The 57,671-nt window shown below is 36.7% G+C and carries 58 protein-coding genes, 2 tRNA genes and 2 other annotated features (1 of these 62 running past the window's edge); of the genes, 21 read left to right on the top strand and 39 right to left on the bottom strand.

All coding sequences use genetic code 11. The features are described from left to right. The 6 genes from CP363_RS11125 to CP363_RS10910 all read right to left on the bottom strand — a co-directional run. A partial coding sequence (locus CP363_RS11125) for a MerR family transcriptional regulator (RefSeq protein WP_143468711.1) occupies positions 1 to 139 on the bottom strand: 139 nt, incomplete at its 3' end. A 206-nt stretch (positions 140 to 345) separates the two neighbouring features. Then, positions 346 to 603 (bottom strand): Txe/YoeB family addiction module toxin, encoded by a 258-nt coding sequence (locus CP363_RS02965; RefSeq protein ID WP_025006274.1) that lies wholly within the window; start codon positions 601 to 603, stop codon positions 346 to 348. Next, positions 600 to 875 carry a type II toxin-antitoxin system Phd/YefM family antitoxin gene (locus CP363_RS02970; protein ID WP_013087009.1) on the bottom strand — a complete coding sequence of 92 codons (276 nt, stop codon included), beginning with the start codon at positions 873 to 875 and terminating at the stop codon, positions 600 to 602. Before CP363_RS02970 ends, CP363_RS02965 begins: the two co-directional genes overlap by 4 nt. A gap of 193 nt (positions 876 to 1,068) precedes the next feature. Beyond that, complete coding sequence (locus CP363_RS02975; RefSeq protein ID WP_098035822.1) at positions 1,069 to 2,295, bottom strand: MFS transporter; 1,227 nt, start codon at positions 2,293 to 2,295, stop codon at positions 1,069 to 1,071. Between the two features lie 235 nt (positions 2,296 to 2,530). Next, positions 2,531 to 3,418, bottom strand: a complete 888-nt coding sequence (locus CP363_RS10905) for an ABC transporter ATP-binding protein (protein ID WP_089143396.1) — start codon at positions 3,416 to 3,418, stop codon at positions 2,531 to 2,533. 60 nt (positions 3,419 to 3,478) lie between these two features. Then, positions 3,479 to 4,129, bottom strand: a complete 651-nt coding sequence (locus CP363_RS10910) for an ABC transporter transmembrane domain-containing protein (protein WP_198995327.1) — start codon at positions 4,127 to 4,129, stop codon at positions 3,479 to 3,481. Between the two features lie 200 nt (positions 4,130 to 4,329). On the opposite strand from CP363_RS10910, the gene CP363_RS02985 reads away from it, so the two are divergent. From CP363_RS02985 to CP363_RS02995, 3 genes are all read left to right on the top strand, one after another. Then, the gene (locus CP363_RS02985) at positions 4,330 to 4,740 is read left to right on the top strand and encodes a type II toxin-antitoxin system RelB/DinJ family antitoxin (RefSeq protein ID WP_068813499.1); all 411 of its coding nucleotides are present in this window, start codon (positions 4,330 to 4,332) and stop codon (positions 4,738 to 4,740) included. Between the two features lie 5 nt (positions 4,741 to 4,745). Then, positions 4,746 to 5,039: a type II toxin-antitoxin system RelE/ParE family toxin gene (locus CP363_RS02990; protein ID WP_223876144.1), complete on the top strand. Its 294-nt coding sequence runs from the start codon at positions 4,746 to 4,748 to the stop codon at positions 5,037 to 5,039. Between the two features lie 69 nt (positions 5,040 to 5,108). Beyond that, positions 5,109 to 5,795, top strand: a complete 687-nt coding sequence (locus tag CP363_RS02995; protein ID WP_089149842.1) for a type 1 glutamine amidotransferase — start codon at positions 5,109 to 5,111, stop codon at positions 5,793 to 5,795. Between the two features lie 44 nt (positions 5,796 to 5,839). Here the strand turns inward: CP363_RS02995 and CP363_RS03000 are convergent, their stop codons facing one another. Then, on the bottom strand, positions 5,840 to 6,325 hold the full coding sequence (locus tag CP363_RS03000) for a C40 family peptidase (RefSeq protein WP_098035823.1): 486 nt from the start codon (positions 6,323 to 6,325) through the stop codon (positions 5,840 to 5,842). A 194-nt stretch (positions 6,326 to 6,519) separates the two neighbouring features. On the opposite strand from CP363_RS03000, the gene CP363_RS03005 reads away from it, so the two are divergent. Next, entirely contained in the window at positions 6,520 to 6,870 is a 351-nt protein-coding gene (locus tag CP363_RS03005) for an ABC transporter substrate-binding protein (RefSeq protein ID WP_065991101.1), read from the top strand. Positions 6,871 to 7,262: 392 nt separating this feature from the next. Further along, positions 7,263 to 7,544, top strand: a complete 282-nt coding sequence (locus CP363_RS03015; protein ID WP_065991097.1) for a hypothetical protein — start codon at positions 7,263 to 7,265, stop codon at positions 7,542 to 7,544. A gap of 20 nt (positions 7,545 to 7,564) precedes the next feature. On the opposite strand, the gene CP363_RS03020 is transcribed toward CP363_RS03015, so the two are convergent. The 5 genes from CP363_RS03020 to CP363_RS03040 form a co-directional block, all read right to left on the bottom strand. Beyond that, entirely contained in the window at positions 7,565 to 8,494 is a 930-nt protein-coding gene (locus CP363_RS03020; protein WP_098035825.1) for a DMT family transporter, read from the bottom strand. A 77-nt stretch (positions 8,495 to 8,571) separates the two neighbouring features. Continuing rightward, a complete protein-coding gene (locus CP363_RS03025; RefSeq protein ID WP_013087018.1) occupies positions 8,572 to 9,492 on the bottom strand; it encodes a DMT family transporter in 921 nt (306 codons plus the stop codon). An 82-nt stretch (positions 9,493 to 9,574) separates the two neighbouring features. Then, on the bottom strand, positions 9,575 to 10,240 hold the full coding sequence (locus CP363_RS03030) for a DMT family transporter (RefSeq protein ID WP_089150760.1): 666 nt from the start codon (positions 10,238 to 10,240) through the stop codon (positions 9,575 to 9,577). A gap of 65 nt (positions 10,241 to 10,305) precedes the next feature. After that, complete coding sequence (locus tag CP363_RS03035; RefSeq protein WP_089150761.1) at positions 10,306 to 10,950, bottom strand: hypothetical protein; 645 nt, start codon at positions 10,948 to 10,950, stop codon at positions 10,306 to 10,308. Positions 10,951 to 10,964: 14 nt separating this feature from the next. After that, the gene (locus CP363_RS03040; protein ID WP_089147566.1) at positions 10,965 to 11,597 is read right to left on the bottom strand and encodes a hypothetical protein; all 633 of its coding nucleotides are present in this window, start codon (positions 11,595 to 11,597) and stop codon (positions 10,965 to 10,967) included. A gap of 111 nt (positions 11,598 to 11,708) precedes the next feature. Here CP363_RS03040 and CP363_RS03045 point away from each other — a divergent pair, with 111 nt between their 5' ends. Both CP363_RS03045 and CP363_RS03050 read left to right on the top strand, forming a co-directional pair. Beyond that, positions 11,709 to 12,740 (top strand): YdcF family protein, encoded by a 1,032-nt coding sequence (locus CP363_RS03045; protein ID WP_098035826.1) that lies wholly within the window; start codon positions 11,709 to 11,711, stop codon positions 12,738 to 12,740. 179 nt (positions 12,741 to 12,919) lie between these two features. Further along, positions 12,920 to 14,317 (top strand): ATP-binding cassette domain-containing protein, encoded by a 1,398-nt coding sequence (locus CP363_RS03050; RefSeq protein ID WP_089145952.1) that lies wholly within the window; start codon positions 12,920 to 12,922, stop codon positions 14,315 to 14,317. A gap of 25 nt (positions 14,318 to 14,342) precedes the next feature. On the opposite strand, the gene CP363_RS03055 is transcribed toward CP363_RS03050, so the two are convergent. The 5 genes from CP363_RS03055 to CP363_RS03075 form a co-directional block, all read right to left on the bottom strand. Continuing rightward, entirely contained in the window at positions 14,343 to 14,837 is a 495-nt protein-coding gene (locus tag CP363_RS03055) for a hypothetical protein (protein WP_023487742.1), read from the bottom strand. A 104-nt stretch (positions 14,838 to 14,941) separates the two neighbouring features. After that, positions 14,942 to 15,301 carry a hypothetical protein gene (locus CP363_RS03060; protein ID WP_005720016.1) on the bottom strand — a complete coding sequence of 120 codons (360 nt, stop codon included), beginning with the start codon at positions 15,299 to 15,301 and terminating at the stop codon, positions 14,942 to 14,944. A 93-nt stretch (positions 15,302 to 15,394) separates the two neighbouring features. Next, positions 15,395 to 15,721, bottom strand: a complete 327-nt coding sequence (locus CP363_RS03065) for a YxeA family protein (RefSeq protein ID WP_223875832.1) — start codon at positions 15,719 to 15,721, stop codon at positions 15,395 to 15,397. 113 nt (positions 15,722 to 15,834) lie between these two features. Further along, on the bottom strand, positions 15,835 to 17,133 hold the full coding sequence (purB, locus tag CP363_RS03070) for an adenylosuccinate lyase (protein WP_098035827.1): 1,299 nt from the start codon (positions 17,131 to 17,133) through the stop codon (positions 15,835 to 15,837). A gap of 3 nt (positions 17,134 to 17,136) precedes the next feature. Then, positions 17,137 to 18,426 (bottom strand): adenylosuccinate synthase, encoded by a 1,290-nt coding sequence (locus tag CP363_RS03075; protein ID WP_005720011.1) that lies wholly within the window; start codon positions 18,424 to 18,426, stop codon positions 17,137 to 17,139. 197 nt (positions 18,427 to 18,623) lie between these two features. Here CP363_RS03075 and CP363_RS03080 point away from each other — a divergent pair, with 197 nt between their 5' ends. From CP363_RS03080 to CP363_RS03090, 3 genes are all read left to right on the top strand, one after another. Beyond that, positions 18,624 to 19,616, top strand: a complete 993-nt coding sequence (locus tag CP363_RS03080; RefSeq protein WP_098035828.1) for a GMP reductase — start codon at positions 18,624 to 18,626, stop codon at positions 19,614 to 19,616. Between the two features lie 197 nt (positions 19,617 to 19,813). Then, positions 19,814 to 19,887, top strand: a tRNA-Arg gene (locus CP363_RS03085). Between the two features lie 8 nt (positions 19,888 to 19,895). Beyond that, positions 19,896 to 19,969, top strand: a tRNA-Pro gene (locus CP363_RS03090). Between the two features lie 76 nt (positions 19,970 to 20,045). Here CP363_RS03090 and CP363_RS03095 read toward each other — a convergent pair. Continuing rightward, positions 20,046 to 21,104 (bottom strand): DUF871 domain-containing protein, encoded by a 1,059-nt coding sequence (locus CP363_RS03095; protein WP_005720009.1) that lies wholly within the window; start codon positions 21,102 to 21,104, stop codon positions 20,046 to 20,048. Between the two features lie 124 nt (positions 21,105 to 21,228). After that, positions 21,229 to 21,478 (top strand) — a binding site (T-box leader). Between the two features lie 61 nt (positions 21,479 to 21,539). Here CP363_RS03095 and asnA point away from each other — a divergent pair. Then, positions 21,540 to 22,553 carry an aspartate--ammonia ligase gene (asnA, locus tag CP363_RS03100; RefSeq protein WP_023487748.1) on the top strand — a complete coding sequence of 338 codons (1,014 nt, stop codon included), beginning with the start codon at positions 21,540 to 21,542 and terminating at the stop codon, positions 22,551 to 22,553. Positions 22,554 to 22,617: 64 nt separating this feature from the next. Here the strand turns inward: asnA and CP363_RS03105 are convergent, their stop codons facing one another. The 10 genes from CP363_RS03105 to CP363_RS03150 form a co-directional block, all read right to left on the bottom strand. Further along, positions 22,618 to 24,009 (bottom strand): APC family permease, encoded by a 1,392-nt coding sequence (locus tag CP363_RS03105; RefSeq protein WP_089143219.1) that lies wholly within the window; start codon positions 24,007 to 24,009, stop codon positions 22,618 to 22,620. A 12-nt stretch (positions 24,010 to 24,021) separates the two neighbouring features. Further along, positions 24,022 to 24,750, bottom strand: coding sequence for a gamma-glutamyl-gamma-aminobutyrate hydrolase family protein (locus CP363_RS03110; RefSeq protein WP_005723688.1), 729 nt, complete (start codon positions 24,748 to 24,750; stop codon positions 24,022 to 24,024). A gap of 106 nt (positions 24,751 to 24,856) precedes the next feature. Continuing rightward, positions 24,857 to 25,966, bottom strand: coding sequence for an ATP-binding protein (locus CP363_RS03115; RefSeq protein ID WP_098035829.1), 1,110 nt, complete (start codon positions 25,964 to 25,966; stop codon positions 24,857 to 24,859). 123 nt (positions 25,967 to 26,089) lie between these two features. After that, positions 26,090 to 27,463, bottom strand: a complete 1,374-nt coding sequence (locus CP363_RS03120; RefSeq protein WP_098035830.1) for an amino acid permease — start codon at positions 27,461 to 27,463, stop codon at positions 26,090 to 26,092. 72 nt (positions 27,464 to 27,535) lie between these two features. Then, complete coding sequence (locus tag CP363_RS03125) at positions 27,536 to 28,885, bottom strand: amino acid permease (RefSeq protein WP_005721860.1); 1,350 nt, start codon at positions 28,883 to 28,885, stop codon at positions 27,536 to 27,538. Positions 28,886 to 29,047: 162 nt separating this feature from the next. Beyond that, positions 29,048 to 29,680 (bottom strand): signal peptidase I, encoded by a 633-nt coding sequence (gene lepB, locus CP363_RS03130; RefSeq protein WP_061205060.1) that lies wholly within the window; start codon positions 29,678 to 29,680, stop codon positions 29,048 to 29,050. 84 nt (positions 29,681 to 29,764) lie between these two features. Then, complete coding sequence (locus tag CP363_RS03135; protein ID WP_065990215.1) at positions 29,765 to 31,351, bottom strand: ABC transporter ATP-binding protein; 1,587 nt, start codon at positions 31,349 to 31,351, stop codon at positions 29,765 to 29,767. 365 nt (positions 31,352 to 31,716) lie between these two features. Beyond that, positions 31,717 to 33,843, bottom strand: coding sequence for an ATP-dependent Clp protease ATP-binding subunit (locus tag CP363_RS03140; RefSeq protein WP_098035831.1), 2,127 nt, complete (start codon positions 33,841 to 33,843; stop codon positions 31,717 to 31,719). 329 nt (positions 33,844 to 34,172) lie between these two features. Continuing rightward, a complete protein-coding gene (locus CP363_RS03145) occupies positions 34,173 to 35,063 on the bottom strand; it encodes an alpha/beta hydrolase (protein WP_061205057.1) in 891 nt (296 codons plus the stop codon). Next, the gene (locus CP363_RS03150) at positions 35,044 to 36,351 is read right to left on the bottom strand and encodes a PTS sugar transporter subunit IIC (RefSeq protein WP_098035832.1); all 1,308 of its coding nucleotides are present in this window, start codon (positions 36,349 to 36,351) and stop codon (positions 35,044 to 35,046) included. The genes CP363_RS03145 and CP363_RS03150 overlap by 20 nt, the downstream gene beginning before the upstream one ends. Before the next feature lie 93 nt (positions 36,352 to 36,444). On the opposite strand from CP363_RS03150, the gene CP363_RS03155 reads away from it, so the two are divergent. Genes CP363_RS03155 through CP363_RS03165 form a run of 3 tightly spaced genes read left to right on the top strand, consistent with a single transcriptional unit; the run spans position 36,445 to position 39,979 of the window. Then, complete coding sequence (locus CP363_RS03155; protein WP_098035847.1) at positions 36,445 to 37,146, top strand: ABC transporter ATP-binding protein; 702 nt, start codon at positions 36,445 to 36,447, stop codon at positions 37,144 to 37,146. A gap of 9 nt (positions 37,147 to 37,155) precedes the next feature. Next, entirely contained in the window at positions 37,156 to 39,696 is a 2,541-nt protein-coding gene (locus CP363_RS03160; protein ID WP_198995776.1) for an ABC transporter permease, read from the top strand. A 46-nt stretch (positions 39,697 to 39,742) separates the two neighbouring features. Continuing rightward, on the top strand, positions 39,743 to 39,979 hold the full coding sequence (locus CP363_RS03165) for a hypothetical protein (protein WP_005721863.1): 237 nt from the start codon (positions 39,743 to 39,745) through the stop codon (positions 39,977 to 39,979). A 102-nt stretch (positions 39,980 to 40,081) separates the two neighbouring features. Here CP363_RS03165 and CP363_RS03170 read toward each other — a convergent pair whose 3' ends face one another. Beyond that, positions 40,082 to 41,698 carry a polysaccharide biosynthesis protein gene (locus CP363_RS03170; RefSeq protein ID WP_098035834.1) on the bottom strand — a complete coding sequence of 539 codons (1,617 nt, stop codon included), beginning with the start codon at positions 41,696 to 41,698 and terminating at the stop codon, positions 40,082 to 40,084. A gap of 289 nt (positions 41,699 to 41,987) precedes the next feature. Between CP363_RS03170 and CP363_RS03175 the strand changes: the two genes are divergently transcribed. Continuing rightward, positions 41,988 to 42,938, top strand: a complete 951-nt coding sequence (locus CP363_RS03175) for a GH25 family lysozyme (protein WP_005719986.1) — start codon at positions 41,988 to 41,990, stop codon at positions 42,936 to 42,938. 71 nt (positions 42,939 to 43,009) lie between these two features. On the opposite strand, the gene CP363_RS03180 is transcribed toward CP363_RS03175, so the two are convergent. The 9 genes from CP363_RS03180 to CP363_RS03220 form a co-directional block, all read right to left on the bottom strand. Then, positions 43,010 to 43,726: a DUF975 family protein gene (locus tag CP363_RS03180; protein ID WP_060464163.1), complete on the bottom strand. Its 717-nt coding sequence runs from the start codon at positions 43,724 to 43,726 to the stop codon at positions 43,010 to 43,012. 315 nt (positions 43,727 to 44,041) lie between these two features. After that, positions 44,042 to 44,983: a serine hydrolase gene (locus tag CP363_RS03185; protein ID WP_098035835.1), complete on the bottom strand. Its 942-nt coding sequence runs from the start codon at positions 44,981 to 44,983 to the stop codon at positions 44,042 to 44,044. After that, on the bottom strand, positions 44,983 to 46,269 hold the full coding sequence (dltD, locus tag CP363_RS03190) for a D-alanyl-lipoteichoic acid biosynthesis protein DltD (RefSeq protein WP_068813446.1): 1,287 nt from the start codon (positions 46,267 to 46,269) through the stop codon (positions 44,983 to 44,985). The genes CP363_RS03185 and dltD overlap by 1 nt, the downstream gene beginning before the upstream one ends. Next, positions 46,262 to 46,501, bottom strand: a complete 240-nt coding sequence (gene dltC / locus CP363_RS03195; protein ID WP_089143209.1) for a D-alanine--poly(phosphoribitol) ligase subunit DltC — start codon at positions 46,499 to 46,501, stop codon at positions 46,262 to 46,264. The genes dltD and dltC overlap by 8 nt, the downstream gene beginning before the upstream one ends. 58 nt (positions 46,502 to 46,559) lie before the next feature. Further along, positions 46,560 to 47,798 (bottom strand): D-alanyl-lipoteichoic acid biosynthesis protein DltB, encoded by a 1,239-nt coding sequence (dltB, locus tag CP363_RS03200; protein ID WP_089143208.1) that lies wholly within the window; start codon positions 47,796 to 47,798, stop codon positions 46,560 to 46,562. After that, positions 47,798 to 49,312, bottom strand: coding sequence for a D-alanine--poly(phosphoribitol) ligase subunit DltA (gene dltA, locus CP363_RS03205; protein ID WP_089145288.1), 1,515 nt, complete (start codon positions 49,310 to 49,312; stop codon positions 47,798 to 47,800). The genes dltB and dltA overlap by 1 nt, the downstream gene beginning before the upstream one ends. 15 nt (positions 49,313 to 49,327) lie before the next feature. Further along, complete coding sequence (locus CP363_RS03210) at positions 49,328 to 49,480, bottom strand: teichoic acid D-Ala incorporation-associated protein DltX (protein WP_054832847.1); 153 nt, start codon at positions 49,478 to 49,480, stop codon at positions 49,328 to 49,330. A gap of 148 nt (positions 49,481 to 49,628) precedes the next feature. Then, a complete protein-coding gene (locus CP363_RS03215) occupies positions 49,629 to 49,925 on the bottom strand; it encodes a hypothetical protein (RefSeq protein ID WP_013087054.1) in 297 nt (98 codons plus the stop codon). A gap of 25 nt (positions 49,926 to 49,950) precedes the next feature. Further along, positions 49,951 to 51,087 (bottom strand): YncE family protein, encoded by a 1,137-nt coding sequence (locus CP363_RS03220; RefSeq protein WP_089143206.1) that lies wholly within the window; start codon positions 51,085 to 51,087, stop codon positions 49,951 to 49,953. A 583-nt stretch (positions 51,088 to 51,670) separates the two neighbouring features. Here CP363_RS03220 and cbpB point away from each other — a divergent pair. The 6 genes from cbpB to CP363_RS03260 all read left to right on the top strand — a co-directional run bounded on the left by cbpB (position 51,671) and on the right by CP363_RS03260 (position 56,932). Further along, positions 51,671 to 52,141, top strand: coding sequence for a cyclic-di-AMP-binding protein CbpB (cbpB, locus tag CP363_RS03230; RefSeq protein ID WP_089145290.1), 471 nt, complete (start codon positions 51,671 to 51,673; stop codon positions 52,139 to 52,141). 128 nt (positions 52,142 to 52,269) lie between these two features. Next, positions 52,270 to 54,132 carry a heavy metal translocating P-type ATPase gene (locus CP363_RS03235; RefSeq protein WP_089145718.1) on the top strand — a complete coding sequence of 621 codons (1,863 nt, stop codon included), beginning with the start codon at positions 52,270 to 52,272 and terminating at the stop codon, positions 54,130 to 54,132. Positions 54,133 to 54,278: 146 nt separating this feature from the next. Then, positions 54,279 to 54,935: a hypothetical protein gene (locus tag CP363_RS03240; RefSeq protein WP_060461825.1), complete on the top strand. Its 657-nt coding sequence runs from the start codon at positions 54,279 to 54,281 to the stop codon at positions 54,933 to 54,935. A 60-nt stretch (positions 54,936 to 54,995) separates the two neighbouring features. Further along, positions 54,996 to 55,052, top strand: a sequence feature (sodium ion sensor (DUF1646 type); this cis-regulatory element may regulate processes involved in with the transportation of sodium ions). A 38-nt stretch (positions 55,053 to 55,090) separates the two neighbouring features. Further along, positions 55,091 to 56,260, top strand: a complete 1,170-nt coding sequence (locus CP363_RS03250; protein ID WP_005721869.1) for a cation:proton antiporter — start codon at positions 55,091 to 55,093, stop codon at positions 56,258 to 56,260. A gap of 107 nt (positions 56,261 to 56,367) precedes the next feature. Next, positions 56,368 to 56,676: a type II toxin-antitoxin system Phd/YefM family antitoxin gene (locus tag CP363_RS03255; protein ID WP_005719967.1), complete on the top strand. Its 309-nt coding sequence runs from the start codon at positions 56,368 to 56,370 to the stop codon at positions 56,674 to 56,676. After that, a complete protein-coding gene (locus CP363_RS03260; protein WP_089143204.1) occupies positions 56,663 to 56,932 on the top strand; it encodes a Txe/YoeB family addiction module toxin in 270 nt (89 codons plus the stop codon). The genes CP363_RS03255 and CP363_RS03260 overlap by 14 nt, the downstream gene beginning before the upstream one ends. A gap of 24 nt (positions 56,933 to 56,956) precedes the next feature. Here CP363_RS03260 and CP363_RS03265 read toward each other — a convergent pair whose 3' ends face one another. Then, on the bottom strand, positions 56,957 to 57,671 hold the 3' portion of the coding sequence (locus CP363_RS03265; protein WP_098035836.1) for an ABC transporter ATP-binding protein. 854 nt of this gene lie beyond the right edge of the window; 715 of the gene's 1,569 nt are visible here — the last part of the coding sequence; the start codon falls outside the window, past its right edge; it ends in the stop codon at positions 56,957 to 56,959.

Here is a 57,671-nt window from a genome sequence, read left to right on the forward strand (position 1 = left end):
GCTCTGATTGATAGTAAAATCGTCTGTTGTTAGCTGTTCGATGAGCTTTTAATTTCCCAGCTCGATCCCAGCTTTGAAGAGTGAACGGCGCTTTGCCAAGATAGGCAGCAGCTTCTTTTAAATACATAATTCTAGACATAAAAAAATCTCACCACCTTGTAGCGAGATTATAGCACACTTTATAACGCTTAAGAAACACAATTACACATATATTTTTTAAACTTGTTGAAACTCCAATTTTCATAGCAATCCCCCTGTCCAATTTTAATAAAAATAGCACTTTATATTTTTTAGTCAATGAAAAAAGCAGCAATGAAATTAATCATTGCTGCAAAACTCCAATTATCAATAGTGATCCTTACATGAATATATAGTTATCATTGATTTATGACAATCATAGACGATCCGATTTTTCGAATCGATTCGTCTTGACCATAACCCTGATAGATTTCTCTTTAAGGGCTCAGGCTTACCAATACCTGTAAATGGATGTCTTTTCATATCTTTCACAAGATCGTTTATTCTTGATACCTTTTTATAATCACCATCGTCATACCAATACACATAGTCGTTCCAACCATCATCCGTCCATGCTACGATCATGATTTTGTTACCTGCTCAGGATCAATTAGTTCATGTTGCTTTATCGTGCCTTCACTAACTTGTTTACGCCCTCTTTCAATCTTGTCCATTAGGTATTGATTAGATTGAATTTCTAATGTCTCAACCAAGGCATCATAATCTTCTTTACCTAATACAACCACATTATCCTCTGGTTCTTTATTAGTTACGATCAAAGGTTCACTATCATCATTGACTTGCTTAAAATAATGCTTTAAATTTTTACGAAAATTACTGTAATTAACCGCATCCATAGACTAATCCCTCCTTATATTGTACAACTTATTGTACTATATTTTTACTTATATTACTACCAAAAGCAATAATCGTAAATGGTTGAAAAAATGATTAACCATGGGACAGTTCAATTAGAGACACATTGTGGTGATCATTTGACCGCTCTTCTTTACAAAAAAAGCAATGATCTAGTCGACCACTGCTATTTATTTACTTCTTTTTCTCAATCACAAAATAATATCCTGCTGTCAAAATTTGAGCAACTCCCTCAAGTGCAATCGCCCAATCTGCACCAAAACGCGCTACAATCAGCCCGCCTAAAAATGAGCCAATCGGAATCATCGATGATAGAATCGAGTCATTGATCGTCTCTACTCGACCTAAAACATGCGGACTAAAGCTCTCTTGCACCAACACTTCGAAGTTAATATTCATCATCACAATCCATAATTCGGACGTGAAAAACAGAATTAACAGCAAAATTGGCATCCCTTTGGGTACAGCTGGCTCAAGCACAATCGCCAAGCCAGACAATGCCAGACATACAACGACCAATCTTTCAATTTTATTTTTATCAAAAGTTAGCCGTTGAATTAACATGCTGCCAACTAGCCCACCTATTGATGAAGCTAGTTCTAAACTACCATAGCCAATCGCTGATTTAGTCAAATGCTCCGTTGCAAAATAAGGCAGACCAACAGACGAAATCCCATAGAACAAGTTAGTCACTGCAAAAGGCATGATAAAGCGTGCTATCTTGTCTTCTTGTTTCAAAGTCTGCCAGCCCTTAAGCAGATCTTGCCAATAGTTTTCCGTAAAATACTCGCTCGTAGATTCAGGCAACAATAATTTCCTGGGCAGAATCAACTTGGTATAAAAGGCTAGAGCACCTGCAAAAAATACTGCAGAAATGATCACTGTGAAATCAAGTGACACCCAAGTAATCAATAATGTTGCCGCTGCATTCAAGAACAAATCCAGCGTCTTATAAGTCATTTGAAAAACGCCGTTTACTTTAGTTAGTTTCGTTTTCGAAACGATGACTGGTAAAATTTTTTCTTCTGCAGGATAAATCAAAGTCGAGCCAATCGTTGAAATAACGTATATTGCTAACAAAAACCAAATTGTTAGATTTTGCCACAGCTTAGCTTGAAACAACAACGTCGCTATAACGCTAGTAACGATCTGCACTACCGTTACAATTTTAAGCATCTTTTTGATATAGATGCGATCAATTAGTGGACCCAAAGTAAACGACAGCATATCAATTGATGAGTCCGCAATGAAAATCAGGGACAAAATCACTGGTGAATTAAAGCGCACCTTAAAGAACCACAAAATTGCCATGTAAAATAGTGAATCTGCGATGTTAGTTAACACTCGTCCAGCTAATAATCGTCTGACATTGACATTTTCTTTTTCGATTAAGTTAAACATTTTCCCATTCCTTTTCACAACACTGCTAATGTCGCTGAAAGCCAGGGAAAATTACTATTCAGTTGTAGTTTAAAATCCCAGACTTTCAGCTAAAAATCTGGGTTAAGCCTTAAGTAGCGTTTGACGAATGAAAGGAAATAATTCATTCTCAAACTTAAACCTAAAATGTCGCGCATTTTAGTCCTCGCTTTCTGTAAAAATTAAGGTAATTATAGCACGAATACACGAATAATAGTTACTCTATTCTCATGTTTTTAGCATTTTCATTCACTTGCAAATCGTGACTTATGATAATAACCAAATTAGTCTGCGCTATTTCCTGCAATAACTTTAACAAATCATTTTGTAGTTCAGGATAGATATTCGCCAATGGCTCATCTAGTAAAAAGCATTGTGCATTAGTTTTCAAAATAGCAGAATATAATTTCACTAATTGTATTTCGCCTGTTGATAGTTCACTCATCTCTCTATCTAAAACTTTCTCAATTTTAAATTGTGATGAATTAAAGACTTTTGCAAAATACTCATTTTTATCAATCTGACTTTTATTAGGATATGATCCTAAATAGTCTCTTACAGAACAATTAGGAAGCGGTGTATCTTGAAATAGACAACTTATATTCGATTCTCTCAGTTTTCTTTTATTAATCAAATCAGCATTTACACCATTTATGGTGATTTTTCCTTCTTTTTTTGGTGTATATAATCCTATTATTGTTCTAAGAAAAGTTGATTTTCCGATTCCATTTCTACCCCTTACAACATAAAATCCAGGAGCAACAAAAGTAGCAGAAATTTTTCTAGTAAACAATGGTGTTTTTCCATCTAAATAAATATTAAAATCCTGTACCTGAATCGAATTTATTTTGGAAACTGCTTTTTCACCATCTTGCTCATCTTTCATGGATAGTAAATTGTTGATTCTCAGCCGGGCTACCCTGAATGATTCAAAGTTAAACAAAATAGAAAAAGCTTCATCTACTTCTCCCAAAAGTTGGTCAAAATATTGAAAAATGATTGAAAAAGAACCAATTGTCATTCTTCCAGAAATGACTGATAAACCACCATTAATGAACAATACTAATTGAAAAATCAGTTGTAAAATAATTTCACTATTAGACATATTCAAATTAAGAAGAAAATCTCGTTTGGCAACGCCTAAAAGCGTTCTTTTTGTACTGCTCTATCTTTCATTTTCTATTTTCTCTCTTTGATTACCCTTTATTTCAATGTATCTACTTAACCATTCGGTAAAGCCTGAAAAGTATTCATTATAGGCTTCTTTCAACTTCAAACTAACTTTGAAAATCTTAGGCCGTAAAAATAAATATATGACACTATATGCAGGCAACAGGATCACTATCAGTAACAAAAAACTAGAGCCAGCTGTAAATGAATACGTAAAAATCAAGACTGAGGAAAGCACGATTGAAATTATTTGATTTGCAGTTTGGAAGAAAAAAGTCAACACTTCAGTAGTGTCCTCAGTAATTCTGTCTGCCATTCGAACTGAATTCATTTTTGTGACTTTCAGTGTATCCTTTGAATACAATTCCTTTATTATTGCATCGTTAACTTCTATATTTATTTTTCTGAATTCTAGAATTTGAATTTTATTCATGAAATATGACAACAAAAGTCTTATAAGACTTAGGGTGATTATTAATATAATGCTGCGTATAAATGAATCTCTATCAGCCTTATACACTAAAGAATTTAGCAGCATTCCTTCCAAATAAACATTAAAAGTTAAAATGCCAGTACTGATAATATTCATTCCTAATAGAAGCCAATATTCAACTTTATACTTTTTATCAATTTTGCTAAAAATCATATGCATAGCGTCACCTAATTCTGAACAGCAATCCAAGATATTAAAATATGATGAATATAAAATTAGACAAATTCTATATTTTTATTACTCCTATGTCAATACTAAAAAGATTGATTTTATTTCACTTTCCTGCCTGTATCTGATAATATGTAGTCATCAACTATCTAATAACTACATTTTTACTACACAGAGGTGCAATTATGACTGAAAAAGCTGCAATTAACATCCGTGTTAATAAAGAAACTAAGCAAAACGCAGAGAAAGTATTAAACAAACTAGGCATCCCTATGTCAGTTGCAATTGATATGTACTTACGTCAAATTGCATTAACTGATAGTATTCCTTTTGATCTCTCCTCAAAGAAAAGAGAAAATAGAAACGATCACGATACTGCAATGATGGTCGCAGAAGCTACAGCTCAATATGAGGTCGCTAAGTCTAGCTGGGAGGACAAATTAGCTGAAATCACTCCTGATTGGATGAATATGAACAAGATGACCAAGGAACAACTTGAAGCAAGATTAGCTAAACATGCTCAAGATGCAAGAAATGGTAAAGGTATTGAGATTAGCAAAGCGTTTGATAAGTTAAATAAGGAGTTAGGAATATAAGCATTATGCAAAAATACATAATCAAAGTAACACCTAACGTAACTATAGCACTTAAAGAAATATACCAGTCTATTTTAAAAGTATCTCAATCTCACCAAACAGCTCAAAATTATGTAGAAGATCTTGAGCAAACTATGCAAGCGTTAAATTATTTTCCAGAAAGATATAGAAAAACTCCTTCAGGAAAATACCGACGAGTTAATTTCAAAAAATATGCTCTATTCTACTTTATCGAAAACGATACTGTACACATTATTGATGTCATACTAGCTTCATCAAGTACAGTATTCAAATATTAATCCTTTGCCCCATTCTAGCTATTAAGCTATACTAGACAGAAGAAATTAAACAAACTAAGGGACAATAAAATGAGCGATAAATTAATTAAAATTGCATATCTCTACGAAGATTTAATGAATACTTACGGTGACTCAGGCGATGTTAAAATCTTGAGCTTTTTGCTAAAGCGTGAAGGCTACGACACTCAAGTTGATAATATTTCACTTGGTGACGAATTCAACGCCTTTGACTACGATTTCGTTTTCTTCGGCGGCGGCCAGGACTTTGAACAAACTGTTGTCGCTAAAGACTTACCACGTCACAAAGAAACACTTGATAAATACATCAATGATGACAAACCTATGCTCTGCATTTGTGGTGGTTACCAACTAATGGGTAGTTACTACAAGACTAATTCTGGCGTAACTATTCCAGGTTTGGATATTTTGCCACTTCACACTGTCTTCAAGAGCGACAAGCGAATGATTGGTGATACCCGTTACATGACCGAATGGGGCGAAGTTAAGGCTTTTGAAAACCATTCAGGTCAAACTTACTTCGACAATAAGGATAAGCTGCACCCCCTCGGAGACATGATCGAAGGTTACGGCAACAATCCACAAGACCACGTTGAAGGCTTGCGTTACCGCAACTTTATTGGTTCATACTCACATGGTCCATTACTCAAGAACACTAACGTAGCTAATGCCATTATGAAAATGATTCTTGATTGGCACAAAGAGCGAGTTAGCGAAGCAGAAAAAGTCACAGAATAAAAAATCCCAGTCAGAAATTCTGACTGGGACTTTTCATTATCAAATTAATTTAAAACACGTTTAGCTGCTGATGGATAAAAGTAGGCACTGATAGATTGCTTTCTTACTCCTTGACTAGGAGTTGCAGCATGCACATATTGTCCATCGCCAACGTAAATACCAACGTGGTAAGGAGCTGAAGCTGAGCCCCAGAATAGCAAGTCGCCTTTCTTAAGATGACTTAATGAAACCTTTTTACCCTTAGTAACTTGACCATAAGTAGTTCTAGGTAGTGTCTTTTTAGCAGCCTTTTTATAAACGTATTGAGCTAAGCCAGAGCAGTCAAAGGCTGAAGGACCAGTAGCCCCATAAACGTAACTCTTACCAACTTGTTCTTTAGCAAGCTTAACTACGGCGTTACGTTTTTCTGTTTTGCTTTGACTAGCTGCTTGGACAGTTTGTGTTTGAAGTGGAACATTAATGTATGAAATTCCTGTAAAAAATACTGACAAAACTGTGGCAAACTTAACTAAACTACGTTTAAAACTCAATTTATTTCCCCTTAACACTTCTTATCTTTCAACGTTTTCTATATTACCGGAGAAATATTACAGTCTTGTTTTAAAATGACTACTATAAAATTAAGCAATGTAACAAAATCTGCTATTTCTTGTAAATTTTGCTTAACTTGAAAAACACTATAATTTTCTATATGCTTAATACATTAATTTAGGAGTTTTTTATTATGGATAAGATAGATAGTTATGTACGCCACTTTTTAATATTAATCGCGCTAATTTTAGGACTTTCACTCGTTTCAGAACTGCGCGAAATTATTGCCTATGACTCATCTACCATTGGCATTATCTCTTTAACTACTGCCATTATCTGCACTTTTGCCTCAGGTATTACATTGCAATTTCACAAGCTTAACTGGCTTACGATCAGTCTAATCTTAATTCTTTCTGCAATCGTAATTCTATTCTGGTTCAAGACCTATACTTTTGGTCTCGTTGTCAGCATTTTTCTGATTTATAACATCATTGTATTTTTGGTTTGTGTTACTAATCTAATTTTTCAAAAGAAGGTTGAATAGTTAACTTCTATATCAGTCGTTGATCTCTATAAAAACTTCAGCTTAAATTGTCTATCTTTATGAAAAACATAAAATTAGGAAGGAATAATTATGACTAGCATTATTTATCGCTGTTACAATTATGGCGATATTCACCGCGATTAGCATCTATAAAATTATCAATGCACGCGTAACCTATAAAAAGTATTATCCTTATCGAAAATTAGTTACTGTAACTTTGATTAGTCTTCCGTGGATATTTCTAGTTTTTCCATTTACTCTAGATTGGAGTACTTATATCGCTTTAGTAATAGTCAGAATTCCATATACAATCATCTGGAGTTTATTAACTGCAGTTGGAATATATATTGATATCAAGATGCAAAACAATTATCGACATCACAGGAACAACAATGGACACTAAAATTTTAACAGCAATCATCTTAATTATCGTAGTAATTGTACTAGCCTACTCACCATTTTATAAAAAATATCAACTATTTTACTTGAATAAAGTAGGCTATTGGGATATCCTAATTCAATTCCTAGTAATCGCAGGTATCAACTTATTCATTGGATTAAAATACGGTCTAGGTGCCCTGTTTCTATTGATTGTTCCCGTTCCACTAGACATTATTTTCTTAATCTCGATGATTTATTCTTACTTTAAAATTAGGAAAATGAAACACAAATAGCTCTTAAAAAACGGAGCCAACTAAAGCTCCGTTTTTTGCTTGATCTTATTTTTCTTCTGTTTCGGCGTCAAATTCAAAGCCATCGCTGCCACAACCACAAGGATTGAACCAACCCAATCCATTGGCATCATTACTAAGTTAAAGAATATTACAGAACCTATCGTTGCAGAAAATGGTTCAAAAGCATCTAATAAACTTACAGTTGATGGAATTACATACCGCAGCGCGTTTGCCATAATTTGAAACGGAATAATCGTCCCAATTACAATAACTGCCGCAGTATACAGCCAAACTTCAGGCTTATTGGGAACTGCATGAAATTGCGGATCAATTATCAACAAACTGATTCCAGCAAAAATCATCCCCCAACCTGTTACAACCATACTAGAAACCTTTTTAACAATGTTAACCGGAATCAAAGTATAAGTAGCCTCACCAAAAGCAGACAAAATGCCCCAAAATAGTGCAACTGGCGTAATGGCCAAATGATTAAATTGACCATGAGTTGACAATAAAAACACACCCCAAAAGGCACATAACGCCGCTATGATATCCAATCTACGCATAACTTGCTTGTGCGTGATGGCTAAATATCCTAATACAAAAAATGGCCCAATAAATTGCAAGATTGTCGCAATCGAAGCATTAGCCACTTGAATACACATAAAATAAAATAGCTGTACTGGCAATAACCCAAATATGCCATAGGCTATAATAACCAAAACATTGTGCCTATTTTTCAACGTAGCTATTGGCTTTTGCTTTAAAAATCCTGAGGCAATTAATAAAACTGCCCCTGAAATAATCAATCTGACTTGGGTTAACCACATTGGTGTTAATTTAGGACTAATATCAAACAATCCTTTAGCGAATAATCCTGACACACCCCACATTACAGCTGCCATTGCTGCTAGAAATGTCCACAATCTTCGTGTTTTTGCTGGTACCATCTCGTTCACCTTTTTCTTTCTCATTCATCTAATAATTAAACCACAAAAATAAGGATACCTACTAGGCATCCTCAACTTTATTGATGAGCTTTTTTAACTTTCTTTTTCTTAGGTGAAATATTCAAGGCCATAGCTGCCAGCACAACTAAAATCGAACCAATCCAGTCCATTGGGGTCATCACCAAACCAAAGCAAATAACTGAACCAACGGTTGCAGAAAAAGGCTCAAAAGCATCTAGCAAACTTGCCGTTGATGCCTTGATAAAGCGCAGCGAATTAGTCATTAATTGGAATGGAATCAGGGTTCCAATCACAATCACTGCCACCACATCTAGCCATACATGTGGCGTATTCGGAATATGCGGCATCTGTGGGTGCACAATCATTAGGCAAATTCCCGCTGACAGCAATCCCCAACCTGTAACGACTAAACTAGAAACTCGCTTCAACACACTGATTGGAATTAATGTATTGGTCGCAACTCCAACAGCTGAAAGCAAACCCCAGAATAGAACGCTAGGCGTTAAAGCAAAGTGATTAAAACGCCCATGTGTCGCCAGCAATACTACGCCAATAAAGGCACAGATGGCAGCAAGCACATCTATTCGCCGCATTACTTGCTTATGCGTTACAGCTAGGTAGCCCATTACAAAAAAGGGACCAACAAATTGTAAAATCGTGGCAATCGAAGCATTAGCTTGTTGTACTACAATAAAGTAAAACAATTGGACTGGTAATAAACCAAAAATCCCATATGCGATAATCGTCCACGCGTCATGCTTATTTTTCATTGTAGCGATTGGCTTTTGCTTTAATACGCCAGCTACAATTAACAAAATAATGCCTGAAGTTACCATTCTAATCTGTGATAGCCACATTGGTGTAATGTCAGGACTAGTATTAAATAGACTCTTAGCAAATAGACCTGATATTCCCCACATTACGCAAGCTAATCCAGCTAAAAAGGCCCACAGGCGCCGTTGTTTTTGTGTAACCATTCTTTTTAATCCCCAACTTTTCTAAAACTAACATACTCTATCATAACAAAAACGGGCTAGCTTGAACTAGTCCGTTAATTTTTTATTCATCGTTTTTCTTAATTGGGTTTCTGCTAGGCATTAGCTGCATGAATGTAGCAACAATAATTAAAAAGCCACCAAACATGTCCATTGGGCCAAAGTCCGCATGAAGCAGTGAAACTGACAGGATCGTTGCAATCAGTGGCTCGAAGGCTCCAAGCATCCCTACCGTACTTGGTTCAATATACTGCACACTAGATAAGTACATTGTATAAGCTAACAATGTTCCACCAATAATAATATAAACCATTACCCAAACATCAACTGGTGCAAGTTTTGTCATTGGTTGAGTGAAGTAAATTGGTAAAAAGGCAATGCCTGCAACCAACATTGCTGCGCCGATTACTGGAATCGGCCCATACTTTTTGAATAATTTTCCAGGTAATACTGTATTAATCGCTTCAGAAAAAGCCGCAATTAAGCCCCAGAAACAAGCAAGCGGTGATAAAGCAAGTTGATCGAATCTGCCACCTATAGCCAAGATGAAGGTTCCTACAACTGCTACCACAATTGAAATCGCATCAATTCTTCGTGGCCACATCTTACTTCTCAATGAAGAATATATAATTATGAAAACTGGCGCTAAAAATTGAATCACCGTACCCGATGCACCCCAAAAACAGGCACCGACAACAGCTAAAGTCAATCCTTTATAACGCTGATTCACATTCACACATCCTTTAGATTAATGTTTTTCATTGTAACATGGGCTAAAGGAAAGGTTCAATGCTTCTAAAGTTGATTTAATCTATATAACGTATAACCTGACACGCTAGCCAATAAGCCGATTGTAAAAAGCAACCAAGATTCTGGATGAAAGGCAATTAAAACAAGTGAAAGAAAGCCTGCTGCTAAACTAGAATTGCGTTCCATTCGCTTTTTGCCAAAAAGCAGACCACACATAATGCCAAACATAGTTAGCACATAAAATGAGTCAACTAACAGTAACAAATTCTCAATAATTGCTAGATCACTTGGCTTTACTTTTACACTCAAATCAGTAAAAATCTGAGCACAGCTAAAAAATACCATCACAAATGCAGCTAAGATCGTGATAAAGCTAATCGTACGAAAAACTGACTTCACCTTTTGAGTTGGCGTTTCATCGATAAAGGTTTTTAAGAAAAACTCGTGATCTTTTTTTGCTACTACAGCTCTGCCCGTCTTCTTGTCATACCAGTTCAATAGACCAGAACCAATTAGCATAATAGCAATCACAGCAAACTGGATGACAATTAAACGCATGAAAATTGGAAAGGCATAGATTACCGTCAATAACAAAATTACTACATAGATCAGCTCTGCATAAAGAAAGAAATGCAGACGCTGTTTATTTTTGAAAATAGTTTGGAATGTTTTTGAATTAGGATCTTGCATAAGACTTCTCCCCACTAAATCTTATTACGAAAACTCAACCAGAAATTTGCCCCACTGAGAATCAAGCCAATAACAGTAGCTACTTGCATGCTTGGCTGCATGAAAAGCAAGATCAGTGATAAAACAACAGTTAAAACGCTAGACGCACGAATTAATTTACGATTTCCACCTAAAATACCGACCTCCACACAAAAGAGTAGAACAACATATAGGCCATCACCAATCAGCCAAACATTTTCAAAGAGATTGGCAAAATTACCGGTAAGCGGCTTAGCCAAAATGTCAGTCCAAAGCTGACGTGCAAAAGCAATACTTAAACCGATATTTGCCCAAAAGAGCAAGAATTCAAATAAGCGAAGAAATACGTTTTTAGTAAATCTAATACTAGTCAGTGTTTCCCAGAATGTATCGTGTTTTTTAATCACTATCCTTCGATCAAGAAAGGCACCAATTGAATAATAAATCAGAATTGCAATCCCTTGAAATGCAATCAAATGCATAAAAACTTTAAAGTCAAACATCAATGTGAATAGTAAAACTACTACATAAACTAACTCAAAATATAATACACAGCGACTAAACTTTCGCTCGCTAAGCCAGTGCTTCAATTCTCTTTTATTCATATGATCACTAATATTGCCATTCATATTCTCACCCTCTTTTAATAATTATCTAATTATGCAAAAATTGTATAATGATTTCAAAATTTTGTCTAGTCCTTTTATAATTGATTTAGTAAATATTTTTCGAGGTAAATTATGAATTATCCCATTTTAATTACTATTTTGATCTTCTTGCTGTGCTTTGGCCGATTCATTTGGATCATTACTCACGAACGTCGTTCCTTACGCGCTGGAGTTAGCTTAGTTATCACCTTATTTAGTTTTTTATTTTTAGGTGTAGTCATTCTGGTTAATATCGCTGACCTTGATCCACATTACAAAGACTGGATTTTGCCATTATTTGTGATTGCGCTATTTGCTGTGATGGCTGGAACGATTATCTTTGCATTAACTTTGATCATTATGTTTTTCTACGATGGCATTAAAATCATTATCAAAGAAGGAAACCGCTGGACAAATTATCTTTCTCTGGGCATGGGGATTTCCATTATCTTCTTCCTATTTTTATATCCTCTTGTGGGACGAATTAGTCATGATAGCTGGTTAAAGTATCCCTATATTTTTCTATGGCTAGTCATCATCTACTTAGTCACTATCATGATGATGTATACTTTAACTTCTTGGATTAATTTAATTAATTGGCACATGCCGCACTTAGACTACATCGTAGTGTTAGGCGCTGGCATTATGGGAACAAAGGTAACACCACTTCTGGCAGCAAGAATTTCCCGGGGAATAGAAATTTATCACAAAAATCCTGGCTCTAAGTTAATCATGTCTGGTGGCCAAGGACCTGGTGAAGACATTCCTGAAGCAGTTGCTATGGCTGAATATGCTGAAAAACTGGGTATTAATAAAAACGATATTATTATCGAAAATAAATCCAAAACTACCCAGCAGAATTTGCAATTTTCACATGCACTGATGAAACCAAATAGTCGCTTCTGTATTGTAACTAGTTCCTACCATGTGTATCGCGCTCTGGTTTTAGCTAAGCGTCAAGACCTCAAGTGTACTGGTTATGGTGCCAAAACTAAATGGTATTTTACTTTAAATGCTTTTGTGCGTGAATTCATTGCATATCTAGTAATTACTAAGAAAATGCAATTGACTATCATCGGTTTTCTAGCAGCTATCATGATTGCTGCTGCCGCATTTCATTTTTAATTTATTGCGTTAAGTTGAGCAACTTAGCGTTTTTTATTGATTTATCTTTTAATTTTTTTATAATTATAGTCAAATCTATAGAAAGCAAGGTGTAACTATGAGGATTCGTAAAAACAACTTGTCAAACTGTCATTAGTCAGGATGACGAGTCCTGACTTTTTCAAAAAAGCAGGTTACTTATGTCAGAAACAAAATTCAATAAAACTCTTCTTAGTGTCAGTCATGTGGATTTTTCCTACCCTAAGCGCAATTTATTCACCGATCTAAATTTTTCTATTGCTAATGGTGAACGTGTTGCTCTAGTTGGGCCTAATGGAATTGGTAAATCTACACTAATTGACCTAATTCGTAAGCAAATCCAACCAGATGATGGACAGATTATTTGTCACGGTGAAATTAATTATGTACCTCAAGTCAATGATCAAACTGTAATTAATGACTCAAAGAGCGCTGGTGAAAAGCGATTAGATTTAATTGAAAATACTATTTGGCTTCCTGGTTCTCTTCTCTTATTGGACGAGCCGACAGTTTACTTAGATGACACAAATATCCAGAATTTACTCTACTTACTCAAGAATTATGATGGAGCAATTCTAGTAGCTAGCCATGATCTGGATTTTATCAACCAACTATGTGAGAGAACTATTATTCTGCAGCCAAATAATGCAGTTTATTACCCAGGAAATTACGCACAGTATCTCGAACAAAAACAATTAGATAAACAAGCCGTACACAATTTTAACGAAAAGCGAGATATATTAAAGCAACAAATTACTGAAAAAGTCTCTACTTTAAAGCAAAAGAGTACTGACTATAATCATTTTGCTAAAACACAAGACAATACTGGTCGCTATCCTTCGCGAAGCCATGATCATGTCCAAAAAGGATTAAATAGTCGGCTTAAGCGAGCTGAACGTGAACTGGCTAAACTTCCAGAGAAACAGCACCTATATCAACATCAACTTAAACTTCCTGAATTTAAAAAGTGGCCGACTAAAATACATAATTACTCTATCAAAATAGATCAATTACTCAGTCCCCAAAATAAGACTTTATTATCTAATACACAGTTAAACTTGCAAACAGCCGATATTATTGGATTAATCGGCCCCAACGGCTGCGGTAAAACAACATTGCTCAAATATTTAGAACACTACATTAATCAGCAGCAATCTTTGCCACCAGCCAGCTACATTGGTTTAAATACGACTAAACAAAAGAAACCTGCCACAGTAGCAGATTTCTTTTACGAGACTATTTTGAGCAAAACTGAAGTTAAGCGTCTTTTAGTTAAAATGGATATGTTTGTCGATTTGACTACAAGACTCACGGATTTGAGTGGTGGCGAATTTGCTAAATTAGCATTAATCAAGCAGCTATACCTTGAACAAGAATCTATTCTATTACTTGATGAGCCAACTAACTATCTTGATCCAGAAAGTGTGACGGCCTTGGCCCAAATGCTAAAACAGTCGCATCTCACTTGTATTATTGCATCCCACAATCGCAAATTTTTAACCCAATTTTGCCAACAAATCTATAAAATTAAGCAGCAAAGACTAATTGAATTGCACTAAAGCATTTCTCTTAAACACATATTTGCTAAGCATATCCTTTACTATCCCCATCTATATTAATGAAGATCACATTTGGTGCTGCAGAAGTTTGGTGCGTTTCTTTATTATATTTACCACCATAATACTCATAACGAGGTTTCCCCTTGCCAAAAGGATCTATTCGGCAAAGAAAGATCACATATGTCGCTTTGAATTCTTTTTCCGGACAGCCACCTAGCCCGCCATAGATTATTTCTTCCTGATAAGCGTTGGCAACTTCCAGAATGTTTTCTCCTGGTTCTTGCGACCCTACTTGAATGATTAACCCGTATTTATTGCGCCTATTGTCTCGCGCAATTACATGTACGATTGCTTTTTCATCTAAGACATTTCTATTTGGATCATCAAGTGATTTTGCTTCCTGAATATTGAGTTCAGGAAGCATTCTTTGTACTGCTGAAAGAAGCTGATCATTATACTTCTTCATAATTCCTGCGGCCAAGTGATCCACCATTGCCGGTGACATTTCATTTTCTAACATAAAAAAATCCTCATTTCTAAAAATCTGAGAGTTTTATTCCCCTATTACTTATTACGCAAAAAAACGCAAAAATTTTTTTCAGAAAATGAAGATTTTTCAATTTTTTAGTTTTCTTTTCTAAAAAATGGACTGAGTAGCGATACAAGCAGGCCGTAAATAAAATACCAGCGATAAATATCTGCCAAGTCTTGATTTTGAATCCACAAAATTATTGCAATTACTGTCAGTAAGCCACCTAAAAAGATTGTTGAACCCATATTTTTATCAGTAAAGAAGCTGATAGCAGCACCTAAGGTAATTAACGCTACCAAACTATAAATTACGATAATCACTGGTCCTTTAGTCTGAACGTTAACATCAAGCATTGGTGCGTTAGTAAACAGCTGCCACACGATAAAACCAGCTAATGCAATGCCACATAGCAATACTAGTAATCTAAAAACAAAAGTTAAAGTCTTTTTCATTATTTTTCTCCTGTATGCATAATAATACTAGTATAACAGCATTACTGTTGCATATGAAAAGCGCTTGGATTATTATTTCCAAACGCTTTTTTACTATTCTTTTGCTTGCATAAATTGTTTTCTAGTGATGTATTTGATTGATTTAACGTATTGCCCCTTGTGTTGAATTGAAATATATTGGCCTGATGGATCGTAGCCACCGACTTTCTTTAACGATATATTCTTTTTAGTCTTAAGATTGTATGCTTTTACGTTGTAATACTGTTGTGTACCTTTATTTACCTTAGCATAACTTATTTCCTGAGAAATAAATGGATTTAATCTATCAGTAAAAGAGTTATGAAATGAAAAAATGCAGATTACTCCCACTACTAGCACTAGTGCCGTTACAAATGCGGTTTTAATAGTACTTTTATTCATAATATTCACCTTCATCGTTCAACTATTGTTATACTAAAATAGTACACCCATTCAGTTACTTTAACAATTGTTTCTAGCAAAAAAACGCTTGGAAAATTCCAAGCGTCTTTCACTTAATCATCTAAACCAAGTTTTTCGAAAATTTCATCAACATGACGCAAGTGATAATGATAATCAAATGCATCATCAATATCTTCCTTGGATAGGTAATTCATAATTTCACTGTTTTCAACCAATGGCTTAAACTGCTTTTGCTCATTCCATGATTTAGCAGTTAGCTTCTGTACCATATCATAAGCTTTTTCACGAGATAGACCTGCTTCATCGATCAACTTAAGCAACACTCGTTGAGAGTAAATTAATCCGTATGTACGATCCATATTCTTACGCATCGTTTCAGGGAATACATCTAAGTTAGTCAAAATCCGGTTGAAACGGTGCAACATGTAGTCAATTCCGATCGTCGTATCAGGCAAGATAACTCGTTCGGCACTTGAATGAGAAATATCACGTTCATGCCATAACGCTACATCCTCGTATGCTGTAACGACGTGACCACGCATTACCCGCGCCATTCCACAAAGGTTTTCTGAGCCAATTGGGTTACGCTTGTGTGGCATTGCAGATGATCCCTTTTGGCCAGCGCGGAAATGTTCCTCAACTTCATGAATTTCACTGCGCTGCAAGCCACGAATTTCTGTCGCCCAATTTTCAATACTAGTAGCAATCAATGCTAATGTCGCAATGTATTCTGCATGCAAATCACGAGGCAATACTTGACTAGTAATTGGCTGTTGTGTCAAACCTAATTGCTTCATTACGCTAGTTTCAACTGCAGGTGGAACATTAGCAAAAGTACCAACAGCACCCGAAATTTTGCCAGATTCAACGCCTTTTGCGGCGTGTTCAAATCGTTCAATATCACGATTGATTTCTGCGTACCAGCGAGCAATCTTGAGACCAAATGTAGTTGGTTCAGCCTGAACGCCATGTGTACGTCCCATTTCTACTGTGTACTTATACTTTTTAGCCTTTTCTGCAATAGTTGCTTTTAATTCGTGCAGATCTTTTCTGATAATCTCATCAGCTTGTTTAAGTAAGTAGCCTTGAGCAGTATCAACCACATCAGTTGAAGTCAAACCAAAGTGCACCCATTTTTTCTCAGAGCCAAGGCTTTCAGACACAGTTCTAGTAAAAGCAACCACGTCATGGTGGGTTACTTGCTCAAGCTCAGCCACACGCTCTGCAGTAAAGCTGGCATTCTTAGCAATCTTCTCCGCATCTGCTTCTGGCACTTCACCGAGTTCTGCCCAAGCCTTTGTTGCGGCAATTTCTACTTCAAGCCAAGCTGCATATTTATTTTCGTCTGTCCAAATTTTCCCCATTTCTGGGCGAGTATAACGTTCAAGCATAAATTACATTTCCCATGGATTCTTCAAAACAATAGTTTGTTCACGATCTGGACCAACTGAAACAGTTACCAAAGGAACGCCAACCAACTCTGAAACGCGGTTCAAGAATTTCTTAGCATTTTCTGGAAGAGCGTCCCAAGTCTTAACTTGAGTAATATCTTCATCCCAAGCTGGAAGTTCTTCATATACAGGCTTACATCTGTATAATTCCTTCAAACTTGCTGGATAATAATCAATCTTTTCACCATCAAGTTCATATGCAGTACAAATCTTGATCTTGTCAAAGCCTGAAAATACATCAAGCAAGTTCAAGCTAAGGCCATTGATACCAGCAACACGCTTTGAGTGACGCAATGCAACGGAGTCAAACCAACCAACACGACGTGGACGACCAGTAACAGTACCGTATTCATGAGCAGTTTCACGAATACGGTCACCAACTTCATCAAGCAATTCAGTTGGGAAAGGACCGGCACCAACACGAGTAGTGTAAGCCTTGCAGACACCAATTACAGTATCAAGACGATTAGCACCTATACCAATACCTGAACAAATACCACCAGAAATAGTATTAGATGAGGTTACAAATGGATAAGTACCTTCATCAATATCAAGCATCACACCTTGCGCACCTTCAAATAAAACTTTCTTATTTTGGTCAAGTGCATCATTCACTAAGACAGAAGTATCAGTTACATACTTCTTCATTCTTTGACCATATTCATAGTATTTATCAAAAATGTCTTCAAATTTAAGTGCTGGCTTACCATAAACCTTAGTAAATAATTCATTCTTTACTTCAAGGTTAGCACGCAATTTTTCTTCAAAGGTGTCTTTTTCAAGCAAATCACAAACGCGGATTCCAATTCTTGAAGCCTTGTCCATGTAAGTTGGTCCAATACCATTCTTAGTAGTACCAATCTTGTTAGCCCCCTTAGCTTCTTCTTGATATTCATCTTGCTTAATATCATAAGGCATAATGATGTGGGCACGATTAGAAATTCTCAAGCCACTAGTATCAATGCCACTCTTTTCAAGATTTTCTAATTCGCCAAACATTACTTCTGGATTGATTACGACACCATTACCAATAACTGTATTGTCCTTGGCTGCAAAAATACCAGAAGGAATTAAACGCATCTTGAAAGTTTGACCATTAATATCAATAGTATGACCTGCGTTGTTACCACCATTTGAACGAACTGCAACTGCAGCATCCTTACTCAAAAAGTCAGTAATCTTTCCCTTACCTTCATCGCCCCATTGGCTTCCTACGACTGCGACTGCTGTCATTTAAAATTCACCTCATAAAAATCTCTATAAATATTACGTATGCTAGTCTAGCAATTAATTTACAAATAATCAATATAAAATCCGAATTATTTTATTTTTAAATTATTTCATAGTTCGATTTTCATATTGACAAACACAAATTATTCCCATATAGTATGTCTCGGTCAACAAACAAGATTAAAGGGAGCAGTTTTAAAATGAGTAACTACTTTAGTATGGAAGCCTTTGACTATGATGATATTCAACTTGTACCTAATAAGGGTATCATCAAAAGCCGTCGTGATGCAGATACCAGTGTCAAATTCGGAAACCGAACATTTAAAATACCGGTTGTTCCTGCCAATATGGAAAGTGTCATTGATGATAACCTTGCTATTTGGCTAGCCCAAAACGATTATTATTACGTAATGCATCGTTTTGAACCCGAAAAGAGAATCCCATTCATCAAAATGATGCATCAAAAAGGATTATTTGCATCTATTTCGGTCGGCATTAAAGACAGTGAATATGATTTTATTGATGAATTAGTCAAGGAAAACCTTAAACCAGAATATATTACTATTGATATAGCTCATGGTCACTCCGTTTACGTGATTAAGATGATCAAGTATATTAAGGAAAAATTACCTGATTCATTTTTAACAGCGGGCAATATTGCTACGCCAGAAGCCGTACGTGAACTCGAAAATGCAGGCGCCGACGCAACCAAGGTTGGTGTGGGACCTGGTAAAGCATGTATTACGAAATTGAAGACTGGCTTTGGTACTGGTGGTTGGCAATTAGCCGCATTAAGAATGTGCAGTAAATCTGCTTCTAAGCCATTAATTGCCGACGGTGGGATTCGTCATAACGGCGATATCGCTAAGTCAATTCGTTTTGGCGCTACCATGGTTATGATTGGTTCAATGCTGGCCGGTCATGAAGAATCACCTGGTAATGTAATCAAAATTAATGGTAAAACTTACAAGCAATACTGGGGCTCAGCCTCTGAGGTTCAAAAAGGTACTTACAAAAATGTAGAAGGTAAGCAAATGTTAGTGCCATACCGTGGCTCAATTAAGGATACTTTAAAAGAAATGAAGGAAGACTTGCAGTCATCCATCTCATACGCTGGTGGTCGCGATCTTAATTCCATTAAGTTAGTCGACTACGTAATCGTTAAAGACAATATTTTTGATGGTGATAAGTAATTTTAATAAAATTTTTGCATTTTTATTATTTTCCTGTTAAGAATATTACGATAATATAGTATTATCTATCTTTTTTCGATAGAATAATATAGGTCGAGTTATTGTAGGGTAGTCAATAACTCGACTTTTTTTGATTATTTTTTAAAAACGATTGGACAGAGTTTTAAATTGTGTTATACTAGTTGTCGTTGATGAATGCGCCCTTAGCGCAACTGGATAGAGTGTCTGACTACGAATCAGAAGGTTGAAGGTTCAAATCCTTCAGGGCGCACTTAAAAACGGGAAATGGCTCAGTTTGGTAGAGCACCTGGTTTGGGACCAGGGGGTCGCAGGTTCGAATCCTGTTTTCCCGATAAGTTAACCGCACTTCATTGAAGTGCGGTTTTTTTGTGTAAAAAAATAAGTATTTCCTCGGAAATACTTATCATGCTATGCCCCTTTAGTAGCTCGTCTAAAGATAATCTGTGTATCTGAATCTACATATTTCAATAACGGTAAATCGTAATCCTTAACCTGGGCCAAAACATTTACTTTCTCATTGCATGGCAAATCGCGTTTAGTAATCTCGATTTCGCCTTCATAACGCGGATACAAATGATTATCAATCGTCACGCTGCCAGTTGGTCTAGCATAAATATTATCTTGCGGCTCTGTTGACAAAAACATCTTTTTTCTGCTTTCCTTTAAGCGAACTACGTCACGCGCCACATCTGGACGATTATGCCAATCATTGCCAAACAATTCTGGTATATCAGTATCTAAATGCAGTGTAATTGCACCCTGTTTTTGATAATTAGTAATCGATTCAATTGCATCCCTCGTAAGTTGCGGATCTCCCACAAAAATGTGATCGCAATCATAATCTTTCAATTCTAAGATCGCAGCTAATGGGTTTTCATATCGCTGCTTCTCCAACGTTGGCAATCCTGCAAAAATTGGTCCACGCAATTTGCCATTTCCTGAAATAAAGGCTGCTGTTTTCAAACCATATTGCTTAAGCCACTCATTCTTCTTTTGCATCCAGTGTGCATCAAGACCTGTTTCAGGACGTGGGTAGAAGTTATGTCCTGCTGTTAATTTTTCAAAATTTGCATTACTATAACGCAGATCATCAATATTTTGTTGCGTAATAATGCTGGCATTTAGAACTATCGGCATTTCTTTGGACAACTTGGCAATAATATCAGTAGAAAATCCATGATCTACTCTAAGACCAGTTAGACTCAAACTTTTAATTTGCTCAACACTATTGACATTAATACCCAAATCTTGCAGATCATCTGCCGTGACATCTGCAATAATTTTCAAGTCTAGTTTTTGACACCAATTAGTTAAGTCCGCCAGCCGATTTAAAATCGTCTCACTATCAGTATCAGGTACAGCTAGCTGAGTAAAAACGCAGGTAAATCCACTATTGCGCATCGTCAGCAAATAATTGTAATTCTCGGACGTCAAATCGTGTCCTAGATAAACAGAAAATCCTAACATTCTTATTCCTCTAAAATTAATTAATTTCTTTTATTATCTATAACTTAAACGCTTTCCTAAATATATTACTACATTTTTTGCTTGCTTTTTTCTAAAAAATAATGTTAAATACATATAAACAAATTAAAAAGCGATGAAAAAGACGAGTAAATAATCTAATTCTTCCCAGTGAATTAGTGCTAGTGTGAAACTAATAGACCCTGGATTATTGAAAAACACTTTTAGCAGCTCACCGAAACAACAATTCTTAGAGTAGGTTGAGACGTCTCCGGTACGTTACCACGCCGGTGGAGCATGATAGTGCTTCATGAGTCGGTCTATTAAAATATAGACAATGTGGGTGGTACCGCGGAAAAAAGCCTTTCGTCCCTGTTTTTTTTAGGGAGCGAAGGGCTTTTTCTTTGCTCTAAGTACATTAGAAAGAGGACTTATATTATGACACTTATTTTACCTAAAGATTATCACCCAACATTAACTGTGCGCGACACTGAAGCTGCGATTGTATTTATTCGTGAAACCTTCCAAGATAAATTGGCAGAAATTCTCGGTTTACAAAGAATGTCAGCTCCAATGTTTGTTGAAAAAAAGACCGGCTTAAACGACAACTTAAATGGTGTTGAACGTCCCGTTGCCTTTGACATGAAGGCAATGCCTAAAGAAGATACTATCGAAGTAGTTCACTCATTGGCTAAATGGAAGAGATTGGCTTTGAAACGCTATGGTTTCGGAATGCATGAAGGACTTTACACCAACATGAACGCCATCCGCCGGGACGAAGATCTTGATAACTTCCACTCTATCTATGTTGACCAATGGGACTGGGAAAAGATTATTAGTAAACAAGAACGCAACACCGACACACTTGAAGTTACTGTGATGAACATTTTTAAGGCAATTAAGGCAACTGAAAAGCTGGTTGCTGCACGCTACCCTGGCTCTACTTACCGCTTAGCTGATCACGTTTCATTTATTACTACTCAAGAATTAGAAGATCGCTGGCCTGATCTTTCTCCAGAAGAGCGTGAAGATAAGATTGCTAAAGAAGAAAAAGCCGTCTTTATTATGAAAATTGGTGACAAGTTAAAGCGTAGTGGTGAACCACACGATGGCCGTGCACCAGACTACGATGATTGGCAATTAAACGGTGACTTAGTCTTCTGGTATGAACCGCTTAACAGTAAGATTGAAATCTCTTCAATGGGGATCCGTGTTAGTGAGGAAAGCTTACGTGAACAACTAAAGAAGGCACATTGCGAAGATCGCGAAAAATTGCCATTCCACCAAATGCTTTTGAAGGGTGAATTACCTTATTCAATCGGCGGCGGAATCGGTCAATCTCGTCTCTGTATGTTGCTGTTAGGTAAGGCTCACATTGGTGAAGTACAAGCTTCTATTTGGCCAGAAGATATGGTTGAGGCTTGTGAAGCTGACGATATTAAGTTGCTGTAATTTTAAGATTTTTTTACATACCAAAAAAGATCCTGCAAAATGTAGGATCTTTTTTCTATTGATTTTATTTCCGTTCTCTTCTAGAAATCCAAGCCATAATGAGTGGCAACAATACAAAGCCAAAGACCATCATCGCAATGGCATACCAGTTAACACCGATAACTTGTCCTGCTGCGTTTACTACACCAAATTGTGCCTTCCAGTTATATTCAACTAACAAGAAGATCACAATCACAACAGATAAAATTGGCACAATAACATCAGTCATAACGCTCTTATTAGCCTTTAAGATATCTTCTTTTGCCTTACCACGGTAAAATTGAATAACTGCTAGAGGTACCACGATGAAACCTAAGAATCTAACCATCGCGCTCAAAGTAATCAAGTTGACCATATTGTATTCAAAGGCCATCGGAATCAAAATTGCCAAGCCAACAGAGATAAAGAAAGTTCTAATTGGGAAGTTATTCTTAGTTCTCTTAGTTAAAGCTTGTGACATCTGACCCTCTCGAGCCATAGCTTCCAGAATACGTGGAGCATTAAAGCTGGAAGCTACGTTGATCCCAAACATTGAAACCAAGGCACCAACTAAGATCACATCACGTAAGATTTCATTATTAAAAATAGCCGCAATCGCTACAACTTGCTTAGTCGTCATTAAAGCGCGTGGATTAAGTACCATCGCTACCGCTACAACGCCGATATAGACAACCGCAATAATTAAGATTGCCAATGGAATTGCTCGTGGCAAGTTCTTTTCAGGGTTCTTCATATCTTCTGAACCAGAAGCTACTGATTCAAAGCCGGTAAAGGCATAGAAGGCTGAAACAATTGCCATGACAAAGGTAGTTGTAGTTAAAGTTGGCACAATTTTCTGACCATTCTGAGTCAATTGATCTACTTGTCCTAGGTTGCTTGATGCACCAGTAGTAATTAACAAAACTACTCCAGCAATAATAATTAACACCAATGCAGCCAACTTACCGATCGTGGCTAAATTCATTACATACTTAACTACTTTTTGACCAAACAAGTTGATCACGGTAATAATTGCCATCAAGATCAAAAAGCCAATTGTGACATTTATTGCCTTATTGGGATTTCCGCCAAAAATTGAAATAGTTGACTTAATTACCCCAACAGCCATTACGCCCCAAGCTACACTGGCTGAGAAGTAACGCAGAACTCCCATATAAAAGCCAATTTTTTTACCAAAAGCGGCCTTGGAATAAGCATAGGCAGCACCAGATTTAGTGACATACTTTGAAGCTGCCGCAAACGAAATGGCCAGAATCGCTGCAAAAATTGCCGCAATTAAATATACAACTAAAGCTTTACTACCGGCTTGCTGTACCACACTACCAGGTGTTAAAAAAATACCTGAACCAATAATGGCATTAATTGCTAATAGTACAATTGACCAAAAGCCTAATTTATCTCCTGTTTTTTCATTCATCTATTTGCTTCCTTACTTTGCATTATCAACAACAAACTTAAATAAGTTATTCATAAACGCTACATCGGAATTACGATGCAACATTTCAGGGTGCCACTGCACGGCAATGACATTACCTTTTTTATTTTCTAGCCCTTCAACCACACCATCAGGAGCTGTTGCCACTGCTTTTAAATCTGGTGCAACGTCTTTAATTAATTGATGGTGGAAAGAATTAACGCGAAATTCAGTTTTACCCAAAATTTCAGCCAATTTACTATCAGCTTCCACTTCCATACTATGAGTAGGCAAAGTTGGCGTATGACCTTGCATGTGTTTCAAAGTAAGTTCTTTTCTGTATGAAAGATCTTGGTAAAGCGTACCGCCATGAGCCACATTAATAATTTGAGCACCACGACAAATGCCGAGTACCGGAATACCATTTTCTTCTGCTAACTTTAACAAGCGCATATCAAAATGATCGCGTTCAGGCCAAGTAGCACCAATCTTTTGCATTGGTTCTTCGCCATAAAAACGTGGATCAACATCATGCCCACCAGATAAGATCAAGCCTTGAACATGATTAAGCTGTTCACGAATTACCTCATCATTTTCAGTAAATGGAATAATGTAAGGCACACCGCCATTTTGAACTACTGAATCTACATAGTCTTCGTTCACATAACTACGATGATATCCTGGGAAAATTCCTCCATCGTCAATAATTACAGAACCTGAGATACCGATAATTGGTTTTGTCATTTATGCTCCTCCTTTTGCTTACTTTTTGTATGTAATATTATAGAGAAATTTATGCAAAAAGTACAATATTAGATTTGAATTGAATACGATAATTTTTGAATATTTCTTATTCTAGTCCCTGCTCAAAGCGATACTGTCGCAATACATATTCCTTGAAAAACGGTAAAGTAAAGGCCACTTCACCATAATTTGTAGATTTGATAACTTGATCATCTAACAAGCGTCTACGATAATTAGCTACAAAATTGCTTGGGCGGTTTAATCGTTCACGAATTTCTTTGATCGAAACACGTTGTTCTGAACTCTGGGCCATTGCTAAAGCAAATTTTTTATCTTGTTTTGATAGACTACTAAAAATCTTCGTATATGCGTTTTGATCTAATTCAACTAGATATTCTGGCTTAATTTTATCTAGCAGATTTTGATCAATTATTTTATTTTTTTTTGCACTATTCCAAACCAAATAGCCCAATAATTGAAAGGCATACGAATAGCCCATTGTCATTAGCGCCATTTTGCTAAGAATATCTTCTGTTACCTGAAATCCTGATTGTTTAAATACATTGTTATAACTAACTTCGATTTGAGCTAAGTTTAAAGCAGATAAAGCTATTCTTTTTCCGCGCAATAAAAAAGTCATTACATCTTCATTTTGTAACTCAGATATATTTTCAGGAAGCTCTGTCATCATTAAGGCCACAGGATAATCTTTTCGATTTAATAATTGATAATAACCTGCAAAATCTTTTAATTCACGATTAGACTTCACTTCGTCTAAAGTAATTAAAACCTTAATCCCCTTTTTTCTTAACTTATCGAACATATTTGTCAAAATACCTTGATAAGTAGAAAAAGTAGGTTGACTTATCTCTGCAGAAAGCTGTAAACCAAAGGCAGAAAAATTTAAGCCTTTAATAGATTCAAAGATTTTTTGTAATTCATTTCCAGCTTTCATATACAAACTATCAACTAAAGCTGCCATTAAATTTGATCCCATAGCCAAATCAACAACGATCCAGTCAGGATTCTTTTCAACTCTTTTGCCAACCTCAGTCAAAAATGTAGTTTTGCCGACTCCACGCATCCCGTAAACAATCGAAATCTTATACGGACTATTTGGATTATTTATTTCATTAACCACATCATCAATCAATTGACCTCGATGCAAAAAAACAGCGGGAATTCTACCAAAACTAGGATTAAATGGATTATTCATTTTATCACCTCATCAATTACTCTATCTTTTATGTTTATTATATTATTTTTGTGTATCTTTGTGTATCTCTATGTATCTTATCCCAGTTAAAAAACAGCAGGCTTCTTACCTACTGCTTCAATTCTATTCATCTTTTCTATGCTTAACCACATAAACAAGTGCCGCCACAATCAACACAATCGCACCAACTGCAACAGAAATTTGCGTTTCTGGATTAATAAACATAAAGATTACAATCACAACCAACATGATTAAAGCAAAATAGTTGGAATATGGATATAGTGGCAATTTAAACGGATGATTCTTCATCAAATCAGGGTTCTTTTTTCTAAAACGCAACTCTGCTAGTAAAATCACAAACCATGCAACCATCCCTGGCAAAACAGATGAACTATAGACAATAACAAAAACATTAGCTAGTGATTTATTCAAAAATTGTGCCAAAACATTAAGCATGAAACCAATAAAGATCCCACTAGTAATTCCAATGATCGCATGACTAGGCACGATTCTCTTAGATACGTGACCAAAAGTCTTAGGTGCTTCACCTTCGTGTGCCAATTTATACAACATTCGACTTGATGAATAAATTCCTGAGTTTGCACCGGACAAAGCTGCAGTCAAAACTACAAAGTTAATTACTGAAGCTGCCGCGGTAATTCCCACCTTGGCAAAGGTCGTTACAAACGGTGAGCCAATGCTATCTAATTTATTCCATGGATAAATTGTGACAATCACAAAAATTGCCCCAACATAAAAGATCAAAATCCGCCACAATACTGACTTCACGCTTTTAACAATGGCCTTATGCGGATCAGATACTTCACCAGCTGAAATCCCAATTAGCTCAATTCCTTCATAAGAACCAACAATAATGGCCATTGAGAAAAAGAAGCCCTTGAGACCACCAGTGAAGAAGCCGCCATGACTCCACAGGTTAGAAAAGCCTACTGGATGACCGCCATTACCAAAGCCAAATAGAATTACCGCAAAGCCAAGCAAAATCATTAAGATAATCGTTACAACCTTGATCATGGCAAACCAGAATTCCAAGGTTGCATAAGCTTTCGCACTAGCTAAGTTAGCCACCAGCAAAAATAAAATAATAATTACGCCGGCAACCCAATCAGAGGTGCCTTTCCACCAAAAGCGCAAATACTCTGTTGTTGCCACCACCTCAGAAATTCCGACAACAATGTATTGAAACACGTTTGCCCATTCGGCTAAATAGCCGGCAATTGGATGCACATGCTCTGAAGCATAGTCTGCAAAAGAACCAGTACCTGGATCAACATAAAGCATCTCACCTAATGCCCGCATTACTATATACAAAATAACCCCAACAAAAATATAAGCTAGCAGTACTGAAGGACCGGTCCACTTAATGGTTGAGCTAGCCCCCATGAATAGTCCAACACCAATTGCTCCTCCAAGTGAGATCATTTCCATCTGTCCGGCTGTCATCGACCGCTTTAATTCAGGTGCTTTCTTCGCCATTTCCAACTTCCTTTCTTTAGCATCTGTAAAAATTTCCTAGGAAATATATCTATTCTCATTTATCTTTAATCACTATACCTTATCATTTTTTCGAACAAAACTGTAGCTGATCGCTAAAAAGATTGCAAATAAAATCGAAATAATCAAAGCCAGCTGCGTTGATTTGATAAAGAATAATAAGATTAAAATACCAATGTAAAAGGCAAGCGTAAGCCAGCTAGTTACTGGGTAGCCCGGCATTTTAAAGCTGCCTAAATTCTGCTTATTCTGTTTGCGATAAACAATATGTGCTGCCATAATCATGATCCAAACAATCACAAAACAAATTGTTGAAACAGTTGAGACAACGGAGAATATTTCTGCTGGCATTAAATAGTTTAAGGCAACTACTACAAATAAAATTAATGAAGAGGTCATCAAAGCGTTCATTGGAATTGCTTTTTTGGTCAATTCACCTAGTCTTTTAGGTGCATGGCCGTTACGTGCTAATGAATAAAGTGATCGACTAGTTGAAAAGATTGCACTATTAGTCGCTGACATAGCTGCAGTCAAAACGACAAAATTTAAAATCCCTGCAGCCGCTGTAACACCGATGCCGGTAAAGACCTGGACAAAGGGACTTGAAGTAGTTGTAATGTGATTCCATGGATAAACAGACATAATTGCCAACATTGAGCCCACATAAAAAAGGCCGATTCTAACTGGCAAAGTGTTAATTGCCTTAGGAATATCCTTTTGCGGATTAGCTGTTTCACTAGCAGTTTGACCTACAATTTCTACCCCAACAAAGGCAAAAACAACCATTTGAAATGATAAAAGAAAGCCCCAAATCCCAGTTGGGAAAAAGCCACCATGATTAACTAAATTAGTTAGTGAAACATAACCGCCCTTTACATGCGTATGAAGTAACAACATTACAGCACCGGTAATGATTAAGACTACAATTGCCATTACCTTAATCATTGAGAACCAACTTTCCAGTTCACCAAATAATCCGACATTTACCATGTTAATCAACATCAATAAGATCACAATTACTAAAGGGCCAACCCATTGCGGTAGCCACGGAAACCAGTATCTTAAATAAATTCCTGTCGCAGTCAAATCAGCCATAGCTAAACTAAGCCAGCAAGCCCAGTACATCCAGCCCGCTACAAATTCGGCACGCTTACCTAAATATTTTTTGATTGATTCTAAAAATGAATGACTATCAGGATCGGCTAAAATAAGCTCTCCTAAAGCACGCATCATAAAAAAGGTGATAATCCCTACGATTAAGTACGACAAAATAATTGAAGGGCCAGCACTATGAATGGCTGAACCAGAACCTAAGAATAGGCCAGTACCAATGGCTCCCCCTATTGCAATCATTGTTACGTGACGACTCTTAAGCCCGCGTTTTAATCTCGGCTTCTCATCCATAATTACTCGCACCTTCCTCAAAATAAAAAATGGAGCGGCATGTTTTTTAAATGAAACATGTTGCTCCATCAAGTTTGCTTTTTTTGAATTATATAGTCTTATGCCAATTCATGCAATTATTTTTTATCTAAAAAAGATATTCCCTTAGGAATATCTTCATTATTAGTAAACTTTAAATTGGTTCAACGGCCAGTAACGTACTTTAACTACGCCAACGATACTACTACGCTTAATGGTTCCGATATAACGGCTATCCTTAGAAACGCTCCGGTGATCACCCATTACGAAATATGTTCCTTTCGGAATGCGCCCAGTATCCTGCACATATTTAATCTGCGCTCTAGTAAAGTATTGCTGGTAAGTCCGCGCCCGCATCAGTGACTGCATAGTAAAATTCTGAGTCTCAGAATAAAATGTATCTGAGCCATTATCAATTAACTTCGTTCCTTGTTTCAACCAAGGTTGAGCAATCTTTTTATTATTAATGTAGATTTGATTATTTTTGCTGACGATTTTTTCACCAGGCAAACCAATAACACGCTTAATGTACAAAGCACCTGGTTCATCTGGGGCTTTAACAATGACCACTTCACCACGTTTGATTTGTGCATGACGTTCCGCAATCAATCGATCACCATTTTGAAAGGTTGGTTGCATTGATGGACCAGACACCGTATCGTTGCTCAAAACGAAGTGGAAGAGCAACATATAAACGCCAAATAAAATACCCCAGATAATTAAGATATCTAGGAAAAACTTACCCCATGATTCTTTTTCTTCTTTTTTTTCAGCCATAATTTTCTCCATTTTGTCTTTTTTCACAGTTTACAACTTTATGAAGAAATTGCCAAATCAATAAAGCTAGAGCAACTGGGCTACTTAATTAGTCAACTCTAAAATTTGCCCATATTTTTGCTTATACTCGTCACTTAAATTATGCTCAATGTCGATTACAGTACCTTTGAAATCAACAATTAACTGAAATATAGTCTGCATACTTTGATGATCTAATCCCGACAAGGCCTCATCTAATAATAAAATTGTCTTCTTTCTTAATAATGCACGAGCTAATTCAATTTTACGCTTTTCACCTCCAGAAAGATGGACTCCATTCTCACCTAATCTAGTATCCAGTCCTTCTGTTGAGGCAAATTTATCCAATTCAACCTTTCGTAAGATTGCAATCATGTCTTCATCAGAGAAATCTTCGCCTAATGTCAAATTAAAGCGCAAGCTTTTTGAAAAAATAAACGTATCTTGACTAATGATACCAGTTTGATGCTTCAATTCATTATCATTTAACTTAGAATTAACTAGAATTTCTCCTGAAAAGAGTGGTATTTCATTTAATAAAGTTTTGAAAATTGTTGACTTTCCCACACCAGATGGTCCCTCAATCATCACATGACTATTACCTTTAACAGCAAAATTAATATCTTTTATCAATGCATGATCATACCCAAAACTAGCGTGATCAAATTCAAGTAAAAGATCCTTAGATAGATTTTGATAAGTTAAATTATTAATTTGCTGCTGCTTAGATTTATCAATCTCTGCTTCCAAAAGTGGAGTGGACGAATTAATCTGATTCAAGAACTGAACAGAACTCAAAATAGGACTCGTTACCCTATCGGCTGCCAAATATAGCGAAATAAAGGCACCAACTGTGATTTGACCATTCATAATAAACAACACACTAACTAATAGGGCAATAATTGTTGAAATCACATAAGTGGTATTTGATAATAAACGTGAAGTTTCTTGATGCAAGTTCATTTTAAAATACGCATTTTCTTCTTGCTTAAGCGAATGTGTAATTAGCTTTTGCATCTTAGCTGTAACGCCATAATTATTAATCAGATGAAAACCTTTAACTCCTTCCGAAACTTCTAAGTTATACTTCTTATATTTAGCGGACCACTTCTTGGTTCCCTTTTCTAGCCATTTTTTAGTAAGCCTGGGAACAACCGTTGGTAAAAAACCACAAACAAGGTAAACCAATGCTACCCAAGAATTAATATAAAGAATATAGATTAAAGTGATCAATGCTTGCTCAAAGCAATAAATTACCATTACTACCGCATTGATAAACTGATTTTCAATTTGCTTTACATCTACATCTATAAAGGAAATTACTTTCGATTCATCGCGATTATCACTGGCAGTAATAAACTTATCATAAGCATCTGCACGCAATTTGGTATTAGCAACTTGAATAATTTTTAAATTAAAATATTGCCAAAACCAAAAAGCAATATTAGTAAATGTCATTGCCACAAAGAAAAGTGCAATAACTAACCAAACTCGATTAAATTGACGTTTTGTTAAAATATTCGTAAGAATTCCCATAACGGCGGGGGAAATAATGCCATCTAAGCCAGTAAAACCGCTAGCTATAACTAAGCCTAGCCACAAAGATGAGTGCCCTTTAAAAATATCTCGAAGATATATAAATTTTTGCTTCATAATTATTCCTCATTGAAGATCTTTTTTAATCATATTCAATACCGCTTCTTAAGTAGTTACTTACAAATCAAAATGAATTCCTTAAAAGAGCTTCTTTATTATCGTCTAAACAAAGATAATGAAGAATTAATTTTGTTTATAGTTTCCTTACCTGAGGTACTTAATCTGCCTAAAGTATCTCATAATTTTTCTGAACTTTTTCACCGAATTAAAAGTTTATAATTATCTTATTTTTTATATTTTTATAATACTCTTATTTTAATTTCAGATCAAACAACTTTGCAGAAATGCAAAACTAATTCAATTTCTGCACAAAAAGAGGATATTCCCTAGGAAATATCCTCTTTTTCTTTATTAACTATTAATTAATCTTCTTTTTTATCTTCGGCTTTAGTTTTGTCTTCCTTAATTTTTTCTTCAATCTTTGGAGAAATATCGAAGATTGCTTCACCGTTTAAGTACAAGTGCTTGTCATCTGCAGTGAATTCAAGCTTCTTAGTTTCAGGTTTTCTCAGGATCAACTTAGCAGCTGGAGTTTCAAGATTTTGTTCAACTACTCTTCTAAGTGGACGAGCACCGAACTTCTTGTCGTAGCCCTTTTCTGCCAAGAATGCCTTAGCTTCGTCTGAAACTTCTACCGTTACACCCTTCTTAGCAAGAACATGAGACATCTTCTTCAAGTAAATGTTGATGATCTTGCCCATGTCTTGTTCAGTAAGTGAGTTGAATGGAACGATTGCGTCCAAACGGTTCAAGAATTCAGGTCTGAAGTAGTTTTCAAGGGCTGAGATTAACTTGTCTTGGTCAACCTTGCCATCTTCAAGCAACTTGTCTGAGAAGCCGGCATTTGAAGTCATAATCAAGATAGTATCCTTGAATGAAACAGTTCTACCTTGTGCGTCAGTCAAACGACCGTCATCCATAATTTGCAATAATGCGTTGAAGACTTGTGGGTTAGCTTTTTCAATCTCATCAAATAAAATCAATGAGTATGGTTGGTGACGAACCTTTTCAGTTAATTGACCACCTTCACCGTAGCCAACATAGCCAGGTGCTGAACCGATTAACTTGTTAACTGCCATTTCGTCTTGGTATTCACTCATGTCCAAACGGATTAAGTGTTCCTTGTTACCAAATAATTGAATTGCCAATTGTTTAGCAAGCTCAGTCTTACCAACACCAGTAGGTCCAGTGAGTAAAAATGAACCAGTAGGTCTGTCGCTGTCTTTGAAGATTTGCTTACGAGCAATAGCGTCAGTAATTACATCGATAGCTCTGTCTTGATCAATAACATTCTTCTTAAGTTTCTTAGCTAAGTCCAAGTTCTTTTGAGCTTCATCAGCGTGGAGTTCACTCATTGGGATCTTAGTCTTTTGTTCAATAATTGCGTAGATGTCTTTTTCAGTTACTTCTGGAGTATTCTTAGAATCTACATTCTTAAGTTGTTTCTCAAGTTCAGCAATCTTACTCTTAATTTCTGAAGCCTTGTCGTAATCCTCTGCCTTAGCAGCTTCAGTCTTCTTAGCTTCAAGAGCTGAGATTTGGTTCTTTAAGCTCTTTTCATCAGTTGGTTGTACAAGCAATGCCTTCTTAGCACCAGCTTCATCCATCAAGTCGATAGCCTTGTCTGGTAAGTAACGGCCTTGAATGTATCTTTCTGATAATTCAACAGCTAATTTAAGACTGTCGTCACTGTATTTTACGTGGTGGTAGTCTTCGTACTTCTTCTTTAAGCCTTCCAAAATCTTAACAGCTACATCAGTAGATGGTTCTGGAACTTGAACAGCTTGGAATCTACGTGATAAAGCTGGATCTTTTTCAATTCTTTGGAATTCACTAGTAGTAGTAGCACCAATTAACTTCAATTGACCACTTGCCAAAGCTGGCTTCAAGATGTTAGCTGCATCCCCATTGTTGTTTTCTGAATCAGTAGAACCAGCACCAACGATGTTGTGAATTTCATCGATGAATAAAACAATGTTAGGATCGCTCTTGGCCTTATCGATAACCTTCTTTAATCTTTCTTCAAAGCTACCACGAAGACTTGAACCAGCAACCATGTCATTAATATTTACTGAAATGATATGCATGTTAGCCATTTTAGCTGGTACATTGCCTGAAGCAATTCTTTCAGCTAAACCTTCTACAATAGAAGTCTTACCAACACCAGCAGGTCCGATTAAAACAGGATTATTCTTCTTACGTCTTGAAAGAATTTCAATTACGTTATCAATCTGTTCGTCACGGCCAATTACTGGGTCAAATTTATTGTTCTTAGCTTCCTCAACTAAGTCAACACCAATTGGCTTTTCATTGGGTTGTTGTGGGTTCTGTTGAATTGTTTGTGGTGCAGCACCCATGCTGCTGGAGTAATTAATTGGAATTGAACCTGAACTGCCTTTGCTATTTCTTCTGCTACCAAAGTCATCATTAAAGAATGAGCTATTCAATTCGTTAAATAAGTTATCAAAATCATTGTTAAAGTATGCCATATGTGCAACACTCCCTATCTCAAATTTACGTCTTTAGCACTCTAAGCTACTGAGTGCTAACTCATTACATTTAATAGTATAGCATGTTATCCACAGATTGCAAGCTAAAAATCAAAAGTTTTCCACATCTTCTTTATTTTTTGTGATTTTTATTAAAAAAGCACCACAAATGCTGTAATATAAACATTTGTAGTGCTTCACAAATTCTAAAAAATTTCTTAAGATGGGCAAAAATTGATGATTATTTTGCTTAAAACTGTTTAATTTTAAGGAAGTTTTCCACAGATAAGAATAAGTTTATTACCATAAACTATTTCTGCCTACCTCTATTATTGCCCTTTTGCTTGTCCAGTATTTTGCGGTTCGCTCAACTTTCTCGGCTCAAGCAAATACTGTTTAATTACTTTGATTACCTGCTTATTCTGAGGTAAATCCGAGTGATCCGCTTCTACACCCGTTACTGTCATTGCAGTATAGCTCTTGACTTGATTCTGAAAAATATATTTTCCGGCTGCTACGCTAGCTTCTGGTACAATTCCATCAGACTCATAATTTTTTCCACCAGATAAGGAATAAACAATCAAGTTTTTCGGTAGTTTATCTTTGTTCTTGATAAAGGTTTCTAGCATTTGCGTTTTATGATTAATATTTTTTTCACCAAAATTATATGGCGTTCCTAGCGTCATCAGACGTTTGATTTTAATTTCATCAGAATAGTAACAGTAGTAATGTTCTAACCAATAGGTCCAGATCAAGCCACCGTTAGAATGCCCAAAGGCTTTAAAATTATTAAACTTATAGCTCTCTGATAAGGCATAAAAGGCTTGATCAAACCAGCTGGCTTGCTTCTTAATATTGCTATAACCATCGTGATTATTTTCAAAACCGACAATAATGAAAGGTTCGTTGTCGTTTTTATTGATTTTGCCTGAATATGATAGCGTTCCATTCGTTGAAACTTTAATTTTAAGCACGCTATGCTTAGTCGGTGTGTTCTGATTTAGCTGCTTCACTAATTGGTTAAAACGTTCAGTCGTTGCACTAGAACCTGGAATCATAATTACTGGTGACAAAAGCGATTTGCGTCTTTCAGCTCTAGCGTGGTTATCAGCCTTCATCCAAGAATAACCCGGAATAGCCAAAGCTACTAATAAGACTAAGACGATTGCCAACCATTTAAAATTAGGATTTTGAACTAAATTAATCATTCTTTTCTTCATAATCCTTTAGTCCCCTTTCAAGTCGCAAACCTAATTTCATAGTTGGAATAAACATTATTATATCTAAAATGAATAACAAAATAGAAAATACCAAGTTGCTCCAGTCACCATTAGAACCAAAGAAAGAGACCAAAATTCCTGGTGTCCCACTTAAAACGGGGTAAGCACAAGGTTGAATTAAATGGCAAAAAATTGCTCCAGCGGCTAGTAGAATATTAATAATTGGAATAATCACAATCGCTGGCAGTAACAATGGATTTAAAATAATCGGCATCCCGACCATCATGCCTCCAGTTGAGCCAAAAGCTGCTGGAAGCAGGTTAACCTTGGCAATATTTTCACTGTCCTTAGTTTTACTATAAATTAGGATAATTACAATCATCGCTAAAACAATACTCGCACCACCCATTTCTGCATAAGGATAAAACAAAGAACTACCCAAATACTTATATGGTACATTCCAAGCACTCCCATGTTTTAAGGCAAAATTTAAGTTAGCTGCTGCTGAAATACTATTAGAAGTAGTTGACAAAGAAGCTAGAGGATAACCTATTCCCATCCAGCTAAGTAAAAAGACTGGGATAGTCAGTAAAGCTATTAACAAAATATTATTTGATTCCTGTATTTGAGTAACTAGGCCTTTAAAAGTACTAGAATTCAAGAATTTGATTTGAAATTCATAAATTATAATCCCCAGAACTATCCCACAAAAAATTGCAAATATTGTCGGGATAAACGCATTCCAGGCTCTTTCCTTAATTCTAGCGGCATGTTCAAAATCGACTGGCTTGTGTTCCTTTCCTAGCCAATGAAAAATTTGCCCTACACCATAGCCAATTAACAAGGCCAGCAAGACAGCATTAATTTTTAAAACACTGGAAGAAAATGGTGAATGATCGCTGGCATTATTAGCTAAATTATTGGCATAAGCACAAAACATGATAACGATGACAGCCGTCATCCCGGCCATGGTTGAATCTTTACGGTATAAACGCGCAGTATAACGTGCCGCAAAATAAGCCGCATAAATACCAAATAAGCCGAAGGTTACCCGAACCATCCCCCGACTGACAAATGCTCCCGCATACCAAAAACGATCTGGCAAAGTGATATCAAAATTAAAAATATTGTAAATAAAACTATCGGGCGAAAAAACGGCATCTCTGAACAACTTAAAATATGCCCCAATTACCGCGATCGGCATCAGCATAACCAACGTTCGCTGAAAAATTCTAAAGATTGCCAATCTTCTTAGTTTAAGAAAGATATTTGTGATTCTGTTTACCATGGTATTTCCTTTACCTATTTATTATAAATATGATTGAATAAAGTTAATTAAAACAATTATTAATTATACATCTATACTAGAAAGCTGATTATGATGGCTTACATTAACTTAAAAAATAATACTAAAATTTACCAATCTGGTGACACAACCATCTATGCCAATAAGAACATTACTTTTTCTATCGATAAAGGCGAACTAGTCATTATTCTCGGCTCATCAGGAGCTGGAAAATCTACTTTGCTTAATATTTTAGGCGGAATGGAGCCAAATACAAGTGGCGATGTAATTGTAGCGGGGAAAAATATTGCAAAATATAACGCTAAAGAATTAACTACCTATCGGCGCAACGACGTTGGCTTTGTTTTTCAATTTTATAATTTGATTTCCAACTTAACAGCAAAAGAAAACGTTGAATTAGCTGCTCAAATTGTCCCCGATGCGATGAGCGCCGCTGATGCCTTGCAGTATGTTGACCTTGGGCGGCGAGAAAACAATTTTCCCGCTCAACTATCAGGCGGTGAGCAGCAACGTGTGGCAATTGCCCGAGCCATCGCTAAAAAGCCAGCCTTACTTTTGTGCGATGAGCCCACCGGTGCCCTTGACTATAAAACAGGCAAACGAATCTTAAAAATTTTGCAAAATATGAGCCGGCAAAATGGCTCGACGGTCTTGATTGTAACTCATAACGCCGCTATTGCCCCAATTGCTGATAAGGTCATCCGTATTCACGATGGAAGTATTCAAAAAGTCCAGCATAATCTACATCCCGCTGACATCAGTACAATTGAATGGTAGGTGGGCGACATGCAAAAAACTATTCTATGGAAAGATGCTTGGCAAGCAATCATTCATTCACTTGGCCGTTATATCGCCATTATTCTATTAATTGCACTGGGGACTTTTGCTTTTACAGGCTTAAAAATGGCTGGTCCTGATATGCGAGCAACAGGAGCAGACTTTTTTGCTAAACATAACCTAGCTGACGTCACCGTCACTTCAAACTATGGCATTAATTCAACTGATCGCCTTACTATTCAGAATTTACCGGAAGTAAAAGAAGCTACCTTCGGCTATTTTCAAGATGTTAAAATTAAAAATCAACCTGATACGCTCCGCATCTTTTCTCAATCAGATAATCTTTCAAGTTATGAATTGATTAAAGGTCATTTTCCTAAGAATAAAACAGAGATTGCACTGTCATATTTATTGCAGAAAAAATATCGCTTGGGGCAAAACATTACTTTTAATAAACCTGGCATTTTAAAAAATAAGACTTACAAGATTGTTGGCTTCGTCAAAACTAGTGAGTTCTTAGATAAAAATCAAATCGGTCAAACCAACATTGGCAGTGGCCATTTAACTGGAATTGCGGTTGCTAATCATAACGCCTTCGCCGCACCAGTTTATCAAATTGCCCGAATCATTTTCAAAAATACCGCCAATTTAAGTCCCTTTAGCATAGCTTACCGCAACCGTGTTTATAACGATCAAACCAAATTGCAAACTGCTTTAAACCAAAATCGAGCCGACAAATATGACAAATATCGGGCCATGTATCAAAAGCAATATCGGCAAGCTACAGCTAAACAATTACTTAAACGTGGCATCGTAGTTAACCCGGCGCAAATTAAAGTACCACAAAACAAGCTTAAAATTGCTTATCCTAACTACGTAATCAACAGCCGTGAAGAAAGTCAGGGTTATGCTTCTTATCGAGCAGATTCTGAACGAGTTGAAGTTTTGGCTAATGTCTTTCCTGTTTTCTTGTTTGCTGTAGCGGCTTTGGTCAGCTTAACTACAATGATGCGTTTTGTTGAAGAAGAACGGACTAATATTGGTACGCTAAAAGCACTAGGCTATGGTAATGGAGCAATTGCCATTAAGTTCTTGCTCTATAGCACCTCAGCTGCAATTTTAGGTGTTATTCTGGGGGCTAGCTTAGGTTACACCTTTTTGCCTAACTTAATCATCAAGGCCTATTTAGCTAGCTCAACCTTAGGAACTGATTACCAGCTGAATTTTGCTTGGGGACCACTATTAATTTCATTGACGATTGCACTACTTGCAACAACCGTCGTTTCAATGATTACTTTAGCTCAAACTCTGCGTGAACAGCCTTCAGCTTTACTTTTACCTAAACCACCTAAAAATGGTTCACGTATTTTACTAGAATATATTCCATTTTTATGGAAGCACATGAGCTTTTCAGCTAAGGTAGCAGCCCGCAATATTTTCCATTATAAGAGCAGAATGCTGATGACCATCCTAGGCGTTGCTGGTTGTACTGGATTACTAGTAATGGGATTTGGTATTCGTGATTCACTACACGGAATTGGCAATATTCAATATTCTGAAGTACAAAAAAATGATGTCATCGCTTTGAAAAATCGCCATGTTAACACGACTGAGCGACAAAAATTAAACAAAATTTTTACCAGCCATGATGTTACGCAAACTACTGCTGTACAATATCAACAATTGACTAAACACCTTGATAGCACTGGAGCAACTGAAAATGTAATGCTAATTGCGCCACAATCAACTAAAAACTTTAGCAAATCTATCAATTTGCAAGAACGTCAAAGCAAGAAAAAACTTGTTTTGTCAAATAATGGTGTAGTCATTTCAGAAAAATTAGCTACTATCTTGCACGCTCATAAAGGTTCAACAATTTCCTTAAAAAATGAACATGGGAAACTACTTAAGTTCAAAGTTAGTGGAATCTGCGAAATGTATCTCGGTCACTATATCTTTATGAGCCCAGCTGAATATGCCAAAGCAACTGGCAAAAAATTTACTACTAATGCTTATTTAGTAACCATGGCCAAACATTCCCCAGGAAATATCAGCCATATTAGTCAAAAAATGATCAAAACAGGCGCAATCGAAACGGTTGTCTCAACTTCATCAAATAGAAAATTGCTGAGCAGTTTCACTGGTAGTCTAAATGAAGTCATTCTAATCCTAATTTTAATTTCAGGGATGTTGGCCTTAGTAGTCATCTATAACTTAACTAATATCAATGTCGCTGAAAGAATTCGCGAATTATCGACCATCAAAGTGCTAGGATTTTACGATAATGAAACAACGATGTACATTTATCGCGAAACAATCATCTTATCGGCACTAGGAATTATCGTAGGCTTTGGCTTTGGGTGGTGGCTACACCACTTTATTATCACTAGTTTGCCACCAGATGTCGCGATGTTCGATCCGAATATGTACCCGTTGAACTTCGTCTTCTCTGCGCTAATTCCCGCTATTATCACCGCTATTTTAGCAATTGTTGTCCATCACAAGATCAAGCGAATCAACATGCTAGATGCCTTGTCCTCCATTGATTAAGCGCTGTTATGCTATAATAATCACTATAGAAAAGGGTGGAAAAAACATGCCAAGAAAGCACTTTGAATTAAACAGTGATGTTAATAAATTAATCGAAAAATATGATGAAATTAATAATGTTGATTTCAATAAGTTAGTTAACAAGGCCTTGAGATTCTACCTTGTTAATCAAATGAACTACAAAGATGTTCAAGACGCCCTGAATAAAGCTGATAACGAAGCTTCTAAGTATATTGATGAAGCAATGCGTTCCAGCATGGGTGATATTAATCGAAATTATTAGAACATAACTAATCATGGAAAAAGCCATCTGTTTTGACAGCAGGTGGCTTTTAGTATTCATTACAAGATAATTTATTATAAAAACAACTAATTGATAATTTCTTTACTCAAAATGCTTATACCGATAATATCGATAACCTATCTTTTTACCAAAAATCGTCTCCGAAGTTTTCATCCAATTAGCCAGCAAAACATAAATGCCTAAAAAGACTAAACCGAAGATTGCTAAATAACCAAAACTACCAACACGGCCTAAGTAGTTGAAACGATAGCCAAATAAAATTTGGTAAACAAAGAGCAGGATAATGTAAATCTCGTTTGAAACAATGATCGGCAACAAACTCCCCATCTTAACGCCATATGTCTTATTAAGCTTGTGATAACTGAGCCAAATTACCAGTAAGAACGAAATATCAGTTGAAAGAATTGCACCATCTGCATTCATGAACATAGTCATCGGTACTTGCAGAATTATTTTTACTAAGACACCTTCAACCATATAGATCACAGCCAGTTTGTTCATGTTTAAAGCTAAAAGCAGTGTTAATGAATTCATCACCAAACCAGCAAACAAACTTTGAACAATATTTTCAACCAAATAATACGCACCTAAACTATCGTGTGAGAACAAGACCGTATAAATTGGAGAAGCCGCAAAAGCACCAAGTGCAACAACAGGAAGCAAGACAAATAATAGTAGTCTATAGTTCTCTAAAAGCAGCTTTCTAATGCTTTCTTGACTATCATTAGCCTTATACTTAAGCCCTGCTAAAAGCGGCAGACTAGTCTCAGAAACGGCTGTCGCAAGTGAAATAATCACCGTGGTAATCTTGCTTGGATTAGCCGAGAAAATTGTGTACAAGTAACTAACATAGCTTTTACTCATATGACTGAAGCTAATCAGGATTTGTTTAAACAAAAGTTGATCAACTAATTGCGTAACAGTAATGAACGATCCCAGCAAAACAAACGGAATTGAGGCATACCATAAGTTAAGCAAACTACGAGAAACATTATTAAGTGCTCTGGGCTCGCTATTTTCAATTAATTCTCGGTAATGTCCCCACTGCTTGCGCATATATGCAAAAAGATACAGGTAACTAGCTATAGCACCAACACAGGCGCCAAACACACTGAAATAAACCGCCGTTACGTAATCATGATGGAAGACTTCAATAATCAACAAAGTAGCCAGCAAAATAAACAAAATTCGAGCAAATTGTTCCCATAATTGGGAAATCCCATATGGCTTCATATCATTATTTCCCTGAAACCAGCCTCGAACCATACTCATTGATGGCAGAATTACTACGGCTGGCACTAATACTCGAATAGAAATTGTTGCACTAGCCACTGAATCCACTGGACTATTTTTGGCAATCATTGGTGCCGTCACATAAAGCAAAATACCACACGCTATTCCCATGACCAGCATAATAGCGAAGCCTAATTTGGTAATGTACAAACTGTCTTTATATCTATTTTGCGAATTTAATTGCGATACTTCCCGGGCAATAACTGAAGGAAGTCCTGCCGTCCCAATTGATAAAAACAGCGCATACGGCGTATATGACGAATTGAACAGCGCCTGTGCGTTTAATTGGTTGTGGTAGCTTCCCAGCATAATTAGCCAAGGAATCAAATAAACAACCCCGAGAATTCTAGATACAATGCTACCAAACGATAGCCAAAATGAACCGGATAGGATTTTTTTATTCAATAGAATAGCCTCAAATCTACGTTAGTTTCTCATTGTGCCTTCTTATTATACGTGGATTTTATAACTTTGTGGGAAATATGTACCAACTAGTTACCCTTTTTTAACAAATTTTTCAGCTCTAATAATACAAATCAGTTACATTATTTACTATATTGTTACCCAGCCTTTAATTTTACGTTAGACCCCTTGACCTAACCTTCTTTAATTATTATCCTTAAAATGTTTCTGTTAAAGGTCATAATTAGACAAAAATAATAATGTATTAAGAATATTCATCGGGGGAATTAAGTTGTCATTCAAGAAAAAGATTATCACTAAATTAGCTTATGTTGCTATGCTTTCAACTACTGGCGTTGCCGCAGCTGCAATCGTGCAACCACAAGCACATGTCCAAGCTTCTACCACTTCAGTTGCTGCTCGCTCACTCGGAATCGATGTTGCTAGTTACCAAAGTGCTGATCTTTCAGCTCACGCTAAAAGCGGTGCTAAGTTTGCTGTTGTTAAAGTAAGTGAAGGTACCAGCTACAGAAATCCTAAGGCTAGTGCTCAAATCGCTAGTGCCCGCGCTAAGAATATGATGCCAATGGGCTACCACTTTGCTACATTTTCTGCTAATAGCGCTGCTGCTAAAAATGAAGCCAACTACGCAATCGCATCAGCTAAGGCTGTTGGTCTTGGTGCTGGCTCATACCTTGCATGTGACTATGAGTCAGGTGACGGCAACAATATCTATGGTGGTAAGAATCCTACTGCTAATGCAATTAATGCCTTCATGAGCAAGGTTAAAGCTGCTGGTTACAAGCCACTTCTTTACGCTAGTTCATCAGTTTTAAGAAACAACATTAACACTAACTCTGTTGTTAACAAATTCCCTAACTCATTATGGGTTGCTGCATACGCTGTTTCAGGTCGAGTAGACAATCCTAACTTTGACTACTTCCCATCAATGAAGGGTGTTTCAATTTGGCAATTTACTGACAACTGGCGTGGTCTTAACGTTGACGGTAACATTAACGTTTTACCTCTTACTTCATCAGGTAGCGCTGTTTCTCAAGCACCTAAGAAGGCTCGCGTATTAAAGAAGAAGGCTCATGTATACAACAAGGCTGGTCACCGTACAGGCAAGACTATTAAGAAGGGCACTTCTATCACTACCCATGGCAAGAAGAAAACTATCAATGGTAAGAAATACTACAAGATTGCCAAGAATCAATACATTAGATCAGCTAACCTTTACTAAAAAGGCAAAATAAGTCATCAAAAAATGCACCAGGTAGAAATTACCTGATGCATTTTATTTTATCCAATTTTTTACTTGGCGAATTGTTCACCAGCTAAGTTACGGTAGAAGTTAGCCTTAGCTTGACGGTAATATGGGTTAACCCACAATAAACCGATCCCGCAGGAAATAATACCAAGTAGCCACCAGCCGATGAAACTTAAATCAAAAATAAACAAGTCCATCTTATGGCCATCCATCAACTTACGGCTGGCACTGATAGCTTCTGTGGCAGTCGGCTCATGACCACTATCTAGCATGTCACGCAAGATATATGGTGTCATTGCATATGAATAAGCCTTGATCAGCCCTGGAATAATCAGTAACCAAGTCCACAAAATAAGAAAAATTTCATACAAAATATAAGTTAAAAAGTTACTCTTAAAGTTTCTGGTAAATGGACTAAAGATACCTGAAAGAACATTTTCCTTAGTACCACTATCTCTAAAATGCAAGATAGTATAAATTACACCCCATGTGATTAAACCAATTGCAACTGAAACTACCAAAGTAATCAGCCATGCAAAAGGATTAACTCTTACTTTGTCTAGGTACATCAATTCAGCATTGTTACCGAAGCGGCGGACAATACCGTACACGATATCTTCGCCCTTTTCAAAAAAGTTTTCGATATCGGTCAAAATATAAACGATTAGCCAGCCAACAAATGACAGCAAAACTGCCCAGCCCCAGTTACCACGTAACTGGTCTCTAGCTTGTTCTTTTAATTCTTTTCTTGTAGTAGCCATTTTCTCTCCTCCTCACTTTTCTAATCATGAGTATTGTCGCCTAAAATCAGGGCAGAATCAATTAAAAGGACATCAAAAAAGCCTAATTCCACCAACATCGGAACTAGGCTCACACAGTGTTGACCGCCACTCTGACCACATATAGAAGATAACATTTTCGCTACCGGAGAAAATGACTACTAATAGCGACGGTACATGATAGATTTTAGCATTCAACTACCTAAAAAACAAGCAAAAAGACGGGTTGAATTAGCGGAATGGATACCAAAATTTACGGATAAAAAAGACGAGGTCTAAACCTCGTCTTCTTCATTACTAAAATTCAAGCATCATCGTCATTGCACGATTGATCTTCTTTTTAATCTTTTTAAACTCACCAGAAGCAGTATGATTATCCTGCAAAATGATCATGTTCTGGCCATCTTTAGTTGCCCGCATAAAGGTATAATACCCTTCACCAGCACCATTAGCAGCTTTATAATGCTTTAAATTATAAAGTCCACCATTGTAATAGCTAGGAGCCTGACCCTTGAACAGAACTTTTCTACTCTTGTTAGTCAAAATCTTACCAGCAAGAATATACTGCATGGTCTTAGCTAAATCTGCGTTAGACATTACGATTGAACCAGCACCCAGCTCATTGTGAGCATCCTTAACGGCTTTAGCATGGTTCACTTTGACATATTCACCCTCACGCATTTCATAGCCTGGTACCCAATGACTAGCCAATAACTTAGCCTTGTCTGACCACAAGAACTCACTATGGGTTAGATTCAGTGGCTTGATATATATGTCATGGAACAATTGCTCGTATGACTTTTTCTCAAGCTTGGACAAGATTCCACAAAGGAAAATATAGTTTACTGAAGTATAGTGCCACTTACCTAATTTGCTAGCATCAAACACAGTATATTGTGCATCATGCTTGATATTCTCTTCATCAGAGATAAACTCAGGCGTACCTAATTGTTGACCAGCTTTCAAATCCAGCCCTGATGTCATATCAATTAAGTTGCTAATCTTGACTGAACTAGCACCATCTACATTTGGGTAGAATTTTGAAAGTTTATCGCTAAGCTTCAACTTTCCTTTCTCTACCTCATGCATCACCATTGCAGCCGTCATCGACTTTTGAACCGAATTAATCAAATAGCTAGTGTCAGGTTTATTGTCTGTCGCATAGTTAAGCAAAACTTTACCATGATTTATTACCAAAACTGAGCCTTTAACGCCCACATGGTCAATAGCCTGGCGCACTACTCCGCTTTTAAACGGTCTTTATTGCTTAAATCAACTCGCTTAACGTTATCCTTGTTTTGCCACTTCTTGGAGTAGAAGTAGTTAGACATATCATAGTCATAACGCTTATTAGGTTCCTTCATGAATGGACGAACAGCTTGATCAACTGCTACCCATCCTTTCCAGCCGAGGTGAATAGTATCTTGCATGAAGTACTTCTCATTGCCACGTCTTGATAGATCGGCAATATTTTCAAAGCCTTGGCTAGTCAATTGGTGTTCCATCTTAGCAACAGATTCTTGGTACATCTTGCTGGATAAACCAGTGTACTTCATCCACTTACCATTAATTGGTGGAATAATGAATAAAACATTGGTATGTTGTTTAGCAAATTGTTCCAACATCAACTGGAAATCACCATATTCAACTGAATGAACATAATCAAAGTCTCGTTGACTGCCCTTCAATCGTTTCAATACCTTCTTAGGCAAACGAGTTCTAAAGAAAGTGTTGTCAATGCCAAGATTATTGTTATTAGTATGACTTGCAGCTTGCTCTTCAGCCACCTTATTCAAAGCAGCTACAGAGTACTTGTTAGGTAAAACCTTAGCTCTCTTTTGGATCTTCTCAACTCGGTCGCGCAATTGGAATGAACTGAAGAAGTTATCTTCGTTAACCAATGTCCGGCGACGATTTTCAAGATAAAATCTTTCAAAGCTAGTTAGCTTCTTACCTTGAGCAATTTGCTTAAGGCTATTCTTGATCTCGCCCTTTACGTTTGGCATTTCAAGCAGACGTTTAGCGGCATAACGATCAGTCTTATTATTTTTCGCACTGAGCAAGAAATTACATGCTTGCAATGGTGAATAATACAATGCAAAGGCATTAGGATCTTGACCCCGCTTAGTAAACCATTGTGGTGAAATGATCACAACAGCCTTCTTGTTTCTAAGCTGCTTAGCTGTTCCTTGCATCCCCAAGAACTGAGCCAAAGATTGACTACCCGGTCCACCTAATAAGAATGGACGGTAGTTTCTATGATACTTTTCCGCAATTACACTAGGGTGAAGTGGGTCGAATCTTGACAACTCACTTGAACCATAGAATGGCACGTAGCCATCTTCAAAAGCTTCCTGCTTCATTGTGCTGCCCTTGAAGACAGTTGTGTTTTGTGAAGCTGCAGCCTCGTAAATCGTTTGCTTAGAAAAAGTTCTTTCCCAAGGAATAAGGAAAACAACTAACAAAAGGATAAAAGCGCAAAGAACTGGGCCAAAGATTTGCCACAGCCGGCGTTTATTACTCATTTTCTAAGCTGTCCACCTTTGCCACAATCTTGTTTGGAGTATCCCATTCAGCACGCTTGAATTCTGAAACGGGAACATCAATATCAAACTTTTCTTGTAAGCTCAAAAGCATTTGTACACTTGCCATTGAGTCCATCAAACCATTGTCAAAGATGTTTTCATCCATTTGATCTGATAAATCTTCACCAGTTAAATCGTTTAAAATGTCTAATACGCCTTGTTTAGTGTCCATAATTAATACCTCTATTCAACACAAATACTTAATTAATATCATTCCATATTATATAAGCTTATTTCCAACCGAACCATAGTTGACTAAGAAATCCTGAGAAAATCAAGAAACTGAAGCAAACTACGTTAAAGGTTAAGAAAATGGCGAACCATTCAGTAAACTTGTTAGATGGAATTTGCTTCTTATGCTTTCCCTTAAATCTAAGCCACATATCGTTGATACAAATAGCTGAAGCGTGGAAGATACCATAAACAATATAATACCACGTTAAGCCGTGCCAGAAACCCTGGATTAAGAACAACAGGAAGTAAGAAACTTGTGACAATCTAATTCGATTCTTAAACAATTTTTTCTTCATTGCAAAGAAAGAGAATCGCATATAGATGTAGTCACGGAACCAGAATGACAAAGTCATATGCCAACGATTCCAGAAATCTTTAATGTTCTTAGAAATAAATGGCTTATTGAAGTTCATTGGGGTATGAATACCCATGAAGTATGAAATTGATACGGCAAATAATGAATAACCTGCAAAGTCAAAGAACAAGTACATGCTGTAACAATACATGTAAGCAAGTACCCACCATGAAAGCTTCAAACCACCGTTTGCATTCCCAACGACTAAAGCAGCGGCACTGATCTTTGGTAACCAATAAGTACCAAAGAACCAGCCAATAATGAATTTATATAAAAAGCCTTGGAACAAGTATCTAACCGCATATTGCAGATCAGTAATATATGCATCACGTGTAGGTACCTTATCATAATCTTTTTTAAATCTACGGTAACGGTCAATAGGACCTGAAGAAATAGTTGGGAAGAAGAGTAAGAACCTTGCATAAGTAATCGGATCTACCTTCTTAATTGCCCCATCACGCATTTCCATAATAACTTGTACTGTCTTAAAGGTTACGTATGAGATTCCCAAGAAACCAATGACAAAGCCAATTGAGTTATCAGGAAAAGCGGTCAAATATTTAACTGCGGCTAATGGAATAATTGCCAAAATCACAGCCAAACTAAAGATCCAAGTCTTATTTTTACCGTGGTGACGATAATACTGATAAGCAAAGGTTAAGGCAAATTCGTAAACCAACCAGATTAACAGGTTAACCCCTTGCTCCCAGTGATCACCATCAAAAATCAAGAACAAGAAAACAATTGAAAAAATTGCTTCATATGTCTTGAGTCGATGACCGTAATAAAGCCCAACGATAATCGGAATTAAAGCGATCATCAAATAGACAAAGTATTGCGGGTTGGAATAAGGCTGTAAGTTAATGAAATTAAAATTCACTACTTATTAACCTCCTTAATTACCGCCTTAATATCTACCTTGCCGTTTTGCGAAATTGGTAACGCATCTTGGTAGACATAACGTTGTGGAATCATGTAAGGCATGACGTTCTTAGCTAGATCCTCACGAATCATCTTGGTTAAAGTGGCATCAGAGTATTGACGACGAACGCCTTCTTTTAATTCGATTTCGGCAACGATCTGCTTAACGGTATGATCCTTATTGTACTTAGGAGCCGCAACGCCATAACGAACCAACTTGTTCTTTGTTAAGTAGAAATTAATTTCCTCAAGTTCGATTCTATAGCCGTTAAACTTAATCTGGAAGTCAATTCGACCGCGGTAAAATAGCATATCGCCATCAAAGAAACCAGCATCCCCACTCCGGTAGCTACGATACTCAGCACCATCTTCATGGAAAAAGGCAGCTTCAGTCTTTTCAGGATTGTTCATATATCCTTTAGAAACACTAGGACCACTAATGATAATTTCACCTTCGCCAGGCTTATCACCCTTAGAAGTATCAATTGTAATCTTAGTGTCTTCTTTAACCTTACCGATTGGCAAACGGTCATACTTTTTAAGAACTTCATCAGTAATTTCAACTTGAGTAACAGCAACTGTTGTTTCAGTTGGACCATAGGTGTTGAAAATATGACTATCTGGGAACTTCTTCTTAAGCATCTCAGCTTCACTGTGTGGCAATTCTTCACCACAAAACAAGAAATGACTTAAGTCTGGATGGTGTTCTGCATCAAAAGTCTTGTCCAAGAAGCACATCTGTGCAAATGACGGAGTTGATACCCAAACATTGAACTGCATCTTTGGCAAAGTTTGGAATAATTTACCAAAGTTTTGAGTAACATCATGAGGCAAAACTACCAACTTACCAGCAGAAACAAGTGCTGGATAAAGACTCATTACTGACAAATCAAATGAGTAAGGTGCTTGTGCCAAGAAACTTGGATGTTCTGGCAAATTAAAGTCTGACAACTCCCAGTTAACGAAACTAAGCAAATTGTCGTGACTAATTTGTACACCCTTAGGCTTACCAGTGGTACCTGATGTAAAGATAATGTAGTAGTTGTCATCACCTTCAACGAAGTTCTTCTCGTCAACTTCAAAATTGCCGTCTTCAACTTCGCTAGCCTTAAGAACCTTAACATCAGTTAAATCAACTTCTGGTAACGGATCAATTTCCAAAACTAGTGGTGACTTAGAAACGTCTTGAATCATCGTTAAACGTTCTGCATTAGAATAGCTAGCAATTGGAATATAAGCGTGACCTGACTTAACACAACCAAGAAAACTAGCAATCATTTCAAAAGTTTGTCCGCCCCAAATCATAATTGGAGCATGCTCTGGAATATCTAAGCTAGCAATTTTATGTGCCCACGCATTTGAACGCTTTTTAAGGTCACCATATGTATTAGTTTCACCGAGATAGTCGTAAACAACACGATCTGGTTCGTTTGCGGCGATCTCATCAATTTTCTTAATAACATCTTGAATCATGTGATAGCACCTACCTTAAAATTCATTATAAATGAAGTGAACAGATGTTAGTCCACTATATTCATATAAATAGATAAGAGCCATCAGGATTCCAAAATAAACAATTGTTTTCAAAACAAACATACCAATACGTTTGCCTCGAGAATCAACCTTCGTCTTTTTATTCATTTTTTCTCCCTTAGGTAATCTTACTTTTGCTTTTGCCCTATATTACTACAAATAGTGGCAACAAATGCACTAACAGCTTATATTTTAACAAATTTAAACTTTTTCTTAAATCTTCAGTTATTTGTTTCAAATTGCGAATGCGTTTTCTTTACTGTTGTCTCTTGCAATCCCGATAAGCAAAAAATAATGGAATAAAGATAATAATTGCCACAAAAATTAATGCAAAAATCATCAAACGCATTACATTTTGTGGTTTAGCCCACATCTCACTTTTCGCGGTTGCCAACAAAAATGCCGCAAATAATGCAATGATAACTACTTCGCCTAAACAAAAGACTAAATGCGTGCTTTGCCACAAATACAAATACGTTGTTGCTGGAAATAAGCAAAACCAGCCTGAAAAACGTAAAAGAAAAATCTCTCTTTTCCGGTAGTCAATCTTCATTTTTCTTTATTTGTTCCTTTCTTGATTAGTTACCAAACAATGCATTTATATTCATCGATAAAATACGGTCCATAACGACGATCTCTGGTCTAGCATAGATCTTTGACCCAGATTCAAATACACAAAGCAGTTGACCTTTATAAGCAGTAATTTGTTCTAAATACGGTGGCATGGTAATCACCAACTCCGCATTTTTTTCGTCCAGAGCATTCAAAGCTGAGGTGGGAAAAACATAAAGCTTTGAATCACCACTACCATAAGATTGACTCAAAAAGATCTTATTTTGATAAATAGCAATCCCCTGAATTTGCTTATCCATTGACGTTTCACCAGTTGGATCGGACCAGCGTAGCGTTCCTGTAACGGATTTAACTTCATTATTAGTAATCGAGCCGCGATTTTTACCGCTACGTGCAATTGTATAAGCTGCAACCTTGCCGCGACCATACATGTTAAAGAAGCCTACGAACAGTTGACCATCATAATAGGTTACAGTTGAGGCTTTTTCAACCGCTGGAATCGCAATTTGATACTTATATTTAATCGGTATTTGGCTACCGGCTTTGTAAGACTTTAATTCCGCCATCGAAAAAGCAGCTAGCGCCGATGACCTTCCCATTGATCCAGTTACCCAAATATTTTTAGCAACCGGATCATAAGCAATGCCACCTAAGTGCGGCCGCCCTGCTACTTGAATTGTCTTGAGATATTTACCAGTCTTTTTGTCCAAAACATAGACGACTGAAGCATGTTCGTGTTCCCCATCATAGGCGGTTAACAAAATATACTTACCAGCTATAGTAATCCCTTGCGGTGTCATCGCAGTAGCTGTATTTACCTTTTTAGTTTTAAAATCATAGCTTTTGGTCGCCAGCAGTCCTGGTAAAACAAAGTCTTTTCCATCCCACGTGCGTGGTGGAACGTAGTTAGATACCTTATTAATAAAGGAATATTTTTCACGCAATGCCTTTTGATAATTAGAGAAATTATGCCAAGCAGGACTAGTATTTGTCCCATCTTTAGCAAGTTTTTCCTTTGGCCGTTGCCGAATCATCTCCTGCTTCTGCCACCATTGGTAACCGAAATAGCCTCCTGTTCCAACTCCTGCTAAAAGAAGAAGCACTAAAAAGAAGCGCAAGATTCTTTTACCAAACTTCTTCAAAAGATTACTCCTTTCTCATTTTTGTTTTGCTATGCACCTAATTATAGCGAAAAATAATTATTTTTTTGCTTTTAGCCCTTTGCTATAAGCAATTTTTACTAAAAAGATAATTTTTTTGCAAATAAAGCACATTCGTCACACTTTTTTCACAAATTAAGGTTATACTATTAAGTGTAGTGAGGGAGAACAATTCCTCTACTACAACTCAACTTTTTTGTTTTTCATTCATACTCCTCCAAGTAAATAATGAAAATAAAAAGAATTGACTTACTCCAATTAGTCAATTTCATATCTATCCCTTTCGGCTCACGTGCGTTGCGTGAGCTTTTCTTATGTCTTAATTTCTTCTCAAGTAAATCTTTACCTTTTCATAATAATTTGAACATTTTTACTTCACATTTACCCAGTATTATATAAATCGTAGCAAGGTGGTAGAAACTTGCTACAATACTCCCACTTTTTTATTTCATTCATTCTTACTCCTCCAAAGTAGATGAAACTAATAAGGTCCGCAAAAACTTGCGGGCCTTTTCCTTTTTCAGCACTTTTTTCTGTATAATTAAGGTAGAAATGAGGTGCCGCTATGTTTTCACCATCAATCAAACATTTAATAGAAGAAAAATCTGGTTCATTTTTAATCCCTGCTAGCCGAATTGCCTTTGTCCAAGCAGACAATCCTCTTTATCATGCCTTTTTGATTTTGACTAAGGTTAAATATTCAAAAATTCCAGTTTTAGACAAAGAAAAACGAGTCGTTGGCCTGCTTAGTTTGGCAATGATTACGGACAAGATGCTGACGACTGATGAGATCTCCACTGCCCCTTTGGATAAATTAAAGGTCGAAGATGTAATGCAAACTAAGTTTGATAAAATAAACTTCATTGAAACTACCCTAGAAACGCAACTGCATCTGTTAATCAATAATGCTTTCTTGCCCGTTGTTGATGATCGCGGCGTGTTTCAGGGACTACTTACTAGACGCGAATGGATTAAGGCATTTAACTATGTAGTTCACACTTATGACAAACACTACGAAACAAAACGAATAAAATAACCTCCAAGCAGCCTTTAAGGCTGCTTTTTTTAACTCCAACATTTATTGAGCAAAAATGTGTCCAGACCAATAAAGAATGTTAGAATTAAGCGGTAGACAGATATGTTTGTATTTTTGGGAGGGCAATTATGAAAAATTTAAAACGTCAATGGAAGTTTATTGTCGTTTTGATTGCTGGTGCAGTTGGATTAATTAGCCAATTTGCATTGCATTCAAAGAGCCTCTTCTCAATCGGGAATCTTCAATTTCCAGTTCATGCCATCATTATTGATATCATTGGTATCTTGATGGCAATTTCTTTACTATTGGAAATTTTCCACGATTGGAAGACAGGCCGTTACGGCGTAGACATCCTGGCTGTTATCGCTGTTGTTTCTACCATATTGATTGGTGATGTATGGGCTGAATGGATGATTTTGGTAATGATGACCGGTGGTGAAACGCTGGAAGATTACGCAACTGGTCAAGCCAACAAGGAATTACGTGCCTTGCTTGATAAAACGCCACGTATCGCCAACAAGTTAGTTGACGGGAAGATCACCGAAGTTAAGGTTGATGACCTGCAGGTCGGTAATACTGTTTTGATCAAGCCAGGTCAACAAGTTCCTGTCGATGGTCAAATCGTTAAGGGCACTTCAAGCTTCGACCAATCTTCATTAACTGGTGAATCAGTTCCTGTGACCAAGAACCCTGGCGACGACTTAATGTCCGGTTCAGTGAACGGTGATGTGGCGGTAGAGATGAAGGTAACTAAGGCTGCTAAGGACTCAGAATATCAGTCTATTGTTGCGTTAGTTAAGTCTTCACAAGCTCAACCTGCTAAGTTCGTTAAGATGGCTGACCGGTATGCCATTCCATTTACTATCATTTCATTAATTATCGGTGGTGCTGCTTGGATCGTTTCTGGGGATGCAACAAGATTCGCGGAAGTTATGGTTGTTGCTTCTCCATGTCCATTGCTAATTGCAGCTCCTGTTGCCTTGGTATCAGGAATGAGCTCAATGTCAGCTCACCATATCATCGTTAAGTCAGGTCCAACACTTGAAAAGTTGGCCAAAGCTAAGACTTTTGCCTTCGATAAAACCGGTACCTTGACTGAAAACCAATTGATCGTTGACCAAGTGGTAGCTGCTGATGATTCAGTTGATCAAAAAGAATTACAAAGCTTAGCTGCTAGTGTTGAACAACAATCAAGCCACGTTATTGCCAGTTCCTTAGTTAAAGCTACTAATAAGGATTGGATTCATGCAGTTACTAACTTGAAAGAAACGACTGCTCAAGGGGTCGAAGGCGATGTTGACGGCAAGCACGTTAAGGTAGGTAAATTATCTTTCGTTGCTCCAGATGATGAAAAATTAGATGTTACTTCAACTGCCGTCTACATTTCAATCAACGGTAAATTCGCAGGTTATATTACCTTGAAAGACAAGATGCGTCCTGAAAGTCCTGAGACTATCGCTCGTCTTCGTCGTCAAGGTGCCGAGGACATCATGATGCTTACCGGTGACCACAAGCAAGTTGCTGAAAAAGTTGCTAAAGAAGCTGGTATTACTGATGTTCGCTCAGAACTTTTGCCATCACAAAAAATTCAAGCTATCAAAGATGTACCTAAGGATCTTCGTCCTGTCGTTATGACTGGTGATGGTGTTAACGACGCGCCTAGTTTAACTGCCGCAGATGTTGGTATTGCCATGGGGGCTAAAGGTGCTACTGCTGCCAGTGAAAGTGCCGATGCTGTTATCATGGTTAACGATATTTCTAAAGTTAACGATGCAGTCGCTATTTCTAAACACACAATGAAGGTTGCTAATATCGATGTTTTAACTGCAATTGGTGTCGTTATTATCATTGAATTGATTGCCTTCACTGGTGTTATCCCAGCCTTCTGGGGCGCTATTTTGCAAGAAGTAGTCGACATGATTACGATCAGCTTAGGTTTACTTGCTAAGACTAAGCCAAGTGATAAGCAATTTGGTTTGGAAGAAAAATAAATTAGATGTGAAGAAGCTCCAGAATCGATTTGGTTCTGGAGCTTTTTTTATGCATTACTTGTATTTCAACAAAATCATAGTATAATCATGATCAACAAATGAGATTATGAATAAATAATTATAAATTATATTGGAAGGATGATTTGATGAACAATACGAAAAAATTTATTCGTTCACGGCGAATTTCTAGCATCCTTCCCTGGCTAGGTATTTTAGGTGTATTAATCCTAGTTTTCTCTCTTATCATGCATGGTTTTTTATTATTTTTTACGGAATTAGGATTTATTGCTAATTTTTATTATTTTATCGATGAATATAATTGGGTAGCAGATCGAATCATGTTTGATCGTGAATTACTAATAACCCATGCTCGAGATAAAATGGTCTATCTTGCCATGACTATTTCTACAGTACTTGCATTAATCAATACAGCTATTTTAGCCTATTTGAGACACCAGAGCTTTATCGCTTTTTGCATTGGTATCTGTTTCATTAGTGGTCTTTATTTTGCTAGTCGTCTTGCAGAAAATATCCTAGTTATTCTGCATATTGCATTTAACAATTGGAAAAGATTTTATATTTTAGTAGCTGCTATAACTATCATCTTGACTAGCTTTAGCATTGTGCTGCTCTGTCTAAACCTATTTGCTTACTTCATACTATTTGCACTTATTTGTACTGGCTACGTATTGACTTATCATATTTTAATTGAACTTTACAATCGAACGAAAGGAAATCTTGGTGGACACAAATACTTCATCGATTTACCCGATAAACGTTTTGATTCTAAATTTAAATATTAGATCTATTTGCATCTAAGTTAAAAAACTATTAAAATTATACTCAACTAAATAATTTTTAGTGGTTGGGTTTTTATCACAATAAAAACTTTCAAGATTCGCTTCTTTGGGTCAGGAAGCACTTGAAAGTTTTTTGTTTTTTTACAGAAGGGGAAAATATGCATTTTTTAGGACAACTTATCTTAATCCTCTTAACTACAGTTTTGCTGGGGCAATTATTCGCCCGCTTCAATATGCCTGCAGTTATTGGACAACTATTATCAGGAATTTTACTGGGACCAGCTATCTTAAATTGGGTTAAGCCAAATGATATCATCAGTCTATTCTCCGAGTTCGGGGTTATTCTGCTGATGTTCTTAGCTGGGCTTGAGAGCGATCTAGATTTATTAAAAAAATACTTCAAGCTAAGCTTTACTGTCGCCACAGTCGGCGTTATCCTACCCGTTGTTTTCATGGGCTTAGCCAGTTACTTCTTTGGCATGCGCCCTCTTGAAGCACTCTTTATCGGGATTGTCTTTGCAGCAACTAGCGTTTCTATCTCCGTTGTGGTGCTGCAAGAAGCACACCAACTGCACACCCGTGCCGGCACAGCCATTTTAGGTGCTGCCGTAGTTGACGATATCTTAGCCGTGGTTGTTCTGAGTCTATTCACTACATTCAGTCATGAAGGTGGCAAGAGCGGCTTAACTAATAACTTTTTGCTTAATATCTTGATTGAAGTAGTTTACTTCGTAGTTGTTTGGCTGATTTTTAAATTTGTTGCGCCATACTTTATGAAAGCTTCTGAAAAAATCGACGTTGACTATTCCGTCGTTATCGGTTCATTGGTTTTAGCCTTAACCATGGCTTGGGCCGCTGATTTTGTTGGTCTTTCAGCTGTTGTTGGTGCATTTTTCGGTGGTTTAGCAATTCGTCAAACACCACAATACAAAGAAGTTCACTCTTCTGTTTCCGCAATCGGCTACTCTGTCTTCATCCCCGTCTTCTTCGCTGATATCGGTCTTTCAATGACTTTTGCCAGCTTTTTCAAGGATATCTGGTTCATTATCGTTATGACCGTTTTAGCTATTTTATCAAAATTCTGGGCCGGAAAATACTCCAGCGAAATCTTTGGCTTCAATAAGAATGAAGGCAATATCGTCGGTGCTGGAATGGTATCACGTGGTGAAGTTGCACTGATTGTAGCGCAAATCGGAATTAACCACCATCTCTTCCCTGAGGATATTTATTCAAGTCTGATCCTAGTAATTATCGTTACAACAGTTATTTCACCATTTATTTTGAATTACTTTATTAAAAAGAGTCAAAATAGTACGGAATTTATGTAGAAAAAGTCTAGCATTCGCTAGATTTTTTAATAGTTTAATTTTACAAGTGGCTTATCATAGACGCAATTGTGTCTACATGGTAAAATCAATAGTGAGAGGTGAGAAATATGTTACAAACTCCAAACAATATTAGAGCTGTTACCGCTCGTGACCTGCGCAATAATTTTAAGAAAATTGCTGATGATATTAATGACTATGATACTACCGTTATAGTAGCTCGTCCCAAAGATAAAAATGTTGTGATTATTTCTCAAAAAGAATATGATTCATGGCAAGAAACTTCATATCTTCTAGGAACTAAAGCTAACCGCGATGCATTAGCTGAAGCTAAACAATCATTTGAAAACCAAGATCAACGAAATAAAGTTTTAACCCCAGAAGAATTCGAGGCTTTAACTAAAGATGACGAAGCTTAACGTTAATTTTAACTACAATGCCTGGAATGAATATCTTGAATGGAAAAAAGAGGATAAGAAGACTTCCCAAAAGATTGATAATTTTATTAAAGAATGCCAACGCCATCCTTTTACTGGGAAAGGAAAACCTGAGCCGCTAAAAGCGAATTTAAGTGGTGCATGGTCTCGACAAATTAATCATAAAGATCGCATGGTTTATTCAGTTACCGCAACAGAATTACAAATATGGCAGTTAAAATACCATTATTCCAAATGAAAAAGCTCTTTCGAGCTTTTTTGTTTAACCCAATTTTCCTAAATCGATCACTTGGTCATACTTTTGCAACTCATTTGATTCATAGTGGTGAATTACTTCAAGAAAGGTAAGGTTTGAGTTTAACAAGTAATTATGGATTTGGTCTGATGTCTTCTTATCAAGGGATGCATTAATTTCATCTAGTAGCAAAACAGGTCTATTAGCCAAAATAGCCCGTGCAAGCTCAATTCTGGCTAATTGTCCTCCAGACAATTGATCCGCGTTATCACCCAAGGAATAGTCCCAGCCCTTTTCAGCAATAATTTGATCCAAGCCTAATTTTTGGCACACCTCGCTCACCTTTTCCCGGGAAATATTTGCACCTAAAGTGAGATTAAACCACAAGGTATCGGCAAAAATTACTGGGGACTGGCTAGCATAAGCGAATAAATCTGTAAACGAGCCTGGCTTTTGCTTTTTATCGTTAAGCAATATTTCCTTGGCATGACCATGCTTTCCGGTTAATAGGAATTGTAATAACGTTGATTTACCTACACCAGATGGTCCAATAACTGCAACTTTTTGGCCTTTAGCAACTGCAAAGTTAATTTGATTAGCTAATTCTTTACCTTTTCTAGTAAGATCAAGATCTTCTACTTGAATTTTTGCAAAATTATAATTGGTCTCTTTCTTTTCAACCTTGCCCTTAGCAATATATTTTTCAGCTTTAGCAACAATTTTCTTCGTTGTCGCCAATTTG

This window comes from Lactobacillus sp. UMNPBX12, from assembly GCF_002553955.1.
Lineage (GTDB): Bacteria > Bacillota > Bacilli > Lactobacillales > Lactobacillaceae > Lactobacillus > Lactobacillus crispatus.

Coding starts and splice junctions, on each gene's coding strand:
- CP363_RS03045 (WP_098035826.1), top strand. CDS start 11,709: ATGAATTATCCCATTTTAATTACTATTTTGATCTTCTTGCTGTGCTTT.
- CP363_RS10905 (WP_089143396.1), bottom strand. CDS start 3,418: ATGTCTAATAGTGAAATTATTTTACAACTGATTTTTCAATTAGTATTG.
- CP363_RS02970 (WP_013087009.1), bottom strand. CDS start 875: ATGGATGCGGTTAATTACAGTAATTTTCGTAAAAATTTAAAGCATTAT.
- CP363_RS03145 (WP_061205057.1), bottom strand. CDS start 35,063: ATGAAGAAAAGAATGATTAATTTAGTTCAAAATCCTAATTTTAAATGG.
- cbpB (WP_089145290.1), top strand. CDS start 51,671: ATGTTTTCACCATCAATCAAACATTTAATAGAAGAAAAATCTGGTTCA.
- CP363_RS03255 (WP_005719967.1), top strand. CDS start 56,368: ATGTTACAAACTCCAAACAATATTAGAGCTGTTACCGCTCGTGACCTG.
- CP363_RS02990 (WP_223876144.1), top strand. CDS start 4,746: ATGCAAAAATACATAATCAAAGTAACACCTAACGTAACTATAGCACTT.
- dltA (WP_089145288.1), bottom strand. CDS start 49,312: ATGATTCAAGATGTTATTAAGAAAATTGATGAGATCGCCGCAAACGAA.
- CP363_RS03105 (WP_089143219.1), bottom strand. CDS start 24,009: ATGAATGAAAAAACAGGAGATAAATTAGGCTTTTGGTCAATTGTACTA.
- CP363_RS03150 (WP_098035832.1), bottom strand. CDS start 36,351: ATGGTAAACAGAATCACAAATATCTTTCTTAAACTAAGAAGATTGGCA.
- CP363_RS03050 (WP_089145952.1), top strand. CDS start 12,920: ATGTCAGAAACAAAATTCAATAAAACTCTTCTTAGTGTCAGTCATGTG.
- CP363_RS03155 (WP_098035847.1), top strand. CDS start 36,445: ATGGCTTACATTAACTTAAAAAATAATACTAAAATTTACCAATCTGGT.
- CP363_RS03120 (WP_098035830.1), bottom strand. CDS start 27,463: ATGGCGAAGAAAGCACCTGAATTAAAGCGGTCGATGACAGCCGGACAG.
- lepB (WP_061205060.1), bottom strand. CDS start 29,680: ATGGCTGAAAAAAAAGAAGAAAAAGAATCATGGGGTAAGTTTTTCCTA.
- CP363_RS03060 (WP_005720016.1), bottom strand. CDS start 15,301: ATGAAAAAGACTTTAACTTTTGTTTTTAGATTACTAGTATTGCTATGT.
- CP363_RS03210 (WP_054832847.1), bottom strand. CDS start 49,480: ATGAATAAAAAGACGAAGGTTGATTCTCGAGGCAAACGTATTGGTATG.
- CP363_RS03215 (WP_013087054.1), bottom strand. CDS start 49,925: ATGAAGATTGACTACCGGAAAAGAGAGATTTTTCTTTTACGTTTTTCA.
- CP363_RS03110 (WP_005723688.1), bottom strand. CDS start 24,750: ATGACAAAACCAATTATCGGTATCTCAGGTTCTGTAATTATTGACGAT.
- CP363_RS03135 (WP_065990215.1), bottom strand. CDS start 31,351: ATGAAGCAAAAATTTATATATCTTCGAGATATTTTTAAAGGGCACTCA.
- purB (WP_098035827.1), bottom strand. CDS start 17,133: ATGCTTGAACGTTATACTCGCCCAGAAATGGGGAAAATTTGGACAGAC.
- CP363_RS03055 (WP_023487742.1), bottom strand. CDS start 14,837: ATGTTAGAAAATGAAATGTCACCGGCAATGGTGGATCACTTGGCCGCA.
- CP363_RS03025 (WP_013087018.1), bottom strand. CDS start 9,492: ATGGTTACACAAAAACAACGGCGCCTGTGGGCCTTTTTAGCTGGATTA.
- CP363_RS03080 (WP_098035828.1), top strand. CDS start 18,624: ATGAGTAACTACTTTAGTATGGAAGCCTTTGACTATGATGATATTCAA.
- CP363_RS03235 (WP_089145718.1), top strand. CDS start 52,270: ATGAAAAATTTAAAACGTCAATGGAAGTTTATTGTCGTTTTGATTGCT.
- CP363_RS03125 (WP_005721860.1), bottom strand. CDS start 28,885: ATGGATGAGAAGCCGAGATTAAAACGCGGGCTTAAGAGTCGTCACGTA.
- CP363_RS02995 (WP_089149842.1), top strand. CDS start 5,109: ATGAGCGATAAATTAATTAAAATTGCATATCTCTACGAAGATTTAATG.
- CP363_RS03005 (WP_065991101.1), top strand. CDS start 6,520: ATGGATAAGATAGATAGTTATGTACGCCACTTTTTAATATTAATCGCG.
- asnA (WP_023487748.1), top strand. CDS start 21,540: ATGACACTTATTTTACCTAAAGATTATCACCCAACATTAACTGTGCGC.
- CP363_RS02975 (WP_098035822.1), bottom strand. CDS start 2,295: ATGTTTAACTTAATCGAAAAAGAAAATGTCAATGTCAGACGATTATTA.
- CP363_RS03020 (WP_098035825.1), bottom strand. CDS start 8,494: ATGGTACCAGCAAAAACACGAAGATTGTGGACATTTCTAGCAGCAATG.
- CP363_RS03065 (WP_223875832.1), bottom strand. CDS start 15,721: ATGAATAAAAGTACTATTAAAACCGCATTTGTAACGGCACTAGTGCTA.
- CP363_RS02965 (WP_025006274.1), bottom strand. CDS start 603: ATGATCGTAGCATGGACGGATGATGGTTGGAACGACTATGTGTATTGG.
- CP363_RS03260 (WP_089143204.1), top strand. CDS start 56,663: ATGACGAAGCTTAACGTTAATTTTAACTACAATGCCTGGAATGAATAT.
- CP363_RS03015 (WP_065991097.1), top strand. CDS start 7,263: ATGGACACTAAAATTTTAACAGCAATCATCTTAATTATCGTAGTAATT.
- CP363_RS03160 (WP_198995776.1), top strand. CDS start 37,156: ATGCAAAAAACTATTCTATGGAAAGATGCTTGGCAAGCAATCATTCAT.
- dltC (WP_089143209.1), bottom strand. CDS start 46,501: ATGGACACTAAACAAGGCGTATTAGACATTTTAAACGATTTAACTGGT.
- CP363_RS03165 (WP_005721863.1), top strand. CDS start 39,743: ATGCCAAGAAAGCACTTTGAATTAAACAGTGATGTTAATAAATTAATC.
- CP363_RS03115 (WP_098035829.1), bottom strand. CDS start 25,966: ATGAATAATCCATTTAATCCTAGTTTTGGTAGAATTCCCGCTGTTTTT.
- CP363_RS03240 (WP_060461825.1), top strand. CDS start 54,279: ATGAACAATACGAAAAAATTTATTCGTTCACGGCGAATTTCTAGCATC.
- dltD (WP_068813446.1), bottom strand. CDS start 46,269: ATGAGTAATAAACGCCGGCTGTGGCAAATCTTTGGCCCAGTTCTTTGC.
- CP363_RS03035 (WP_089150761.1), bottom strand. CDS start 10,950: ATGCAAGATCCTAATTCAAAAACATTCCAAACTATTTTCAAAAATAAA.
- CP363_RS03140 (WP_098035831.1), bottom strand. CDS start 33,843: ATGGCATACTTTAACAATGATTTTGATAACTTATTTAACGAATTGAAT.
- CP363_RS10910 (WP_198995327.1), bottom strand. CDS start 4,129: ATGATTTTTAGCAAAATTGATAAAAAGTATAAAGTTGAATATTGGCTT.
- CP363_RS03095 (WP_005720009.1), bottom strand. CDS start 21,104: ATGTTAGGATTTTCTGTTTATCTAGGACACGATTTGACGTCCGAGAAT.
- CP363_RS03180 (WP_060464163.1), bottom strand. CDS start 43,726: ATGGCTACTACAAGAAAAGAATTAAAAGAACAAGCTAGAGACCAGTTA.
- CP363_RS02985 (WP_068813499.1), top strand. CDS start 4,330: ATGACTGAAAAAGCTGCAATTAACATCCGTGTTAATAAAGAAACTAAG.
- CP363_RS03250 (WP_005721869.1), top strand. CDS start 55,091: ATGCATTTTTTAGGACAACTTATCTTAATCCTCTTAACTACAGTTTTG.
- CP363_RS03075 (WP_005720011.1), bottom strand. CDS start 18,426: ATGACAGCAGTCGCAGTCGTAGGAAGCCAATGGGGCGATGAAGGTAAG.
- CP363_RS03040 (WP_089147566.1), bottom strand. CDS start 11,597: ATGAATGGCAATATTAGTGATCATATGAATAAAAGAGAATTGAAGCAC.